The sequence below is a fragment of the Conexibacter sp. S30A1 genome (assembly GCF_023330665.1).
Taxonomy (GTDB): Bacteria; Actinomycetota; Thermoleophilia; order Solirubrobacterales; family Solirubrobacteraceae; genus Palsa-465.
Genome location: NZ_CP097127.1, coordinates 561,549 through 618,837, shown reverse-complemented (window position 1 = coordinate 618,837; position 57,289 = coordinate 561,549). Strand labels below are relative to the sequence as shown.

The window sequence follows — 57,289 nt, the reverse complement described above, 5'->3', positions numbered from 1 at the left end:
GAGCTGCTCTGGCGGCGCGCCCTGGAGATCGCCGCCGGACAGGGCGTGTGGCTGTTCGGGCCGCTGAAGCCGGCATTGCTACCCGGGACCAGCATGATCGAGGTCAACATCGGCGAGCCTGCCCTGGAGATCACGGCAGCCGAGATCGCCGAGCTGTTCACCCAGCTGACCGCTGCGGCAGCCTGATCGCACCGCCCTTCAGCTGCCGCGACCGCCGTCCCTGGCGTCGATCAAAAGCGGTTGCGCGCACAGGCACAACTCCGCGGAGTCGCGCTACTGGCTGATGTGGACGATGGTCCCGATCGGGGTGTAGGGGTACACCTGCCCGGCTTCCGAGAACGGCATCTCCACACAGCCGAGGCTCTGCGGAAATCCGTAGGACGCGCGGATGAACCCGTGCAGGGCGTCGCCGCCGTTGAAGTAGCTGATCCACGGTATGCCGGTGTCGTGGTAGGGCGTGCCATTGGGATTCGTGCCGCTCATCGTCCCGACGGGGATGTGCTCGTAGACGGCGAAGGTGCCATCGGCAGTTGGTGACTGTGGAATCCCCGTGTTGGCGAGTCCCTGCACGACGATCTGGCCGTTGTGCCAGACCTTGATGTTCTCGGGCAGCGTCTTGCTGACCATCACGAACGTGTAGCCGAAGGTGTTCTGCTTGTCGGCCACCGCAGCCTTGATCAGCGTCCGCCAGACGATCGGCCCGGCGATCCCGTCGGTGGTGAGTCCGTTGGCATTCTCAAACGCCATCACGGCGCCGCGGGTGAGCTCCGTCCAGCCCGTCGGCGACCAGAGCGCCTTGAGCTGCGCGGGGGTGTTCGGATAGCGCCAGGTGAAGGTTCCCTGCGGCGGGTTGACAATCGCGGCCTCCTCGGCTGCCGGGCTGCCGGCGAGCGTGGTGGCTGTCGCCGCCGTGGTCGCGGCCGAGGTGGCGGTCGTCTGGCCGGCTGCGGGCGTGGCGTTTGTTGTCGTCGTCGTCGTTGCCGAGCTGGACGGGGTGAAGTTCAGCGGCAGATAGCCGAGCTCGGCCAACAGCTCCTGTAGCGCCAGCGTCGAGCCGACCGGTACCGTCCACTGGCCGACCGGGTCGGACCCGTGCGTCTTACCGCCAACCAGATTCACGTCGGAGGGAAGCGAGACCGAGACGTTGGCGCCGAGACCGTAGCCGTACCCCTGTGGGACAAACTGGATCGAGTGGGCGTTGAGCCGGTGCCAGCTGCCGGAGCCGCTGGGCGCAACCGGCGGCAGATGGCTGCCGAGCACACTCGAGACATCCTTTGAGAATGTGAGGGTGATACGGGTGTTGGGCGTGATCGTCGTTCCGGGCGCGGGTGTGGCTACCGCCGTGGCGTTCGCGCCGGCCGGGAACCAGGAGACAGGCGTGACGGTGGGGATCTCCCAGCTGCGCGCGGCGGCGGCGACGTCGGCCGTGCCGGCACTCGCCTGCTCGGCTAGGTTGTAGCTGGTGGTCGGGGCGGAGAGCGGTCGCGCTGCGACCTTTGCGCCCACGGCCCCCGCGCCCACCGCCGCCACGGGGGTGGAGAACTGGACCGTTAGCAGGCGGCCCTGTCCGCGGGTCAGGAAGGTGGAGATCAGATGCGGCGTCGGGGTCGTCTCATTGACCTGAACCTGCTGCTCTGAGCCGGTCAGCCAGGAGATCCAGCCCGGACGCCTGATGGTCGCCTGCACCGTGACTGGGTAGTCCGCCGGCAGACGCCTCACCGGCAGGACCTGGTCGCCCACGAGCTTGACCGCCACCACCTGGCGTTCAGGTCCACCGATCGCCACCACGCGACTGATCTGTCCGCCGCCGGTCGGCAGGGTGATCTGCGCAAGCGATGTACGCCCAGCACGGATGTTCGCGCTCGATAGCGCGACCACAGCCAGCAGTCCCGCGACCACCACGAACGGCAGCGCCACCAGCGGCACAACGAAGTAACGGAGGCGACTGTGCTGCGCGCGTACGTTTTTGCGACTTGAACCTGCAGGCATTACGCCACTTCCCCATCGGTTCGGGCCTTGCGGACGCCTTGGCCTTGCGCAAAGCGGCTACCCAAGACTGCCGCCTACCTAACCAAGGGTATCGCAGCGATTGCAGTCGCACCTAAGGCATTGATGAATAAGCGGACTCTCAGTTCAGCCTGCGCGCAGTTGGTGGCGGTGACGTACGCGGCGGCTGTGGGGACGCATGCGGCGGCTGCGGGGACGCACGCGGCGACGCTTCCCCTGCCGTGGCGCCGGGCGCAAGAGCGGCACCTTCACCTGGCGGCTGGTGACGATTGCCGCCACCGGCGTGATCTGCTGCTCGCCGCTGCCGATCGCCTGCGGCTCAAAGGAGACCTGGAGACTGAGCGTCGCAAACCGTCCCCGCAACGACCCGATCAGGCGTCGTCCGGCCGCTGTCGGCCCGAAGCTCACCGTGGCGATCCCCTGCGCGCTCACCGCCGTCCTGTTGAGTGCGATCAGCTTGCTCCCATAGAAGACCCGGGTGAAGAGCTGGCCGGCCGGCACGAGCGTCCGATAAGAGATCTGGTCGCTCCCACGAGCAGCATGCACGCCCAACAGGGTGTATGAGCTGACGCTGTAGCTGACGGTCTGGCTGACGTAGCCGCCTCCGGCGGCGCTGTAGCAGTCAACCTCAAGTGTGTGTGTTCCCGGGTCGACGGTGTCAATCGGTCCCCCGGACTCGATCTGATTGCCTTCGTCGTCGGTCCCGAAGAAGCTGTCGATCGAATCCAGCGGATCGCTGGCAGCGCATGAGAAGTTTGCGTCGACGATCTCGCCCAGGGAGAAGGTCTGGCCGTTGACCGGCGAGGTGAAGCTGAGTGTTGGGTCCGAGAGCACGATGAGCCCGCCCGGCGTGGCAACTGGTTTAACCGAGCTCGCGGACAGCCCCGTGTAAGCATCTGCGAGCGTCTGGTCGTTGCTGGGTGTCGATGCCACGACATCAAACCACACGGTGCAGGCCGTACCTGTGGCCGGAGGCACGGTGACCGTGACCGTGACCGATGTGGCGCCAGGTCCAGCTGCCGGCGGCACGAGGTTGCAGCCGCTGGTCGAGCCGTTGGTCAGCGCCGCCGCGGTGGGGTTGTCGAGCGTCACACCGGCCGGTAGGGCATCTGTGAACGTCACCGTCTGCGCGCTCGCCGTCGTGTTTGTGAGCGCGTACCCAACAGCATCGGTCGTGTTCACGCTGATCGGATCGTTCTCGAAGCTGGTGGTGATCGTGACACCGCCTGCCGCCCACGCCGGCGTGCACCCGATCACCAGGAGCGCCAGGGTGGCGAGCAATCCGCCGAGCGCCGCCAGCGCCGGCCGGCCGCGCAGCGCGCGGCGAGAACGGCTTGCGATCGCAGTCCAGTTGGGCATCAGCCATCCAGATTCGTGGTTCACGGCCGCGCTTACGCGGCACCTATCAGTTGACCAGAACACATCCAGAGCACGGAAAGCGCGGTCGGCTGGCGCCCATGCTCCGCACCGGCCAGCGGACGCTTCAGCACACCCGACCGCACAAACCGCCTAGCCCCAATACCGTTAAGTTAGGCGGCTAGTACGGTGATGGCGTCTTCGGGACGTTTGGTCGGCTTGGGTGTGTTGCGGTGTTCGGCGCGTTTGACTGGCCAGTTGCTCATCTTGCGTTTGATGACGCGCGGGTTGCGACGGAGGCGACGGGCGGGGAGTGGCTGGGCGAGGATCTCGGCGACCGCCCGCTCATGAGCGGTCGCGAGGCTGTGGGGGGGAAAATCCCGGTCTGGTGCGGGCTGAGCGCTGGGCGGCACGCAGGCCGCTGGTGAACGACAATCGGTCGGGATCGACATCGGCGGCGAGAGCGGCATCGTGCATCAGCCGGCGGATCGCGTAGTGGGCGCACAGGTACCCGTAGGCTTCCTGGTAGACGCCGTCGGGGGTCTTTGAGCGCAGCACCACGCGCGGACCGCGCTGGTGGGTTTTCAGCTCATCCAGCGCGTTCTCGAGCTCCCAGCGTTGGTGGTAGAGCGCGCCGAGCTCGCCGGCGGGGCCGTGCTCGGGGTCGAGGATCGTGCAGATCAGCCGGTAGCGCTGCTCGGGATCTGAGCGGGCGCCGTCGTCGAGCTGGTACTCGATCACGCGGACCTGCTCGCCGTCGCGCTTGGCGCGCTGGTCTTTCTGGTCTTTGTAGATGCGGGTCAGATACGAGCCGTCGGTGAGCTGCCGCTCGCGTGGGAGGACCATGTTCGCCTTCACCCGCCACAGCAACTGTGCCCCGGTTTCACGGGCGTTCAGCCAGCGCTTGAAGCTGTAGAAGCCACGGTCGGCCAGGCACAACTGACCCGCCTCAAGCGTACCGATAAGCTCATCAGCGAGTGCGTTCTCCCCGGTCGTGTACGGCCCCAGCGCCGCCTCGCAGATCGCGTGCGTGCCCGTCTCTGAGAGCGCGACCAGCCGTAGCTGCGGAAACGCGCCGACCCCTTGCCCGCGGCCCGTCCCCGGCCGCCCGAACAACGTCTCGTTCTCAGGCGTGTCAGCCACATCCAGGCACGTCCCGTCCAAGCTCATCAACCGCCACTCTCGGTAGAACGCGCCCCTGGTCGCCTCCACCGCCAACGGACGCGCAGCCGCGTGAAACAGCAGCGCAAGCGGCTCTGACCCCAGACGCTTACGCGCCAAAAAGATCGCGACCTTGCTCGGCACCTCCCACGAGGACTGCCAGCCCGACTCCCATGAGAGCCCCTCCACCAACCGGCGCATCACCTCCTCATAGGACGCATCGGCAAACAACGCCATCGCCAGCACGTAATACACCACCACCCGCGCCGGCAAAAGCCGCTGGCGCCGCTCCCGCCGCCCCGCCTGCGCCACCACCCGATCCACCAGCTCCGGCGGAAACACCCGCGTCAGAACACCAACCGAGATGTGATCCGAAACACGCTGATCAGACTGCGGCTTGACCCAACCAGACCGAGGCACGCCACAACAATAACCCCACCACCAGACACTAACTTAACGGTATTGCGCCTAGCCCCGTCTGCCTCCACGCTCATCAGCCTGCTCGCGCGGGCCAGTTGCGAGCTCGGAGGCGAGCGCGCGCATGCGTGCCTGCTCCCAACGCGAGAGCCGCCAGAGGTCGCGAGCGACCTGATCTGCGTCAACCTGGCGACCGGGCATATGCAGGTTCGCGCTGGCCAGCAGTCGCTGCTCGTCGCCGGTGAGCGCCATCCACTTGGCCAGCACATCATCAGAGTCGGGCAGCCGGGAGCTGCCGTACGGTCTGGTGTCATCGGGAAACTCGACGCAGTGCTCGCCAAGCAGCCGGCCGGTCTGCGGCTCATAGGAGATGATTGGCCGGTGCGGATAGATCAGATAGGCGTACTCGGCGCCGCCACTTCGAGCTGCGCTCTGCGAGCCCCATACACGGATGAAGCCGAGGTCGCGATACATCCCCCACTCCTCCTCACCGACGCACGAGCGCAGCAGCTCCCGTGCAGTCTGCTCCGCGCGCCGCTCACGGCCAGGATCGGGGAAGGGCGCCGCGACTGGCATCCGATGCGTCCGATAACGCTCCCAGCCCGCCACGACGCGGGGGGCGAGCATATCGGAGAGCAGCGCCAGGGCGACGATCGCAGACACACTCAGCGGCAGCAACACGTGCCCGCCCTCAACCGCCTGCGGCGCGCGGAAAGAAAATCACGCGCTCCGCGTCGCGTGGCACCTCTGCGAAGGTGCGCACCATGACCGCCTCGCGCCGACCAGCTCGTCCGACGACGGGCACTGCTGCCCAGAGGCCGGCGTCCAGTTGCCGGCGGAACTCAGCGATGAGTTCGCGCTCGGCCTCGGGAAGCTCGATATCGCCCTCAGCGATCACGACCTCTCCATGGCCGGGTGTCATTCTGAGAAAGCGCACGCCGGGATTATCTCAGACTCGTCCAGCGGCGACCCCGTCAAACCGTTGCGACATAACGCCCCCCTGCGACACGGCGGATGCAGCCGATCAGCTCCAGCTCCGACAGCGCGGCGAGGGCGCTGCCGGCGTCGGCCAGCTCTTCCAGCTGCGCGATTTCCGCGGGCGTCTCCGCGCCCGCCCGGATCGCTTCCAGAAGCGCCCGCTGTTCGGGTCCCAACACCGCAGCGGCCGGTTCTCGGGCGTGCCTGACGCCAACACCGCAGACCGCGTCGAGCGCATCCTGTGCGCTTCGTATCAGGAGCGCCCCACCTCGCAGAAGCCCGTGCGGCCCCTCCGACTGGCGGACCAACACCGATCCGGGCACGGCGCCCACCGGCCTGCCGTACGCCACAGCCAGCCCCGCGGTCTTGAGTGAACCCGAACGCGACGCACCCTGGACGACCACGGTCAGATCCGCCAGCGCCGCCACCAGGCGGTTGCGCGCCAGCAGCGACCAGCGCCGCACAGCCACTCCCACGCCAAGCTCGCCTACCGCCACACCTTCGCGCAGGATCTGCCGGTACAGGGCTCTGTTCGATCGTGGGTACGGCTGGCCAGCGTCTCCGGGCAGCACCGCGATCGTCCGGCCACTGGCCAGAATCGCACCACGGTGCGCCTGGCTGTCGATCCCCACCGCCATCCCACTGAGGATCGTCATGCCGCTCGCGCTGAGCTCCCGGGACAGCCCGAGCGCCACCTCGCTGCCATAGCCAGTCGGCCTGCGGGTACCGACGATCGCCACCGATCCATCCGCCAGCAGCTCGGCCAGACGCCGATAGCCACCGGCGACATGGAGCACGGCCGGGCCGCCGGCCAAGGCTCGGAGCGTCGCCGGGTAGGCCGGCTCGCATCTGCAGATCAGCTCGAGGCCGACGGCCGTCGCACGTTGGCGGGCGGCCGCTGCCGCGCCCGGCCCGAAGCGCGCGTACTCCTGCTGGGGTCGCTCGGCGCTTGCACGTCTGGCGGCGACGCCGGCCCACAGCGCGACCAGCGCATCGTCGTCGAGCGCCAGAACCGTCTCGATCGGCTGCCGGACATGATCCAGATAGCCACCCAGCCTCGCAAGCAGCCACGTGCGCCGCAGGCATGCCTCGCAGGCCTGAATACGCATCAGATCGCCGCCACCGGATCGCCGAGCCGCTGCCGCAGACCGACCGCCGTCAGCACGTCCGTGGCGGACACGAGGTTGCGCCCATCGAGGTCGGCCACGGTGCGCGCAACCCGCAACACCCGCTGACGGCCGCGGGCCGACAGGACGCCGGCTGTGTATGCGCGGGCGAGGGCAGCCTGCGCTGCGCCGTCGAGGCGCACATGCTCGCGGATCAGCGCCGCGTCGAGTTCGGCGTTGCAACTCGCACCCGTTCCGCTCAGTCGCGAGCGCTGGCGTGCGCGCGCTTCCTCCACCCGCGCCCGCACCGTCGCTGAGCTCGTCTGTGGCGAGCCGTCGAGATCCTGGGCGGCCGGTCGGCCGACGGTGACCAGCAGGTCGATCCGGTCAAGCAACGGGCCACTCAACCGTCGCGTGTAGCGGCGCAGGTCCGTCTCGGAGCATTGGCAGCGATCGCCCACCCCGGCGTAGCCACATGGGCACGGGTTGGTGGCCGCCACGAGCATGAAACGGGTCGGGAAGCGAAGCGCCCGCTGGCCGCGCACAATCGTCACGCGGCCCTCTTCCAACGGCTGGCGCAGTGCCTCGATCGCCGGCCGCTGGAACTCGCTGAGCTCGTCCAGAAAGAGGACTCCCCGATGCGCAAGCGACGCCTCGCCAGGGCGTGGCGGCGTGCCGCCACCGACCAGACCTGCGGCCGAAATGGTGTGATGTGGCGCGCGAAACGGGCGTGAGATCACCAATCCCTGGGTGTGCAGGCCCGCCACCGAGTACAGCCGCGTCACCTCGATTGCCTCCGCTCTGCTGAGAGCGGGCAGGATCGATGGCAGGCGGCGCGCGAGCATCGTCTTGCCTGTGCCCGGCGGCCCCTCGAAGAGCAGGTTGTGGCCGCCGGCCGCGGCAATCTCCATCGCTCGGATGGCAAAGGGTTGGCCACGCACGTCGGCGAGATCGGGCAGCCGACGATCGGTCGCGCTCGCCACATGCGCGGGCATCTCAGGATCAGGCGGAATGACGCGTCCGGTCAGCGCGTCCACAGCGGCTCGCAACCCGCTGACGCCGAGGACCCGCACACCGCCGATGAGAGCAGCGTCACGCGCCTGCGTGAGCGGCACCACCAGCGCCGGAACGCCGTGTCGCCGGGCGCCCTCGGCGACCGCAAGCGTTCCCGCAGCCGCGCGAAGCTCACCGCTCAGCGAAAGCTCGCCAAAGACAGCCGCCTCCAAGAGCAGCTGGGGGTCCAGCTGACCGCTGGCGGCCAGGACAGCGAGTGCCAGCGCCGCGTCGAAGCCCGGACCACCCTTGCGCAACGAGGCCGGAGCGAGGTTGGCCGTGATCCGCCGCAGCGGAAAGTCGTAGCCGGAGTTCTGTATTGCCGCGCGCACACGCTCGCGCGACTCGCGAACGGCCGTATCGCCAAGCCCCACAATCGTGAATGTGGGCAGGCCCTGGCGGATGTCAACCTCAACGGAGATCCGGCGCGGCTCAACTCCGTCGATCGCAAACGTCGTCACCCTGGCAAGCATTCGCTCGACGTTACGGTCAAAGCCGTGCCGCGACCATGCCGATCTGTGACAGGTTTGTGCCTTTCAACGCGGCAACTGCGCCGTTGTCACAGACACGCCACACGCCGTCACACGCTCGACACGGTCATGGCCATACCGTCAAGCCAGTGACGACCGACCGACGCCGAAAGTTGGGCAGCCGCGGCGAGCAGATTGCCGCCGACCACCTGGTCCGGCGCGGCTTCACGATCCTCGAGCGCAACTACCGCAGCCGCTGGGGCGAGATCGACATCGTGGCCTATGACGGCAGCCAGATCGTCTTCTGCGAGGTCAAGAGCCGCCTTGTCAACCGCGCCGGCCGGGACCCGCTCGAGTCGCTACACCGGCGCAAGCGCCTCCAGGTCAGGCACATGGCCAGTGAGTGGCTGGCGACACGAAGCCACCCGCGGGCTCCCGGGTTGCGCTTCGACGCGATCGGCGTGACGCTCACGCCGGGGGGAGAGCTGGTGCGCCTCGACCATCTCGAAGGAGCATTCTGATGCGCCACCGCCTGTCACTCGAATGACAGCTGCTGGTAGGCGGTGGAATGAAACGAGCGGCGGTGCAGGGGCGTGACGCCGAGCCGCATGATCGCCGATCGGTGCTCCGGTGAGGCATAGCCGACGTGCCTGGCAAAACCGAAACCTGGGTTGCGCTGGTCGACCCTGCGCATGTACCGGTCCCGTGTCTCCTTGGCGACCACCGAAGCCGCCGCGATCGCAGCGCTGGTCGCATCTCCCTTGATCAGAGCCCGCTGCTCGTAACCAAGTTCGGCCACCGCGAAGCCATCGCTGAGGCAGATCGCGTCGTCGCAGGCAACCATGCGCAGAGCGGTGCGCAGCGCTTCCAGGTTGGTGACGTGCAGACCGCGGGCGTCGATGCCGGCGGCGGACCGTGAAACGATCGCGACGCGGCTTGCGATCGCCATCACCAATGGGTAGAGCCTGGCCCGGGCAGCGTGATCGTGGGCCTTGGAATCGTCGAGCTGCGCGAGTGCGCGCAGCTCAACCGGCCCAATCCTGCTCTGGTCGAAAAGCACCGCTGCAGCGACCAGTGGTCCGGCCAGACAGCCACGTCCTGCCTCGTCAGCACCGGCCACGAAGCGTCTTCCCAGAGCACTGTCGTGGGCGAACAGGTGCGGGCCTCGGGGCGTGCGCTTCACCAGGGCACGACTCTCGAGCCGAGATCCCTTCCGGGCAGCGAGCGCATGAGGACTGAACAGCAGCCCACCCGTGCGCGCCCCAGGCGTGCGCGAGGTTCAGAAGAAGCCGACGCGGCCAATCGGCCAGTAGGTCGCGAAGGCGACGCCGATGATCCACTTCTGCGGCACCGGCCCCCAGAAACGGCTGTCCAGAGAATCGCCACGGTTGTCTCCCATCATGTAGTACTCACCGGGCGGAACGACGATTGTCCTGGCGAACGTGCAGTCGGCCGGCGCACCGGAGTTGCAGGGGATGAACCCCGGGACGCTCGCGTTCCGGTTCGGGTGATAGCCAAACTTTTCGCGTCTGCCATTGAGGTAGACGTAGCCGTCGAGGATCTTAAGATGGTCGCCGGGCAGTCCCACGACGCGCTTGACGAATGTGACCTTCGCCTCGGTCGGGAGGTTCCTGTCACAGGGCTGCGAATGCCCGCCGCCCTGGTTCGGGTTGCCGCAGATGCCGTCGCCGACCGCACCGGTCGGCGGATGAAACACGACGATGTCTCCGAGACCCGGGTGGGTATCCAGGCGGTTTACGAGAATTCTCTGCCCAATCGCGAGCGTTGGAATCATCGATCCGCTCGGGATCCGGTAGGGCTTCACGAGCAGGGCCTGCACGATCAGAGCAAGACCGATGGCGACGGCCACCGTCAACACGAGTTCGACGCCGCTGGCGATGAGGCCCTTGGGCTTCTTCGCCGTGGACGCCACCGGCAACGTCCTCCCGAAACCGATGTCCGTCAGGCCTCGTCGCCGGCGGCGGCCGGGTCAGGCGCGGCGGGCTCGTCGGCTGCTGGGCTTTCGGCCTGCGCCGCAGGCTCTGACTCGACGGCAACCTCCACCTCGGCTGCAACCTCCAGCTTCGCGTCGGCGTCAGGCTCGGGGCTGGCCTCAGGCTCGGCGAACGCCGCGCCGTACAAAAGCTCGCGTTCCACAACCTCTTCCGGGCCGGTGTTGCGACGCTCACGCACACGTGCGCGCTTGCCGACGCGATCGCGTAGGTAGTAGAGCTTGGCACGGCGAACATCGCCGCGGGCCGCGACCTCGATGCGTTCGATCTTGGGCGAGTGCAGCGGGAAGGTCCGTTCCACACCCACGCCAAAAGAGTTCTTGCGCACGGTGAACGTCTCACGCGCACCGTGTCCCTGGCGCTTGATCACGATTCCCTCAAACACCTGGGTGCGCCGGCGCGTGCCTTCGATCACCTGAAAGTGGACACGCAGGCGGTCACCGGCGTCAAACTGGGGTACTCGGCGGAGCTGTGCGCGCTCCAGGCTCTCGATGACAGTGCTCATTGCTCGTGCTCGGTACCGGCGGCGGAGCGTCGCCGGTGTCGGGGTTTGGAAGTTGAGCGCGCCACTGGGCGCGCGGCGGCCTATGGTAGCGGACCCGGCTCAGCTGCCGGGCGCCGGTTCTGACGCTCGCGCGCCTGGGCCTCGGCACGTGACCGAGACTGCTCAAGCCGCCAATGCCGGATGTTCGCATGGTGGCCGGAGAGCAACACCTCCGGGACTGGCCATCCTCGGTAATCACTTGGTCGCGTGTAGTGCGGGTACTCCGGCGCGCCCGCGAGCGCCGGGCTGAAGGACTCCTCCAGCGCCGAGTCGTCGTGCCCAAGCGCACCCGGCAGCTTGCGCAGAATCGCATCGCAGACCACCATCGCCGCGAGTTCGCCGCCGGCCAGCACGTAGCGCCCAATCGAGAGCCGTTCGCTGGCGAGGTGTTCAAGCACGCGTTCATCAAACCCCTCGTAGCGACCACAGAGCAGCGTCAAGGACTCCTCAGCGGCGAGCTCATCGACCACCGAGTCATCGAGCAACCTGCCGCCCGGCGTGAGCGCGATGACCCGGCGGCGATCGCGTAACTCGACGGGGTCAATGCCGTAGCGGGCGCGCAGGGCCGCATCGACGACATCCACGCGCAGCACCATGCCAGCCCCTCCCCCGAACGGCGTGTCGTCCACCTGCCCACCGCCAAGCGGGGTGTGGTCACGATAGTTGACGCATTCAAGCCTGCCACCGGCGGCCAGCACGGTGCGCACGTGGCGCTGCTGGCGAAACCATTCAAACCACTCCGGAAAGAGCGTGAAGACGTCTATCTCCATATCAAGCCTCGCCCAGGAAGGAGAGGTTCACGTCCACCACCCCACGTCCTGGGTCAACTGTACGGACCGCGTCTGAGACGAGCGGCACGAGCAACACCTCACCACCTTCACGCACGACCTCCAGCACCTCGCACGACGGCAGTGCCAGCAGCCGTCTGACGACGCCTACCGGCGCGTCGCCGTCGACCACACGCAACCCCTCCAGATCCTCAGCCCACCACTCGTCGTCTGAGAGCTCTGGCGCAGCGGCGCGCGGGACGAGCAACCGCGCGCCGTGCAGAGCCCTCGCCGCCTCGCGGTCGGCGCAGCCCTCGACGCCAAGGATCAGACGCTGCCGGTGCCCGGCACGGCGCACGATCGCGCGCTGTGCGCCGGCCAGGTTGACCTCCGTGACCGCCTGCAGGAGCACGGGGTTTGCCTCCGCCACGAGAAAGCTCCCATCGAGACCATGGGGCCTTCCGACCCGTCCGGCCTGTAACCAACCCCCGCCGGCGGCCGCCTCAGGCACGCGCTCGCCTAGTCGACTATGTCGATGAAGACGCGGTGGCCCTGACGCGCGGAAACAGCCTTCACCACGGTCCGCAAGGCCGAAGCGGTACGTCCGCGCCGCCCGATCACGTTGCCGTAGTCCTCGCGCGCCACGGCGAGCTCCAGCATGACGCTGCCGTCCTCCTCGTCCGACTCCTTGACGCTGACGGCGTCGGGCTCCGCGACCAGGCCACGTGCCAGAAACTCGAGCAGCTCGCGCGGCGAGGGGACGGCTTCGCTCAAGCGGTGATGCCCTGCGTCTTCAGGAGCTTTTTGACCGTCTCCGATGGCTGTGCGCCACGGTCCAGCCAGTCTCGGACGCGAGCCTCATCGATCACGATCGTCGAAGGTTCGGTCTGTGCGTTGTAATGCCCGACGGTCTCGATCACGCGGCCGTCGCGCTTTGAGCGCTGGTCCGCGACAACAACCCGCCACATGGGGTTCTTGCGTCCACCGACGCGTGTTAGTCGTAGTCTGACTGCCATAGAGCAGCAGAGGTTAGCGTGCCGCGCGCATCAGCGCCTGGAGGTCCGGCGTCTTGCCCGAGGCCATGACCTTCATCAGCTTGCGCATCTGCTCGAACTGCTTGATCAGCGCCTTGACGGCCTGCACGTTGGTGCCCGACCCGCGGGCGATGCGCAGTCGCCTGGAGCCCTTGATCAGCTCCGGGTGACGGCGTTCCTGCGGGGTCATCGAGAGGATGATCGCCTGGATGCGGTCAAACTCGCGCTCGTCGATCTTCGCGCCGCGCAGCTCCTTGCCCATGCCCGGGATCATGCTGAGCAGGTTCTGTAGCGGCCCCATCCGGCGGATCTGGCGCATCTGCTCGAGGAAGTCGTCAAGGTCGAACTCCTGTCGGCGGAACTTGCGCTCGAGCTCCCGCGCCTGCTGCTCGTCGAAGGCTTCGCTGGCTTTTTCGATCAGCGACAGCACGTCGCCCATGCCAAGGATCCGCTGGGCCATCCGCTCCGGATAGAAGCGCTCGAACTGGTCGAGCTTCTCGCCTGTCGAGGCGAACATGATCGGTTTCCCGGTTACCGCCTTGACCGACAGCGCCGCACCGCCACGGGCGTCGCCGTCGAGCTTGGTGACGATGACACCGTCCAGCGCAACGGTCTGGCTGAACTGGTCGGCGACCTGCACCGCGTCCTGGCCGGTCATCGCGTCGACCACCAGCAGCACCGCATCCGGCCGGATCGCCTTGCGGATCTCGGCAAGCTCGCGCATCAGCTCCTCGTCGACGTGCAGCCGGCCGCTGGTGTCCACGATCAGCACGTCCTTGCCGTCGGCCTGGGCACGATCACGAGCCCAGGCGGCAATCTGCACGGGGCTCTTCTCCGTTCCCTGCTCGTAGACCTCTGCTCCCGCGCGCTGGCCCACCTGGATCAGCTGCTGAACCGCGGCCGGTCGGTAGACGTCGCAGGCGGCAACGGCAACCGATGAGCCGTGCTGCTCGCGCAGGTAGCGGGCTAGCTTGGCGGTCGCGGTGGTCTTGCCTGACCCCTGCAGCCCCGCCATCAGGATCACGGTCGGCGGGCGCGACGCGAAGTGGAGGTCCTGCGCCTCCCCGCCCATGAGCGCCGTCAGCTCGTCGTTGACGATCTTGACGACCTGCTGGCCAGGGTTCAGCTGGCCGATCACGTCCGCCCCCAGCGCACGCTCACGCACCGCTGCGGTGAAGCTCTTGACGACCTGGAAGTTCACATCGGCCTCGAGCAGCGCCAGGCGGATCTCCCGCATCGCAGCACTGATGTCGGCCTCGGTCAGCGTGCCGTGGCCGCGCACATCGCTGAGCGTCGCCTGCAGCTTCTCCGAGAGCGTTTCAAACATTGGGCCAGAGCTTAGCCGGATGCCCGCTGCCGCCGGTCCGCTTGACCGGCGGCAGCGTGGAACCTATCTCCGGGCGATCACATCACGCTGAGCACATCAGATGATGCGCTCTTCGCCGAGCCCTTCGGTCGGTAGTACTCGACCGAGCGTCGGCCGTGCGTGCAGGTAGGCGCTGCCCTTGGCGGCGTAGTAGACGATCGGGATGATCCCGATCGCGACAGCCCCCATCCCGATCCCGATCTCGGCGCCGGTCAGCGACCCACCGATCAGCGACTCGACGAAGATGTAGAGCATGAAAATCCCGCCCAGCAGCGGGAAGACCAGCATCAGCAGGAAGTTGCTGACCGACCGGAAGGCGAGCTTGCGGAACGCCACCGCGGCCGCGATGCCCGCCAGGCTGTAGTAGATCGCGATCTGCAGCCCGATCGCGTTGATCGCGTCGGTCAGCACGGTGCTCACCGAGTTGGCGAAGCTCGAGATGACGAACAGCGCCACGGAGATCACCGCCACCACCGCCGTGGCGAACACCGGCGTGCGCCACTGCGGGTGCAGCTGTCCGAAGCGCGCGGGCAGCGTGTGCTGGCTGGCCATCGACCACAGCGACCGCGTGACCTGGATCAGCGTGGTCTCGAGCGTGGCGATCGTCGAAAGGGCGACCGCGACGATCATCAGCTTGCCGCCGACGCCGCCGCCAACGATGTGGCCGAGGTTCTCGAGCACGTTGCTGCTCGAACCGACCGTCTTGGTCGGCACGTCCATGTTCACGACGATCGTGAAGGCCTCAAAAAGCAAGAACACGATGCCGACGCCGATCATGCCGCCCAAACCCGAGTGCTTCTCGCTGTTGTCCGTCTCCTCGCCCAGGTTTGAGGAGACGTCCCAGCCCCAGTAGTAGAAGGCCGCGATCAGCGCGCCGGCAACGAAGCTGGCGCCGCTGCCGTTGAAGGCGCTGAAGTGGCTGAATCCGAGCCAGCTCAGCGAGAAGCTGATGTGCGGGTGGGCTGGGGCGTTGACGAAGCCGAGCACGGCAAAGGCCACCAGCAACACGAGCTCGATCGAGGACATGATCCACTGCGCGTTGGCGGTGATGCGGACGCCACGCGCCACGAAGTAGGCCATCACCAAAAACCAGACCGACCCGACCAGCGCCACCCAACCAGCCTGGCCGGCGGCCGAGGCGGAGAACAGCGACAGCGTCACCTGGCCGGCTGGGAAGGAGCCTGCGACCATGAACAAAAGCGCTGAGACGATCAGACACCAGCCGGCCAGCCAGCCCAGATAGGGGTGCAGGACACGGCCCACCCAGGCGTAGGCGGCGCCCGCGCTTGCGCCCATCTTGTTGAGCTGGTGGTAGGCGATCGCGATGCCGAACATCGGGATCCCGCACCACAGGAGCGCAGCCGGCCCCGCGAAGCCGACGGTCCCGACCAGCAGGGCGGTGGTGGCGGCGATCGAGTAGGCGGGCGCGACACCCGCCACGGCCATCACGATTGCGTCCAGAAAGCCCAGCGCACCCTTGTCCAGACCATGGGAATGGCCGGTTTCACCCGTTGAAGCTGCGTCACTTACAGCAGCCACACAAATCCCCCCTTTCTCACCAACAGACACGATTGGCCGCGGAGACTAACCGCACGGTCGGCGGCAGACCAGCGATTCGCTACTTGCTGTCCTCTGAGGCGGCTTCGTTGTGGTCGCTGTGTCCAAAGATCCGGCCGATCTCACCGACGGCCTGCGTGAACTCTGACGGGATCACGAACAGCTTGTTGGCATCTCCCTGGGCGAGCCTGGGCAGCATCTGCATGTACTGGTAGCGCAGCACCTTCGGGTCCGGGTCCGCGCTGTGGATCGCTTCAAAGACGGTCTGGATGGCCTGCGCCTCGCCCTGGGCCCTCAGGATCGCCGCCTGCTTGTCCCCTTCGGCGGTCAGGATCGCGGCACGCTGCTGGCCCTCGGCGGTCAGGATCTGGGACTGCTTGACGCCCTCTGCGTTGAGGATCGCCGCGCGGCGATCACGTTCGGCGCGCATCTGCTTCTCCATCGCCTCCTGGATCGATCCCGGCGGGTCGATTGACTTCAGCTCAACCCGGTTGACACGGATCCCCCACTTGTTGGTGGCCTCGTCGAGCACGCCGCGCAGCTGCGCGTTGATGTGGTCGCGGCTGGTGAGCGCATCCTCGAGGCTCAGGGACCCGATCACGTTGCGCAGGGTCGTGACCGTGATCTGCTCGATCGCCTGCAGCGGATTGGCGACCTCGTAGGTCGCCGAGCGGGCGTCGTTGACGGTGAAGTACAGGACGGTGTCGATCTGGACCACGAGGTTGTCCTGGGTGATGACCGGCTGTGGCGCGAAGGTCACGACCTGCTCGCGCAGGTCGATCAGCGGCCGCAGACGGTCGACGAACGGGACGAGCACCGTCATCCCCGGTCCCAGCGTGCGGTTGTAGCGGCCGAGACGCTCGACTATCCCAGCCTTCGCCTGCGGCACGATGCGCACCGTCCGCGCGAAGAGGATCACCAAAAAAACGACCACGACCGCCGCGACTATTGCTCCCACCATCTGGTCCCCTCTCCGTAGCTCTTGGCCTACTCCATGACGAGCGCGGTAGCGCCCTTGATCTCAACAACCTGGACGCTGGTCCCCGGTTCGATCACGGTGTCCTCGTCAAACGCGCGGGCGCTCCAGACCTCGCCGTCGATCCGAACCCGGCCAACGCCCTCGTGGTTTGCGATCCGCTCGGTCACCAGCGCCTGTCGGCCGACCAGGGCTGCCGCGCCCGTCCGCAGCTCCGGACCGCTGTTCAGCCGGTGGTGCACCAGCGGGCGCACCGACATCAGCGTGAGCACGGTGGCAAGGATGAACACCACACCGCTGGCCGTCCCGCCGACGACGGTTGACGCGGCCGCCGCCAGCGCGGCGCCGATTGCAAAGGGCGCCAGGAAGAAGCTGCCGGCGCCCGCGAGCAGCTCTCCTGCCCCGAAGCCACAGGCCACGATCAGCCAGATGAGCCAACCAGCCACCACCACTCAGCTTACTCCCGCCGCCCGCCGGGCTAACTCACTGCACAAGCGCGCGCGCGAAGTCCTCAGCGTCGAACGGGCGCAGGTCGTCGAGCCGCTCACCGATCCCGATCAGCTTGACAGGAATGCCCAGATCGCTGGCGATCGCCAGCGCGATGCCGCCCTTGGCGGTGCCGTCAAGCTTGGTCAACACCAAGCCTGAGACCTCGATCGCCTGAGCGAAGATCTGCGCCTGGCGCAGACCGTTTTGGCCCGTGGTCGCATCCACCGTGAGCAGGGTTTCGTGCGGGGCGTCGGGAATCTGCTTGGCGACCACGCGTCGGACCTTGGCCAGCTCACCCATCAGGTCCTCCTGGGTGTGCAGGCGTCCCGCGGTGTCGATGATCAGCACGTCGGCACCGCTGTCGAGCGCTGCGCTGACGCCGTCATATGCGACCGACCCCGGGTCGGTGCCATCCGGTCCACGGACGAACTGAGCACCGGAGCGCTGCGCCCATACCTCGAGCTGCTCGACCGCAGCGGCGCGAAAGGTATCGGCGGCCGCCAGCACGACCCGCAGACCGAACTCCCGGCTCAGATGGTGGGCGAGCTTGCCCGCCGTGGTCGTCTTGCCGGTGCCGTTGACGCCTGCCATCAGGATCACGGTCGGCTTCGCGCGCAGGTCGATGCGGTCGTCTCCGGTTCTGGCGATCGCCGCCAGCAGCTCCACGAGCCGCGCACTCAGCGCCTCCGCGCCCACCAGCCCTCCGGCCGCCGCTTCGCGTTCGAGCTCAGCCACGACCTGGGCGGTGGTGCGAGCGCCGACATCGGCGTAGATGAGCGCCTCCTCCAGACGCTCCCAGCTCTCCGCGTCGAGCTCGCCGGAGAGCGTCGCCTGGATCTCTGCGCCAAGCGCCTGCCGCGTCTTGCGCAGATTCTCGCGCAGGCGGGTGAACATGCCGCGCCGACGCCGCGTGGCTTCCGCTGCGGCCGCCGGCTCCGGCGCCAGCATGCTCCTGGCCGCGTCGACGATGACCAGATCCGCCCAGTCGCGGGCCATCTCAGGCCACCAGCTCGCGGGCGGACAGACGCCGAGAGACGACCTTGGAGATACCGTCGCCCCCCATGGACACACCGTAGAGCGAGTCGGCCGCCTCCATCGTGCGCTTCTGATGCGTGACGACGATGAACTGGGCGCGGTCGCTGTAGGAGTCAAGCAGCTCCAGAAAGCGCGAGATGTTGAGGTCATCGAGTGCCGCCTCGACCTCGTCCATGATGTAGAACGGGCAGGGCCGCGCGAGGAACACGGCAAACAGGAAGGCGAGCGCCGTCATCGACTTCTCGCCGCCGGAGAGCAGCGTCAGGCGTTTCATCGCCTTGCCCGCGGGCGTGATTTCGATCTCCACACCCAGCGCCTCATCGTCCGCGCCAGCGGATCCGTCTGCTTCGTCGGGCTCGCTGGCTGCATCGTCGGCTCCCAAGCCGTTGGCAGCGACCAGCGGCGCCCGCGCATCGGTCTCGGTGATCAGTCGCAGGCGACCGCTGCCGCCGGGGAAAACCCGTGCCGCCAGCTCCTCGAAGTTCGCGGCCGCAGCCTCGAAGGTGCGTTCGAAAGTCTCGCGGATCTGCCGGTCTGTGTCCCTGATCAGTCCGGCCAGCTCGCGCAGCGCAGTCTCGAGGTCATTGCGCTGGGCCTCCAATTCCTCAACGTGCGCGAGCGCCTGCGCGTACTCCTCCTGCGCCAGCGGGTTGACCGGACCGAGCTGCTCACGCCGACGCCGGAGGCGCTCAAGCCTGGTCTCGAGCTCCTGCCGGCGAGCGGCCTCGAGCGGCGCCGCCGCAGGCTCCGGTTCGAGCTCAAGCTCCGTCGCCAGCGCGCGCAGCGCGCTCGCGGCATCCTGCTCCTGGTCGCGCGCGCGCTGAGCCCGCACCTCAGCCTCGGTCAGCTCCTCGCTGGCCGCGTGCAGGCGCGTCTGGATCGCCGCCTCCTCCTGCGCGCACGCTCGCAGGCGCGCAGCCAGCGCCTCTCCCGCCTGACGGTCGTGCGCGAGCTCAGCGTCAAAGCTGCGCTTGCGCTGTGCAATCGCGTCGGCCACGCCGGCCAGCTCCGCCGCCAGTGACTCGATCGCGGGCGCAAGCCGCGCGTCACGCTCGATCTCTGCCTGCAGGCGCTGAATGTCGTGCTGGCGCCTGGAGCGCTCGTGCGCGGCCCGCTCGAGCTGCGCCTGCTCGGCGGCAAGCTGCGCCCTGAGCTGCGCGCGCCGGCCGGCGCCCGGGCCATCATCAGGTGCTGCACGACGCCGCTCCACGCTCGCCGCGAGACGCCGTTGCTGCTCCGCCGCCTCATCGCATGCTTCGACTGCCCCGCGATGGGCCGCCACCGCGCGCTCACGATCCAGGTCGAGCTCGGCGAGTCGCACCGTCAGCGCTTGCACGTGCACGCGCGCCGCCTGCTCCGCCCCGGCTGCAGCCTCGCTCGCGCCAACGAGCTGCTCGCGCCTGTTGCGTTCAGCCAGCACGCGCTCCTCCCCGACCTTCGGCGCCTGACGCAGCTCGCCGGTGGAACCCGCATAGACCCGCCCGCGCCGCGTCACGGCCACCCCGGCGAAACCGTCCACTACGGCATCCAACTCATCGACCACCCAGGCGTCGTGCAGCAGCGCCCGCGCGAGCGCCGCCGCCGCCGTTGTTCCGTTCACGTGCTCGCTCAGCGGCACGGCTCCCGGCAGCGGCGGCGCGCTGCGGCCCCGGTCGCCGCGCTCGCCCACGATCAGCACGCGACCGCCGTCGCGACCAGCCCGTTCAAGCAGCGCTCCAGCCTGCGCGCGATCCTCCGCCAGGGCGGCTCCCAGCCTCCCATCGAGCGCCGCGGCGACAGCAAGCTCATAACCCGGGGCCACGGTCAGTTCGTCAGCCAGCGAACGCGCCCCTCCCGGCGCGCTCTGGTGGGCTCTGAGGAACTGGTTCACCGCAGCCAGCTCGCCGCCGACCCGCGCACTCTCGCGCCGTGCGGCTTCGACCGCTTGCTCGGCTTCGCGCAGCTCTGCGCGTGCCTGCGTCACCGTGGCCTCGGCTGTGTCTCTCAGCGCCTTGGCGGTCGCAACGGCCTCGGCGCGTCGCGCCTCGGTACCGGCGGCCTCCACCAGCTGGCGCTCAAGCTCGGCCAGCTGGCGCGCGAGCTCGGCCTCCCGGTCGCGCTCAAGCGCGGCCAGCTCGGCCTTCAGTGACTCCACGCGCTCGCGGGCGCCGTCGTCGGGGCGGTCTGTAGCCGCCTGCTGCCGCTGCTGGTCAAGCTGCGCGCGCGCTCTGCGGCTACGGTCTGAGACCAGCTCCAGCGCCGACCTGATGGCGTCCGCCCGGTAGCTGACCTTGTCCGCTGCAGCCTGCGCGGCAAAGCTGCGGCGAGAGAGCTCCTCGCGGCGACTGGATCGTGAGGCCAGCGCCTCCTCCGCCTGGCGGCGTCCGCGCGCGGCCACCTCGATCTCGGCCTCGATCTGCCGGCGGCGCTCGCGCAACTGCGCGGCGCCGGTCGTGGCCCGCTCGAGGCCCGCCTGACGATCCCGCAACTCGTCGCGCGCGAGCTCCCAACGAACCTCGAGCATCTGTCGGTGAATTCGCGCGTGCAGCTCCGCCGCCTCCGCCTGACGTTTGAGCGGCTTGAGCCGCGAGCGGGCTTCGCGCTCGATGTCGAGTGCACGGTCGAGGTTGTCCTGGGTGTGCTGGAGTTTGAGCTGGGTGCGGCGCCGGCGCTTGCGGTGTTTGCCGAGCCCTGCCGCCTCCTCGATCAGCAGGCGGCGCTCCCGCGGTCTGGAGGTGACGATCGCCTCAACCCGCCCCTGCGAGATGACGGAGTGCATCTCCTTGCCAAGCCCGGTGTCGGAGAGCACCTCCAGCACGTCGATGAGCCGACAGCGGGCCCCGTTTATCCGGTATTCCCCCTCGCCGCTGCGCTCCAGATGACGCAGAATCGAAACCTCCGGGCCAAGCCCGAGGACTCCGTCGCCGTCGTCCAGCACGAGCTCGACCGTCGCGGCGCCGGCCGCCTGGCGCCCAGGCGCACCGCCGAAGATCACGTCCTGCATCGAGTGTCCGCGGATCGCGGCCGGCGACTGTTCGCCGAGCGCCCACAGCACCGCGTCGGTCACATTGGACTTACCCGAGCCGTTCGGTCCGACGATCACGCTCGTACCGGGGCTGAACTCCAGCCGCGTGCGGTCGGGGAATGACTTGAAGCCCTTCATGGTGACGCTCTTCAGGTACATCGCGCCTCGCCTAGCGTCCTGCGCCCACAGCATCCGTGCTGGCCAGCGCCGCCTGGGCCGCAGCCTGCTCGGCGTCCTTCTTGCTGCGCCCGACACCACGCCCGATCTCCTCTTCCCCGATCATCGCCACGATCGTGAAGGTGCGTTCGTGCGGCGGCCCGACCTCGTCCACGACGAGGTATCTGACAAGCGAGCCGCGACGAGCGAGCCGCTCCTGCAGCGCGGACTTGAAGTCCACGGGCCGCTCCATCGCCTCCTCGAGCTCGTCGCGGAATGCCTCAACGACCGCAGCTGCCACCCGCTCGTACCCGAACTCCAAGTAGCAGGCACCGATCACCGCCTCGGTTATCGAGGCCAGCACACGCTCTGCCGCCAGCAGGCTGGGGACGCTGGCCGCCACCGACTCGGGCGCCGCGTCCGCCAACCGCTCGGGCACGCCGAGTCGTTCTGCAACCACTCGGCATGAGCGACCCGAGACGGTCTGCGCGCGGATTTTGGTGAGCTCGCCGGGGCCCAGCCGTCCGAGCAGAGGAAAGATGTGGGAGGTGACGGCGAGCGACAGCACGCTGTCGCCCAGAAAGGCCAGACGTTCGTACGACTCAGCCCCCTTCGGCGCCCACGAAGCGTGCGTAAACACAGTCTTGGCAGCAGCGTCGGGAAGCGCGTCCAGGAGTTCGCGCAGCGCCGCGACCGAATCCTCACCGTGGTTCGGGTTAGGCGTCACCGGCGGCTCGGCTCGCGGTCCGGGCGTGACTGGCAAAGACGAAGTCGACCGCCTGCCCGACGGTGAGAATCTCCGCCGCCTCCTCGTCTGAGATCTTCACGCCGAAGCCGTCCTCCAGCGCCTGGACCAGCGTGTAGAGGTCCAGCGAATCGGCCTCCAGGTCTTCGCGGAAACGCGTGCTTTCAGTGATGGCCGCGGGATTGATCTGGAGCTCGTCGCTCAGATGTGCACGGATCGCATCGAGAATCTGTTCACGGGTCATCGCTCATGAACCGTAGCCGCCGCCGCGGACGCTCTCAACTCATGCTCGGCTGCCGTAGCGCCCCGGCCTGCTCGAGCGCAGCTCGCGTGCGGCCGATGACGTCCTCCTGCACGCCGCGGGCCGCGACCTCGATCGCCCGCGCGAAGCCGCGACGGGTGAAGCGGCCGTGGCAGACGATGCCGATCTGACGCAGTCCGAGCATGTAGGCGCCGCCGGTCAGCTCGGGGTCGATCTCTTCTCTCAGCCCGTCGATCGACGGCCTGAGCAGAAAGCCGCCAAGGCGGGAGCGCAGCGAGCGATGCGCTGCGTCACGCAGCAGCACGAGTGTCTGGTGTGAGACTCCCTCGATCAGCTTGAGCGCAATGTTGCCGGTGAAGCCGTCGGAAACCAGCACGTCCACGGCATCGCTGAGCGCATGCGTGCCCTCGACGTTGCCAACGAAGTTCAGGCCTGCACCGGCCGCCGAGGTCAGCCGCTCATACACCTCCTTGAGGTCCGGCGTACCCTTGGCCGCCTCCTCGCCGTTTGACAGCAGCGCCACGCGCGGCGAGTCGACGCCCATGACCGCCTGCGCGAAGGCCGATCCCATGTGCGCGAACTGCACCAGATGCTCGGGGCGGCAGGTGACGTTGGCGCCGACGTCCAAAATCAGCAGCGGCCGCAAACCGGGCCGAGGCAAAGGCAGCGCAAGCGCGGGACGGTAGATGCCATGGTCACGCTTGAGATGGAACAATCCGGCGGCCAGCGCCGAGCCGGTTGAGCCACCGGAGACAAGTGCCTGCGCACGCCCCTCGGCGACGGCCACGGTCGCCTGCACGATCGAGGCGTCGGGATTGGTCCTGACGGCGTAGGCCGGGTCAGCGGCCTTGGCGACCGAAACCGGCGCGTCGATCAGCTCGACGCCCGGAGCAACTGATCCGATGCGGGCGCCGTCGGCGAACAGCAGGACCCGGACACCCTGCTGTGCAGCCACCGCGGCCCCGCGAGCGACTTCCTCGGGACCGAGGTCGGCGCCGTTACCGTCGACGGCGACGGTCACCATCGATGGCTGAGCCTCAGCGCAGCGCGGAGTCGGTCTCGACCACGGTACGGCCCCGGTAGCTCCCGCAGACCGGGCAGACCCGGTGCGGCAGCCGTGGGCTGTGGCACTGCGGGCACGCATTGGTGGCGGCCGCGATCGCCCGGTGGGTCGAGCGTCGCTTGGTCGTGCGTGAGTGTGACTGCTTTTGCTTTGGAACGGCCATGGGGGCGCAGGCTAGCAGGCGTCAGCGGCTGGTGTCCGTGCGCCTAACAACGGGGGTCTGCCGCCGTGCCCCGACGACGGGCTGATCGGGCTCACCGGCGAGGTTGAGCTCCGCCAGCCTGGCCCAGCGCGGGTCGGTGCCAGCCTGGTCGTGCACGTGGCCGGGCGAGCTGTTGAGATCAGCCCCGCAGACGACGCACAGCCCAGCACAATCGTCTGTGCAGAGGATCGCGGGCGGCAGCGCAAGCATCAGCGCGTCGCGCACCCAGGCGGACGGATCCAGCAAGCCGGCTTGCACATAGGGAGAGTCGAGTCCTTCGCCGCCATCAGGCTGCGAAAGCTCGCGGGCGTCAACGGCAAAGACCCTTGACGCGGGCGCCAGGCAACGCATGCACGGGCCCGTGAGCGTCGCTTGGAAGCGCAGCTGCAGCGTGTAACCGCGGTGACTGGTGCGCGCAACCCGGATCTGGACCGGCACCGGCAGGGGCCCGACCAGGTAAGTCTCGTCGCTCAGCAGGAGCGGCTCAACGCTGACTGCCAGCTCGAGCCGGCGCTCCTCGCCCGCGGCGAGCCGCAGGCTGTTCAGGTCGAAGCTGTCATGCGCATCACTCATGGACTCTGGCTGAAAGCTTATTTCGCCGGGTAGGCGTGAAGCCACTCCCGCTCGCTGACGCTAGGCCTTGCGTAACGCGTAGAGCTCGCTGCCGGCAAGCGCGACCGCGCCGACGCCGGCCAAGACGATGCCTGCCAACAGCGGCACCAGTGCCGCGCCGTGCGCGAGCGGCTCGTGGTACAACACCACGCCGGCGACGATCAGGCCGTTGGCGGAAACCGCCGTGCTCGCCGCAGAAACACTGGCGGCGTTGGCCCGTGCAAAGGCATGCTGAAGCAGCGAAAGGGACCAGACGCTGAGCACCACCATGAGCCACGGCCCAGGGGTGAGCGCAACGTGCAGGAGCCCGATCGGTCCGTCGCGAACGAAGCGGTCGGCGATCTCCTTGGTGAAGATTCCGGTGGCCACGAACAGCGTGCCCACCGCCGCACCCTTGAAGACGCCGCTGCGCAGGCGGGCCAGCAACGCGGCCGGCAACACGAGCGCGAAGGCGACCAGCACCTCGGTGCCATCGGCCAGCGGTGGCTGCGCCGCGCCCGCGCTGATCACCGTCGAGGCCACCAAGACGCCGCCCACAGCGAGTAGGATCACCCCTGCGAGCTCGATCCGCGCAAAGCGCTCACCCAACCACCGATGCCCGATCACGACCAGTCCACCGCGCCCGAGACTCCGCAGACTCGTTACCACCGGGACCGGTACGAGACCCAATGAACCTGCTTCCGCGGTCCACGCGAGTAAGCTCAGCGCCATCGCAAACAGCCAAACTGGTCGCCGAAGCAGGATGGCGAACAGCGCCAAGCCGCTTGCGCCAACGCCAACCTGCATCATCTCTCGCTTTTCCAGGGCGGCGGCGGCAGAGTTCGCAAGCCCACAGATGAGCGCAAGCGCGCTCCCCAAAAAGAACATCGATTACAGGAGCTTTAAGTGCAAGACGGGCATCCGAAACTGGCAGCGACGGAAGCGATCGTATCGCCCCCAGAGCCGTCACGGCCCAGCAGTCCGAGAAAGGTGCTGATCCTCTCCGGCGAGATGGGCGAGGGTCACAACGCTGCCGCGGCCGCGCTCACCGAGGCGATTGCTGACGTGTGGCCTGGCTGTGAGGTCGAGCGATTCGACACGCTCGAGCTCTGGGGGAGGCCCTTCTCGCGCTTCATGAGCTGGGGATACGAGATCCAGATCCGCCTGCTGCCACTCACCTACGAGGTCTTCTACGACGCGCTGTGCAAGTCACGGACGTTTGCGGCCGTGAGCAAGGCGGCTATCGGCAGCTTCTTCGGCCGACGCCTGGAGGATTTCCTGCGCAACCACGACGCCGACCTGGTGATCTCGACCTACCCGTTCGGCTCGGCCGCGCTGCACTGGCTGCGCACCCACCAGCAGTCCTACAAGGTTCCGGCGGTCACCTATATCCCCGCCTTCCACGTGCATCCCGTCTGGGCCTATGCCGGCATCGATCAGCACTTCGTGATGTACGACACCGCCCCTGAGCACGCCCAAACCGCCGGGTTCGAGCGGACCATGCGCGTCGGCGCGCCGCCCGTGCGGGACGGCTTCGGCACGGTCTCCAAGCGTGAGGCGCGCGAACGGCTGGGACTCGACCAGAGCCGCTTCATCCTGCTTGTGACGGGTGGAGCCTGGGGGCTGGGCGGCATCGACGACGCCGTCCAGTCGCTGGCCGACGCGGACATCGAGCGCCTCCAGATCCTCGCCGTCTGCGGCAAGAGCACCAAGCTGCTCGAGCACCTGAAGGCCATGGGCCTGCCCGAGGAGCGGTTGCGCCCCTACGGCTACGTGCAGAACATGCACGAGATCATGGCCGCGGCGGATGTTGTGGTGACCAACGGTGCTGGAGTTACGGTGCTCGAGGCGCTGCGCACACCCAGACCGTGCATCGCGTTCCGACCACTGGCCGGCCACGGCAAGGCGTCCACGGACGAGATGATGCGCCGCGACCTGGCACTCGTGGCGCACGACTCCGAGGAGCTGGCGGTCGTGGTCCGGGAACTGGCCACCGACCAGGTCCTGCTGGCCCGCATGGAGCATGCGGGGCGCGAGTGGTGCCGCGGCCGCGACCTGCGCGACAGTGTGCGGGCGATGAACGAGCTCTTCCCCAAGGCCCAGGCCACCACCACCAGCACACCCGCCTGATCCCGCAGCAGGCCCCACCCGGCTGCTCTGCGGACCGGCCAACGGACGGCTGGCGCAACCAGAAGACCGCGTTTGCAAGGATCTAGCCATGTCTGCCTGGTTTCGCACGTTCGGGTATGCAAGCGTCTATCGGGGCTTGATCGTCGGCGCGATGCCGCTCGACGACGCTGACGTGCGTGTGATCGCTTCCTTCGGCGTGCGTGGCGTGCTGAACCTCACCGAGGACAGCGAGTACGGCCCCGGCGCCAGACGCACGGTCGAGCGGGCGCTTCAATCCGCCGGCATCGAGGAACGCCGTCTGAGCACCGAGGATTACGGCTCACTGAGCCCGTCGGTGCTGGAGCAGGCGACCGGGATCGTAAACGCGTGGCTTGATGAGGGTGTCATCGTCTACCTCCACTGCCGGGCCGGCTGGCAGCGCGCGGCGGCCGTGGCCGCAGGCACGATCGCGGTCCGTGAACGGACCGACATCGCCAGCGCGCTCGACCGTGTCCGCGCGCTGAAACCGACCGCCGACCCACTGCCGCATCAGCGCGAGGATCTCACGCGCTGGCTGGCCTCACGGCCCGGCGGCTGATCGCAGGCCCGGCTGCTCGTCTGCGGCAACCAGCTCGTCACCTGCGATGTCCTGCAACGACCGCGGGCCGACATCAAGCCGCTCGAGTGCCGGCAGTTCCTGCCCTTCAGAAACCGCCCCCAGTTCGCCGAACCGGCGGGCCGTCACCAGCAGACGCGCCTCGTAAGAGCCAACTGCCTCGTTGTAGGCGTTGACCGCCGACGCCAGGCCCCGCCCCACCTTCGCGAGCCTGCCGGTGAATGCCGCCAGACGTGCGTGCAGCTCGCGGCCGACCTCGGCGATCGCCCGAGCCGAGTCCGACACACGCTGCTGTTGCCAGCCGTACGCCGCTGAGTGCAGCAGCGCGAGCAACGTCGTCGGCGTTGCGATCAGCACACGCGAGCTCATCGCATGCTCCATCAGCGCCGGGTCACCCTCGAGCGCGGCGCTGTAGACGTGCTCTCCGGGCAGAAACATCACGACAAAATCGGGGGAACCCTCCAGACGCGCCCAGTATTCCTTGGCCGCGAGCTGATTCACATGGCTGCGCAGGCCACGCGCGTGCGCCTGCAGCAGGCTGAGCCTCGCAGCCGAGTCGCCAGGCGCCACGGTGCCTAGCTCGGGCAGCGGTGGCGCCTTCGCGTCAACCGGGATCTGCTTGTGGCCCGGGAGGTTGATGATCATGTCCGGTCTCAGGGCCGTCGCGCCCTGGCGTTGGAGCGAGACCTGCTCCTCAAAGTCGACGTGCTCGACCATGCCGGCCAGCTCCACCACGCGGCGCAGTTGCAGCTGTCCCCATTGGCCGCGGCTGTTGGGGCGTGCCATGGCGGTCGCCAGCGCGCCGGTCTCCTGGCGCAGCGCCGCCAGCGCGCGCATCTGCTCGATCATCTGTCCCCGGGCCGTGTTCTGGTCCCTTGCCAGCTGCTGGATCTGGCGGTCCACGCGCCCCAGCGCATCAGTCAGCGGCGCAACCAGGCTTTCGACCTGCGCTCGGCGCTTGTCGAGCTCGCTGCTGGCCTGCGCCTGGCTCGCCTCAAACTGCAGACGGTTCTGCTCGCCGAGTTGCGCCAGAGCCGCCTGCACGGTGCTCTGGAGCGTCTCACCGGTGTGCGCACGCAGCGTCGTCTGCACAGAGTCGAGCGCCATGCGCGCCGAGCGCACACGCTCACGCATGACCAGCAGCGTCGCGAGCACTCCGCCCAGAAAGCCGACCGATAGGTAAACCGCGATCATGCGCCAAGCATGGCGGGCCGGCCAGACGGAAGGCTACGAACGCGCGTTCGCGACGGGCGCGCCGGCTAGGCGACTTCGGCCGGCTCGTCCTTGCCGGCCAGACGATCACGGCCGCGCTGGACCGCGGCGATGAACTTTGAGAGGTTAACCTCGAGCGTGTTCAGGATCTCGTCGGCGTAGTCCTCGGCGCCGAGTCGTATCTCCCGTTCACGGGCGCGCGCCTCGTCGAGGATCTCCTCGGCCGCGCGCTCGGCTTGCTTGGTGATCTCCTCCTCGGACACGAGCCGGTCTTGGCGCTCGCGCGCCTCCTTGAGGATCCGCTCGGCCTCGCGCCTGGCCTCGGCCAGCATCTCCTGCCGCTCCTTGACGATCCACCGAGCCTGCTTGATCTCCTCGGGGATCGTCGCGCGCATCTGGTCCAGGAGGTCGTAGATCTCCTCCTTGTCCACGCGCACCTGATCGGTGAGTGGCATCGGCTTCGCGTTGTGCACGAGGTCGTCTAGCTTGTCGATCAGTACCAGTACGTCCATCTCAGACTCTCTAATTTCGTCGGCTGCTGATGCGTTCCTGCAAGGCCCGGGCAACCTCGTCCGGCACCAAGCCGTCAATTCGCCCGCCGAAGGTCGCCAGTTCCTTGACGCCGCTTGACCTGATGAAACTGTACTTGGGCGAGGCCATCAAGTAAACGGACTCGATATCCGGTGCCTGCCCGCGGTTGAGCTGGTTCAGCTCGAGCTCGTACTCGAAGTCGGAGATCGCGCGCAGGCCGCGGACGATCGCCTTGGCTCCACGCTCACGGGCGAACTGCACGGTCAGCACGCTGAACGGCTCGACCGCGACGTTGCCCAGGTGGGCGGTGGCGTTGGCCACGAAGCTGACGCGCTCGGCCGCCGTGAACAGGGTCGAGCCCTTGCGTGAGGGCAGGTTGACCACAGCCACGATCACCCGGTCGAACATTGCCGAGGCGCGCGAGATCACATCGAGGTGACCGTTGGTCACCGGGTCGTAGGAGCCGGGGCAGACGGCTATGCGGTTATCCAAGGACATGGACTCTGATCAGGGTGTCTCCGTAGCGGCGCTCGCTGTGCAGTGGCAGGTCAAGCTCCAGCGGCTCGCGCCGGTCGCTCTCAGCCACAACCCTCGCCCGGTCTGCCAACAGAGGTGGCAGCGCCAGTGAGAGCGCGGGGCCGAGCGACCCAGCCTGACGGTATGGGGGGTCGAGAAAGACAAGATCGTATAGGTGGTCGCGCACGGGCGTGCAAGCGAGCGCCCGCAGCGCCGGCATGCGCACCACCTCTCCGCGCGCGCTGATTCCCAGCGCCGCCAGGTTATCGTCGATCACGGCCGTCGCGGATGCCGCAGCGTCAACGAACACGGCGTGGCTGGCTCCCCGTGACAGGGCCTCGATCCCCAACGCGCCAGAGCCAGCGAACAGGTCGAGGATCCGGCTTGAGGTGAGCTCACCGAGGCTCGAGAAGAGCGCCTCACGCACGCGGTCTGAAGTTGGCCGCGTGGCTCCACCATGGGGGGCTTTGAGCCGCCGGCCGCGCAGCTCGCCCGCGATCACCCTCATGCCGGCACCGACGTCAGCATCGCCGCCAGGAGCGCGTGCTCCGGGCTCGCGAGCGCCGGATCCTGATCGAGCATGCGCCGGGCATGGATCAGCGCGCGCTCCTGCAGCTCCTGATCGCGCGTCAGGTCGGCAAAGCGATGGGTGAAGTCACGTCCGGACTGGCGGGTTCCGACGAGCTCACCGTGCCCGCGCAGCGTCAGGTCGATCTCGGCCAGACGAAAGCCGTCAGACTCCCGCACAAGCGCCTGCAGCCGGCGCGAGTCGCTGCGGCCAAACAGCAGGCACAGACCCTGGTGAGAACCGCGGCCGACCCGACCGCGCAGCTGGTGGAGCTGGGAGATCCCGTAGCGGTCAGCATCCTCGATCAACATCACGGTCGCGTTGGGGACATCCACACCCACCTCGATCACGGTGGTGGCCACGAGCACAGACGCCTGGCCGGAGACAAACCGCGCCATCGCCTCCTGCTTGCGCGCCGGGCGCATCTGGCCGTGCATGAGCACGAGCTCGAGGCCCGCCAGCGGGCCGTTCTTCAGCCGCTCGTACTCCGCGGTCGCTGCCCGGGCCTGGAGCTCATCGGAGGACTCGACCAGCGGGCAGACGATGAAGGCCTGACGTCCCGCCTCGATCTCCTCGCGCATCCGCGCGTAGGCGCGGTTGCGCTCGGCTTCGCTGCAGCAGAGGTGGGTGCTGACCGGCAGCCGGCCTCGTGGCAGCTCGCGCAGCTCGGTCACGTCCAGATCGCTGTAGCGGCTGAGCGCCAGGGTGCGCGGGATCGGCGTGGCCGTCATGTGCAGCTCGTGCGGTGTCAGAGCGCCCGGTGCGGAGTCGGCGAGCGCCGCGCGCTGCTCCACGCCGAAGCGATGCTGCTCGTCGATCACAACCATCGCCAGGGCGCGAAAGCGAACCCCCTCCTGGATCAGCGCGTGCGTACCCACCACAAGCGCCAGCTCGCCGCTCGAGAGCTTGCCGAGCAGGTCAGCCCGCCGTGCCGCCGGGGTCGAGCCGGTGAGCAGCCCCGCGGTGACCGTCTCTGAGCCGAGCAGCGTCGCGATCGTACGGAAGTGCTGCTCGGCAAGGGTTTCGGTCGGGGCCATCAGTGCGGCCTGGTAGCCGTGCTCGACCGCTCGGAGCAGCGCGTAGAGCGCCACCACGGTTTTGCCCGAGCCGACCTCGCCCAGCAGCAGGCGACGCATCGGGGCACCCGCAGCCAGGTCAGCGTCGATCGCTTGGATCGCAGCCCGCTGCGCGGTGGTCAGCTCGAACGGCAGCTGCGCACCCAGCCAGCGCTCTGTCAGCGCCGGCCCAGCATCGAGCTTCGGCGCGCCGCCGGCGAGGCGGCGGTTGCGGCGGTGATGCTCAAGCGCCAGCGATGCGCGCAAGAGCTCGTCGTACGCGAGCCGGCGGCGCCCCTGCTCGGCGGCGCCGTCGCAGAGCGGAAAGTGCATGCTGCGCAGCGCACTGCCGCGATCAAGCAGCCGCTCGCGCACCCGCAGCCTGGCCGGCAGCGGCTCGAGCACATCCGCGAAGCGCTGCTCGTGCTCGCGCACGGCCGCCAGGATCTGGGTGGAGCTGATCCCGTCAGTCGCCGGATACTGCCCGACCCCCACCCCGCCATCCGCGGCCACGGTGCCGGGCAGCTGCTCGGTCGGCACGTGGGCCTGCACCGCGAAGCGCCCGCGCCCGTCGGCTCTGCCGTGGAGCATCAGCCGTGCGCCCGGTCGGTAGCGATCCGCCAGCCAGGGCTGGTTGAAGAAGGTGGCCCTGATGGTGCCGCTGCCGTCTGTGACGAGCGCCTCGACCAGCGGCCGCATACCACGCCTGCGCACCGGGCGAGCCGTGATCTGCTTGACCTCGACGAGGATCGTCGCCGGCTGGCCCTGCGCCAGCGCGGCGACGGCGCAGGCTTCAAGCCGGTCCCGGGGCGTGTGCTCGAGCAGGTCTGCGACCGTATTGAGACCCAGCCTGTCGGCAGCCTGAAGCGTCTTGGCCCCACCGGCGAAGCTGAGCGTGCGCGTGAGCTCTGCTGGCTTCGGATAACGGACCGGGGCGCACCCCAGCTCCGCGTCGCTGAGCGGCTCGGTGCCGGCGAAGCGGCGAGGGCGGGTGGTTTCGCTGCGCACGCCAACACTTTGCACCAGGCGGCGGCCGTAACGACTCCTCAGCCGCCGCTGAGCCGCACGGCCTTCAGGATCAGCAGCACGACCGAGACGATGAGGTAGAGCCTCAGCGTCAGCATCGCCAGCTTGCGGCCGCTTGACCACTCCGGCCTACCGAGCAGCGCCAGCGAGGGCATCGTCCACTCCTCCTTGGGAATGTCGTAGCCCGTGTCGAGCATCGTCACGCCGGCGGCACGCCGGCGGGAGCGCAGCACCACGGCGGCAAACACCAGCAATCCGGCGGCCAGCACCGCGCCACCGATCAGCGACACGCTGGTGACATCGATGTTCGGGAACAGCACCGTGGCCATGAGGATCAGCGACAACAGCACCAGCACCGCCACGATGACGCTCGCGATCGCATTCAGCCAGAACGGGTTACACCACGGTCCCAGGACCTCACGGTCGTTGCAGAGCAGCAGCAGGAACGTGCTTGCGCTGGGCAGCAGCACCCCCGCCAGGGCCTGAACCGCCAGCGTGATCACGCCCAGCGGGGCTCCCGGGATCAGCACGATCACCGCTGCGCCGACGATCAGTCCGGCAAAGATCGCGTAAAAGGCCTTGGCGTCGGCGAAGCTGCGGTGCAGCGAGCTCTTGGTGCCGAAAACGTCACCGAACGCGTAGCTCGTGGAAAGCGTCAGCGCGCCGGCGCCGATCAGCGATGCGTTCAAAAGCACGATCGCGAAGATCGCCCCCGGCACCGAGCCCAGCACGTGGCTGAGGGCGACGGCGGTCACACCGGCGTTCTGGAACTGGCCCGCGTAGCGCGTCCCCTGCAGCGCGAAGGCACTCATTGAGACGATCGCCACGGCGCCGATCACGACGACGAACGCGCCGATCCACGTGTCCATCCGCTCGTAGTTGATCCAGCGCGGCGTGATCCGCTTGTCAATCACGTTGGACTGCTGAAAGAACAGCTGCCAGGGAGCGACGGTGGTGCCGACCACCCCGATGATCAGCAGCACCGAGGTTGAGTTGGCGCCGCCCTTGATGCCTGGTATGACCAGATCACGGGCGATCTGGCCGTAGTGCGGGTGTGCCAGGAAGAAGAGCGGAATGACCAGCAGGCTGGCGAACACGAACACGAACATCGCCCGCTCCCAGGCCCTGAAGCTGCCGCTGGCGGTGATCCCGATCAGCGCCAGCGCAGCTATGGGTACGGCCACGTACTTGGACACGCCGAAGTAACCAAGGGCCAGGCTGACGCCGATGAACTCGGTCACGATCGTCAGGAAGTTCAGGATGAACAGGTCCCCAACCGAAAAGAAACCCCAGAATCGCCCGAAGCGCTCGTTGATCAACCTGGCGTGCCCGACACCGGTCACAGCCCCGAGGCGCACCACCATCTCCTGGTTGACGATCAGCACCGGGATCAGCAGCAGGAGCACCCACAGCAGGGTGGTCCCGTAGTTCTGCCCCGCCTGCGCGTAGGTCGCAACACCACCGGCATCGTTGTCCCCGACCATCACGATGAGGCCTGGCCCGACGATCGCAAGCAGCGCCAGTAGCTGCGCGCGACGGTTGCGCGGCCTGCCGCTCTCGTGCTGCTTGATCGTGCCGAAGGCGCCGCGAATGTCGCCAACATGGGCGGAGTCGAGCACGGTGCGTTCCCGCGACGCGGGCACCGCGGGCTGCTGTGGCTCTGTGCTGCTCATTGGGCTCGACCCCCCTGCTCGTGTTCGGCGCGCCGTGGCGGCGCGTCACCGGGGGTCAGCCGCGCCCCGGGTTCAGCTCCGACGCACGAGGGTGACCAGCCCGACGACCGCCGCACGCGGACTTCGCGGTTGATCCTGGTCTTGGTGTGTCAGCTGGTCATCCATGCGCGACCAGTGTAGCCCCGCCGGCGCAGCGCCGGAAGCTCGTTCACAACCTGGTGACGCTATTGCCGCGCGCCGGCCGAGCGCCGACGCCACTCCTCAGGCAGCAGCAGCTCGAGGACGTCATCCACGGCGATCAATCCGACCGGTCGGCCGTCGGAGGCGACGACCGGCATCGCCACAAGGTTGTAGTCGGTCATCAGGCGGGCCACCTCCGGCAGCTCCTCCTCAGGCGCGACCGTCGGGGCCTGAGCCTCGTCCTCCAGGAGGCTCGCGAGCCGCGCGTCGGCCGGGGCACAGACCAGCTCGGTCAGCGCCAGCGCACCTGCGAAGACGCCGTCAGCGTCGAGCAGGCAGACGGTCGAGAGCAGTTGGCCCCTCAGCGTGCTCTGGCGCACCCGCGCGAGCGCTGCTTCGACGGTGCCGTCGGCTGATACCGCCACGAAGTCAGGGTTCATCATGCCGCCTGCGGTCGACGGGTTGTGTCCAAGCAAGCGGCGCAGCTTCAGCTGCTTGGCGGTCGGCAGCAGGTTGAGCACGGGCAGGCGTCTGTCCTGCTCGATCTCGAGCAGCAGGTCCGCGGCGTCGTCGGAGGCCATGCGGGCAAGCACCGCGGCGATCTCTTCGTCAGAGCGCTCGCGCAGGAACTCCACCTGATGCTCGTCGTTGAGCTCCTCGAAGACATCCGCCTCGAGCTCCTTGTCGTGACCGACGGCCGCCATGATCTCCTCACCCTCCTCGTGCGAGGCCGCCTCCACCAGATCGGCGATCTGCGCCGGATGCAGATGCGCAAGGCGGCGCGGCGCGAGCTTCAGGCGGGAGGTCGGCACATGCGAGACGAACGGCTCAAGCTCATGCCAGCCCACGAACTGCTCCTGCCCGGTCACATCGCCGCGCAGGCCGCGTGGCAAGAGCCGCCGCAGGCGCAGCTTGAAACCTGAGTAGATCCCCGCCAGCCGCCAGGCACCCTCCTCGTTGGTGAGCTTCACATCGCGCGCTGTCACCAGCCGCGCGCTGGTCATGTCGATCACCCGGCGGTCAAGCAGGTCGCGCCGCAGCAGAACTTCACCAGGTCGGCTCTCGAACTGCGCGAGGTTGAGCTTGGTTGTGGCCGTCCGCGCGCCATCCGGCCCGAGCCGCTCGAGCGCCGCCACGGGCACAAACAGCTCGCGTCCGCCGATGCGCGCCCTGAGCCCGACCACGGGAGGCAGAACATCCGCGGAATCCAGGCGCACGATCACGTCCTGGATCTGTCCCAGCCGTCCCCCGGAGGAGTCGGTCAACGGACCAGCCACAAGCGATGAGAGGTTGACTGTGTTAGAGGGCATCGGCCGCTTAACGAGCCTAAGCGTACGCTATTCCGCCGACAGCAACCACCAATAGCTGCCCTGCCCACCGAACGCGAGCTCAAGCTCCGCCGGCCCTTCAACGAGCGCGCGCACGTCGTCGTCAGCGAGCGGGGCGCCAATGCCGCGCAGGCACGTGATCACCTCGGCGTGCTGGCCGAGCTGCTCGATCACCGCAGCGAGGACCACCGCCGGCTGGCCCCAGACGACCAGCTCGTCGTCGACGAAACCGAGCGCGTCACCTTGAGCAAAGCGCCCGCCGGGATCGGCACGGGCCGCGGGCGCGACCGCCCCCGTGCGCACGCAGGCAAGCAGCGCCCGCATCGCCTCGGCGTTCGCCAGGGCGTCGCGGCCAGGGTCAAGCGCGACCGCGGCGGCGAGCCCGGCCTGCAGCGACGTTGTCGGCACCACCAGGACCTGCTTCTCTGAGAGCTCGGCGGCTCGCTCTGCGGCCATCTGCACATTGGCGCTGTTGGGCAAAAGCACAACATCCTCTGCGCCCACCGCATGGATCGCGGCAAGCAGCTCACTGGTGGACGGGTTCAGCGTCGCGCCGCCGTCCAGGACCGTGGCACCAAAGCTCAGAAACAGGCTGCGAAAGCCCTCGCCGCTGGCGACGGCGAGCAGTCCACAGACGTCTGGCTCAACCGTGGCCGGCGCGTGGACCGAGCCGGGTATGGCCAGCCGCGCGTCGCGCCTTGAGACCTGCTCGCGCATGTCGGCAACGTCTATGCGCGAGAGCGCATGCGGTCCGAAGATCGCCATCGCACGCTCCGGCGAATCGGTGTGCACGTGCACCTTCAGCGTGCTGCGATCCCCCACCACCAGCACAGAATCGCCGATCCGCTCAAGCGCGTCCGCGTAGTGACGCTGGTCGAGCTGGAATCCGGTGACCGCGAAGTTCGTGCAGTAGCGGAATGTGGTGGAAGCGTGCTCCGGATGCGTGATGCGTGCTGGGGCGTGATGGTCGAGCGCCAGTGGCTCACCACCCTGGAGCGCCTGCACCATGCCGGCCAGCACGACGGTGAGCCCATAGCCGCCTGCATCGACCACACCGGCCTCACGCAGCACCGGCAGCAGGTCGGGCCCGCGCTTGACCGACTGCTCGCCGGCCTGAAGCGCCTTTGCCATCACCTCGGCAGCAAGCGCGTCCTGGGTGGCCGCGGTGGCGTCGGCCGGCAGCCGTGGTTGCGGCATCTGCGGCAGCTCGGTGGCGACCCGCGAGGCCATCTCCCGCACGACCGTGAGGATCGTGCCCTCGGTCGGGTTGCGCACCGAGCCGTAGGCCTGGTCAGCGGCACCGGCGAGCGCCGCCCCGATCAGCACCGGATCGACCCGCTCGCCGGAACGGCCGATCAGCTCCTGCGCGGCGCCGCGGATCAGCTGCGAAAGGATCACACCCGAGTTCCCGCGTGCGCCCAGCAGCGCCGCCCGGGCGACCGACTGGACGATCTCCTCCCGCCCGATCTGGTCGAGCGTGCTGGGACCGGACTCGCGCAGGATGCGATCGAGCTCGTCACGGACGGCGCGCAGCGTGAGCACCATGTTGTCGCCGGTGTCCCCATCGGCGACCGGGAAGACGTTCAGGTCGTTGATCTCCTGGCGGCGCTCTTCGAGCGCCGCCAGGCCTGCCTCCACCAACGCGTGGAAGCGCAGAATCGCAGCATCGCTCATCGCGAAGCTCGAATCAGCGAGCCTTGGTGACCTTGCCGGCTTTCAGGCAGCGCGTGCAGACGTAGACACGACGCGGGGTGCCGCCCTCATCGATCCGTACGCGCTGCAGGTTGGGATCGAACCGGCGGTTGGTGGCAACCATCGAGTGGCTACGGGAGTGGCCGAAGGAGGGTCCCTTGGCGCAGACGTGACAGACCTTTGACATACGGCGGCCCAGTATAGGCACTCCGAACGCATGAGCGACTCGCGACCGCGACCACGGCTGTCGGCAGGGCCGCAAATGCCGCCCAAGCGCCCGCCTATACCAGCTGGCGCTTGACCTCAAGGCCCGCCAGTGCGGCCTGTGCGGCGTGGGCACCGCTGTCGCGCTTTGAGCCGCCCCGGACCCTGGCGCGCGCCTGCTCCAGGCTGTCGACGGTCAGCAGGCCAAAGCCGACCGGAACGCCGGTGGAGCACTGCACCTCCTGCAGGCCGCGGGCGGCCTCACCACAGACATACCGGTAATGATCCGTCTCACCGCGGATCACAGCGCCGAGTGCGACGACCGCGTCGTAGCGGCCGCTGCGCGCAGCGTAGCCCGCGATCAGTGGAAGCTCGAAGGCGCCCGGAACCGAGAAGCTGTCGACCAACTCGACCGCAGCCGCCCGCAGGGTCTCGCGTGCGCTCTGCTCGAGCGCGTCAGCAAGCTCCTGGTAGAAGCGCGCGACGCAGAGCGCCACGCGGGTCTCAGCGATCATCGCGCTCGCCGGAACGCCTGCCACGCTCACGATCCTCGGTCTGCTCGTCATGGATCATCTCATCGTCAAGCCCGAGCGCCTGATGGTGCAGCATGTGGTCCATGCGGTCGCGCTTGGCCCGCAGATAGGCGCGGTTGTGCGGGTTGGCCGGATGGACGATCGGCAGCTGGGCGGTGACGGAAAGCCCGTGTCCCGCCAGGCCGGTGATCTTCTTGGGGTTGTTGGTCAGGATGCGGATGCTCGTCAGCCCGAGGTCACGCAGAATCTGGGCGCCGATCCCGTAGTCACGCAGATCGGCCGGTAGCCCGAGCCGGAGGTTCGCCTCGACGGTGTCCAGCCCCTCCTCCTGGAGCCGGTACGCCCTCAGCTTGTTGAGCAGCCCGATACCGCGGCCCTCCTGGCTCAGGTAGAGCAGCACCCCCGTGCCCTCGGCCTCGATCATCTCGAGCGCCGACTCCAGTTGCTCACCGCAGTCGCAGCGCAGCGAGTGGAACACGTCACCGGTCAGGCACTCCGAGTGGACGCGCACGAGCACGTCCTTGGCCCCCTCAACCTCCCCCTTTACCAGCGCGACGTGATGCTTGCCGTCCAAGAGCGATCGGTAGCCGACCGCCACGAAGTCACCGAAGGCGGTCGGTAGCTGCGTCGAGACCACGCGCTCCACCAGCCTCTCGGTGCGCCGCCGGTAGGCGACGAGGTCGGCGACCGTGATCATCTTCAGACCGTGGCGGGCACAGTAGCCCACCAGATCGTCGACCCTGGCCATCGTGCCATCGTCGTTCATCACCTCACAGATCACCCCGGCCGGGATCAGACCCGCCAGCCGTGCGAGGTCAACGGCCGCCTCGGTCTGACCGACCCGCTCGAGCGTGCCGCCGGCCTTGGCCTTGAGCGGAAAGACGTGCCCCGGCTGCACGAGCTCCCGCGGGCTCGCGCTTGGGTCGATCGCAACCTGGATCGTGCGGGCCCTGTCGGCCGCCGAGATGCCGGTGCTGACGCCGGTGCGCGCCTCGATCGATACGGTGAACGGTGTCTGAAACGACGATTCGTTCTTGGCCGCCATCAGGTTGAGGCCCAATTCGTCGCAGCGTTCCGGTGTGAGCGCCAGACAGATCAGGCCGCGACCCTCGCGCGCCATGAAGTTGACGGCCTCGGGTGTGACGAACTGCGCGGCCATCGTCAGGTCACCTTCGTTCTCGCGATCCTCGTCATCGCAGACGACCACCATCTTGCCCTGCCGAATGTCCTCGATCGCCTCCTCGATCGTCGCAAACGGGCTCTTCACGGCGCTCACCGGTCATCGCCTCCGCGCATCAGTCGCTCCACATATCTCGCCAGCACATCGACCTCCAGGTTGACCACCGCACCGGGCTCAAGCGCTGCCAGATTGGTGCGTTCGAGCGTCTCCGGTATAAGTGAAACGGTAAACGATCGCTCGTCGATTCCAGCCACCGTCAACGACACACCGTTGACGGTCACCGAACCCTTGAGCGCCATGTAGCGCAAGAGCGACGCGGGCGGTTGCACCGTCACGACGCGAGCAAAGCCGTCGGCGAGCACGCCGCTGACCGTGCCGACGCCGTCGACGTGGCCCTGCACGATGTGTCCCCCGAGCCGCTGGTCCACGCGCATGGCCAGCTCGAGGTTCACCGCTTGGCCGACGCTCACCTCGGCCAGCGAACTGAGCCGCAGCGTCTCGTTCATCACCTCGGCCTGGAAGCCCCCGGGCGAGACGGCAGTGGCGGTCAGACAGACGCCGTCAACGGCGACCGAGTCGCCCGGTGAAACCTCACCGGCCAGGCGCGTGGCGACCTCCAGGCGGGCGCCATCGGCGCCGTGCCGGATCGCGACGATCCGCCCCAGGTCGGCTACGAGCCCGGTGAACAGCTCACCACTCCCGCAGGCGGGCGCGCAGCAACAGATCTTCGCCGAGCTGCTCGCATTCGAGGGTCTGGGCGCGCAGGGCCTCCGTGACCGTTTCCACACCCTCGCCCTCGAGCGGCGCGCGGGCACCGCGCCCACCGAGCAGGACGGGCGCGATGAACAGCCTGACCTCGTCGATCTCCCGCACGTCGAGGAAGACTCCGGCAAGTCGCGGCCCGCCCTCCAGCAAAAGCGACGTGATTCCCTCTGCCCCGAGCTGGTCGAGCGCCGAGCGCACGCGCGCCTGCTCGTTCTCGCCGGTGGCGCAGATCACGCCGACACCGCGGGCGCGCAGCGCGTCGAGCGCGGGCCGCGGTGCCGCGCGAGATGTGACAACCGTCAGCGGCAGCGACTCGACGTCGTCGAGCAGCCTGGCGCCGGCCGCAAGCCGCGCGAGCGAGTCGAACACCACCCGTCGCGGCTGACGCTCCGCGAGCAGATCCGAGTCAGAGCCGCCCACGCGCGCTGAGAGCTGCGGGTCGTCAGCGGTCACGGTGCCGATCCCGACCGCGACCGCGTCGCTTTCGGCGCGCCAACGGTGCACCAGCTCACGGCTCGCCGCGCCGGAGATCCAGCGTGAGTCGCCGCTGCGCGTAGCGACCTTGCCATCAAGCGACATCGCGGCCTTGAAGATGACCCAGGGCCGGCCGCTGCGGGCGTGCTTGCGGAACGGCTGGTTGAGCAGCCGGGCCTGCTGTGCGAGCTCGCCGTCGGCGACGTCGACGGCGACGCCCTCGTCGCGCAGAATCCCGAGGCCGCGGCCATTCGCATGTGCGGAAGGGTCGTCGGAGGCGACCACCACGCGCCTGATCCCGGCCGCCAGGATCGCATCGGTGCACGGCGGCGTGCGGCCGTGATGGCAGCACGGCTCAAGCGATACATACAACGTCGCCCCCACCAGCGAGCGGCGCCCGGCGCTGCGGATCGCCTCCACCTCCGCGTGCGGCTCCCCTAAAGCCCGGTGGTAGCCCTCGCCGACGACCTCGCCACCAGCCACCAGCACCGCGCCAACCCGCGGATTGGGGCTCACCGCAGCGCCACCCAGTGCCGCCAGCTCGACGGCGCGCCGCAGATGACGCAGGTCCGCTTCGCTCCTCACCGGCACGCGCTCAAGCATACGTGCGTGCTCGGGCTCAGGCGTCTGCCCAGGCGGCCTGGGCGATGCGCTGGTAGGCGCCGCCCGGGTCACGCTCGCCGAAGATCGCGCTGCCGGCCACCAGCAGATTTGCCCCGGCGCGCGCGACGCCCGCCGCGGTGGCGCCATTGACACCACCGTCGACCTCCAGCGCCACCGCTCCGCCCAGCAGCTCGCGCAACGCCGCAAGCTTGGCGAGCGAGTGCGGGATCAGACGCTGGTTGCCCCAGCCGGGGTTGACGCTCATGCACAGCGCAAGGTCGAGCACGCCGTCGGCGGCGACATCGCTCAACATCGCCGTCGGCGTTGCCGGACAGATCGCCGCGCCCGCGCCGCAGCCGAGCTCACGGATGGCCTGCAGGGCGTAGTGCAGGTGCGCAGTGGCCTCGACATGCACCGTGATACTGTCGGCGCCCGCCCTGGCGAAGTCGGCCACCTGGCGTTCGGGCCGCTCGATCATCAAGTGCACGTCAATCACCGCGCCGGCCCCATGCACGATGCCGGCGATCGCGTCGACGACGTTGGCCCCGAACGTGATCGGGGGCACGAAGTGCCCGTCCATGACGTCAACGTGGATCACGCGCGCGCCCGCCGCCAGAACCTCGCGCAGCTGGCTTCCGAGCCGCGTCAGATCCGCGGCCAGGATCGATGGCGCGACCTCACGCCCGCCCATGCGTGAGCGCCTCTGCGCGTCCGGCAGCAGGCTCGCGGCGGCGTCGCTCACAGCGGTTTGAGCATGGTCGCGTGACAGTGGTTGCACTGCACGATGGCGGTCGTTGACATGCGCACGATGGTCGAGTGCTCGCCGCAGTTTGGACAGACGGACTGCAGCTCGTAGCGGCTCATGCAGTGCAGACAGCGGTAGCGCCCGGGAAGCGTGCCGGGACGCAGCCACGGCTCGCCGCAGCTGGGACAGTTGGGACCGAGAATCGCCTGCTCATCACGCACCTCCTAGAACTCTAACGTGCGCTCCCGCGGCGTCTCAGGCGCGCGATGTAGAAACCGTCGGTGTGCTCTGCGTGAGGCAGGATCTGCCACGCCCGGTCGAGCTCGAAGTCGGCGTTGGCCCCAAGGAAGCCCGCGATCAGCTGATCGGACTCAGGACTCGAGATCGTGCAGACCGAGTAGACGAGCGTGCCGCCGGGCCGCAGCAGGCGGCTGGCGTGATCGAGCAGCTCGCGCTGCGTCGTGGCAAGCGTCGCAAGCTCGCCCCGGCGCGGCTGCCAGCGCAGATCCGGCCGTGACTGCAGCGTGCCAAGGCCACTGCACGGCGGGTCGAGCAGAACGCGGTCAAAGCCCTGCTCGTCCTGGAATCTGCGGGCGTCGCGCGCAACCACGCTGACGTGGGCCGCCCCCATCGTCAGACAGGTTTGTGCAAGCGCCCGCGCGCGTCCCGCGTGACGCTCGACCGCCACTATCTCCCCCTCGCCGCGCATCAGCGCCGCCAGGTGCGTGGTCTTGGCGCCGGGGGCGGCACACAGGTCCAGCACGCGCTCGCCCGGCTGCGGGTCGAGCACCCGCGCAACCACCGCCGATGACCGCGATTGCGGCATCAGCGCGCCCTGGGCAAACAGCTCGGAGCCGAACGCGTCGTAGGGACCATCCAGCACCAGCACCTCCGGCAGCTCCGGCAGCCCCGGTTGTGCGTTCCACCCCGGCGCAGCCCGGGCGGCGCAGCCCGCTGGCAGCGCCGCCCGCACGGCCTCGGTCTCAGACCGCAGCGAGTTCACCCGGATCGCCGACTCGGCGGGCTCGTTGACGGTTGCAAGCAGCGCCCGGGCGGCCTGCGGCCCAAGCTGGATCCACCACAGCTCGGCCAACCAGTCCGGCACGGAGTGGCGCAGCGCCGCCGCTTGCGGGCTCTCCTCGGTCAGCGCCGCAAACCGCGCCGGCGCCTCGCGGCTGGCGCGGCGCAGCACCGCGTTGACGAGCGCGGCACCGCCGCGGCTATCCCGCTTGGCAAGCTCGACGCTCTCGTTCACGGACGCGTAGTCACTGACCCCGCCCAGGAACACGATCTGGAAGAGCCCGAGCCGCAGCGCCGCGAGGACCGCTGGCTCGAGCCGCTCGAGCGGACGCGACGAGAAGCCCTGGAGCAGGTGGTCCAGCGTGCGCCGTCGCTGTACGGTGCCGTACACCATGGCGGTGGCCAGCGACCGATCGCGGGGCGCGAGCCCGGCGGCGGCCGTGTGCAGCGCCCGATCGGCGAAGGCGTCCTGCTCAAAGACCCGCCGCAGCACCGTATAGGCGGCCACACGGGCCGGGGCGACGCTCACGCGCGACGCCCCCGCAGGTAGTCCGCGTAGGCCATCCGCCGCCCGCCGGCGGGCTGCACCGTCACGGGCTCAAGGCGGCCATCGCGGACCTGCGCCTCCCAGACGCTCAGCCTGCTGCCGTCGGGCGCCTCGAGATAGGCGCCGATGTGTGGCGAGAGCGCGCGCACCCGTCGCAGCTGCGTCTGGACCGCTTCGGCCGGGTCGAGCCGCCGCTCGCCGGGCTCAAGCTTCTCCGCATAGGTGGCGGCGCCGTCGTCCTGCGCCAAGCACTCAGGCTGCTCGTCCAGGGCGCGCACGAGCAGCTCACCACCAAGCCGCGCAAGCCGCGCAGCCAGTGAGCCGTAGTCGTCTGTGGGCAGGATTGGAGTGCGCTCGCTCAGGCAGACCGGGCCGCTGTCGAGACCGGCGGTCAGGCGCATGATGCAGACGCCCGTGCTCTCATCACCAGCGAGGATCGCGCGCTCGATCGGGGCGGCGCCACGCCAGCGCGGCAGCAGTGACGGGTGCACATTCAGGATCGGGTGGCGTGAGAGCAGCGGCTCGCGGATCAGCTCACCGTAGGCGCAAACGCAGAGAAACTCGGGATCCGCTGCCGCAATCAGCTCAAGAGCGCCCGGCTCACTCAGGGAGCCCGGCTGCGCCACCGCCAGACCGAGCTCGTGCGCAGCCACCACCACCGGCGGTGGTTGCAGGCGTCGCCCGCGCCCCTGCGGGCTGTCGGGCCGGCTGATCACGAGGCCCGGGCGATGCGGCGAGTTTGCGAGGCGCCGCAGCACGGCGGCCGCGAATGTGGAGGTACCGAGGTATACGGTCCTCACGCCTGCTGCTGGCGCTCCTGCCAGTCACGCAGGGTGCGCATCGCCTGCTTGCGCTGATCGCGTGGCGTGCGGTCGAGGATCAGCACGCCATTGAGATGGTCAAGCTCATGCTGGATGACGCGAGCCTCAAGCCCTGAGGCCTCGACCAGGATCTGCTCGCCGAACTCGTCCTGCGCGCTCACGCGAACATGGATTGGACGTTCGACGTCGACGTGCACGAGTGGCAGGCTGAGACAGCCCTCCTCGGCGATCTCCTGTTCACGTGAGGACCACACGATCTCCGGATTTACGAGCGCAGCGAGCGGAGCGCCGACCTGCACCCGGTAGACGAACAGCCGGTGGAGCACCCCGACCTGGGTGGCCGCCAGCCCGATCCCGAGCCCGTCGTCCATCAGCCACCCCATCCGCGATACCTCGTCGCGCAGCGCCTGGTCGAAGCGCTCGACCGGACGCGCCTTGGTTCGCAGCACAGGGTCGCCGAACTTGCGGACCTGCGCCAGCGCGGCGTCACGCCGCGCCGCCACCTCGGGGTCAAGGCCCGGCTGCTCGTCCTCGGTCTGCTCGTCCACCTCTTCCAGCGCGTCGCTCACGCTTTGAGTCTATTCCCGCGGGGCACGTGAGGCTCACTGCGGGTCGACATCGACGCTCAGCCTCACGCGGCGGTGGCGCCCCGACGCACCGAGCGCGTCCACGGCCGCTCTACTGGCCGCGACCACCGCCCCACGATCGGCACTCTTGAGCACCAGCTGGCAGCGCGCGCGACCGCGCAGTGCAAACAGCGGCGCCGGGCCGAGCACGGCCACCGTCGGGGGCGGCGCGAGGGTGGCGACGTGTTGGGCCAGTGCGTCGGCTGCAAGCCGAGCGTCCTCGGCGTCCGCGGCGGCGCAGACGATCCGCACCAGGGTCGCAAACGGCGGGTAGCCGAGCGCCTTGCGACGGCGCAGCTCGCCGCGCACGAACGTCTCCGAGTCATGGCCGGCAGCCAGACGGATCGCGCGTGCCGTCGGATCCTGTGTCTGGACCAATACGCGCCCGCCGGCGCTGGGAACCTGCCCACCGCGTCCGGTGCGCCCGGCCAACTGCGTGATCAGTGCGAAGGTGCGCTCCTCGGCGCGAAAGTCGGGGAAGCGCAGCGTCTGGTCGGCGTCGACCACGACACCGAGCCCGACATCGCGGAAGTCGTGGCCCTTGGCGACCATCTGCGTGCCGACCAGAACTCCGCTCGCGGCGGCTTGAAAGCGCTCGAGGATTCGCGCGCGCGCGTCGATCCCGGCGGCGTCGGCGTCCAGGCGCATGATCGGGAAGTGCTCGTCGCCCAGCGCCTGCTCAAGCTCGTGCTCAAGCCGTTCGGTGCCGGCGCCGTGACGCGAAAGCGAGACCGAGCCGCAGTCGGGGCAGCGGTCGGGGACGCGCTCGCGGTGGCCGCAGTGGTGGCATGCCATGTAGCCGCCCGCGCGGTGCAGCACGAGCGCCACCTCGCAATGCGGGCACATCCAGGTTCGCCCACAGGAGCCGCAGGATAGGAAGTTAGACCAGCCACGGCGGTTGAGCAGGACGATCGCCTTGCCGCCCTCGCGCCGGCAGTCTGCGAGCGCCAGGCGGGCCTGCGGGTGCAGTGGGTTGTGCAGCCCGCGCATGTCGAGGATCTCGACCGCCGGCATCAGGCCACCGTCAACGCGGTTTGTCAGCAGCAACCGTCGGGCGCCGAACACGGTCTCCGGCCGTGGTGTGGCGCTGCCGTAGACGAGCAGCGCGCCGTGCTCGAGCGCACGGTGCGCCGCGACCGTGCGCGCGTCGTAGCGCGGATCGCCCTCGTGCTTGTAGGAGCTCTCGTGCTCTTCGTCAACGACGATCAGACCGATGTCGGACAGCGGCGCGAACACGGCGGAGCGCGCACCGACACAGATGCGCGCCGCCCCGCTGGCCAGCCGCGACCACTCCTCGTAGCGGCGGCCGTCGCTCATGCCCGAGTGCATCACCGCCACAATCTCACCGAAGCGCGCAGTGAAGCGGGCGAGCGCCTGCGGCGTGAGCGCGATCTCGGGCACCAGCACGAGCACATTGCGGCCCGCGCGCAACACGGCCTCGGCCGCCTGCAGGTAGACCTCGGTCTTGCCCGAGCCGGTGACGCCGTGCAGGAGCAGCGGCGCTTTCCCGGCGGGTTCGTGCGCCAGCGCGTGGCGGATCTCTGAGAGCGCGTCCTGCTGCTCAGCCGTCAGCGGCAACGGCGCCGACGCGGTGCTCGAGACCTCAAAGCGCGGCAGCTGACGCGGCACCGCCGCGCGCTCCAGCGACACCAGGCCACGGGCCTCGAGCCGGCGCAAGAGCGGCGTTCCGAGCTCGGCCGTGGGCCGTGGGCCGGCCGCGAGCACGGCCAGCGCCTCGCGCTGGCGTGGCCCCAGCGGCGGGCTGAGGCTGAGCGTGCCGGTTGCCATCTCCGCCCCGGCCGCGGTCAGCGAGGCGATCAGCAGCCGCCGTTCGCGGACGCCGCGCAGCGCGCCCGGCGCCAACAGCACCTCAAGCGCCCGCGCGGGCGTCGAACAGTACTCGTCGGCAAGCCAGACGGCGAGCCCCACCAGCTCGGCCGGCAGCCTGGCGTCCAGCAGCTCGCTGGCGACGGCCAGCCGCTGCGCCGGCAGCTCGGAGCGCTCGGCGAGCTCGGCAATCACCGCCGACAGCGTGCGCCCGGCGAAGCGCACCCGCAACAGCGAACCGACGCCGACGCCGCGATCGACAAGCTCGGGCGCCAGCAGATAGTCGTAGAGGCCCGTGATCGCGCGGGTCTTCGTCAGCGGGACTACGCGCGCGATCAAGCGACGCTCGCTATCGCTGCTCCCGTGAGCCCGCGCGCCCGCGCCGCTCCTTGCGCTCGACGAAGTCGATCATCAGCGGGATCCCCTCCATGCGGTAGCGCTCGCGCATGCGGTTCTCCAGGTAGTAGGCGTAGTCGCGCGTGACCATGGCGTGCGAGTTGACCTGAATCGAGAAGCGGGGCGGCCGCTCGCCCGTCTGCGTCATGTAGATCAGCTTCAGCCGCTGGTTGCGCTGCCGGGCGCCGCTGGCCGCCGGTGGCTGACGCGCCGCGACCACGTCGGCGATGAAGCGGTTCAGCTCCGAGGTCGCGATGCGTCCGGACCGGCGGTCGGCCAAGCCGACCGCCTCCACCAGGATCCGCTCCACGTTGCGCCCGGTCTTGGCGCTGGCGGTCAGCACACGCGGGCGCAGGCGCAGCTTGCGGGAGACCCGTATGCGCTCGGCGTCGAGCTCGTCGGGGCCGATGCCCGCCTGCCCGTCGGCCTGCAGATCCCATTTGTTGAGCACCAGCGCCGTGGCGCAGCCGGACTTCATCGCCATCTCGGCGACACGCAGATCCTGTGCCGTGACCCCGTCGCCGGCGTCACAGACCACGAGCGCCACGTCGGCACGCTGCGCGGCCCGTTCGGAGCGCAGCGCCGTGTAGTACTCGAGCGACTCCCCCACCTTCGCCGCACGCCGCAGCCCGGCCGTGTCGACCAGCACCAGCGAGCGCCCCTCGAAGCGCATCGGCAGATCGATCGCGTCGCGGGTGGTGCCCGCCTGGTCAGAGACGATCACCCGCTCGGAGCCTAAGAATCGGTTGACCAGCGAGGACTTGCCGACGTTGGGGCGCCCGATCAGCGCCAGGCGCACGGGCTCATCGGGTGCGGGCTCGCGGTCGTGCTCCGGCCCGGCGGCGACGATGCGGTCAAGCAGGTCGCCGGTGCCGAGGCCCTGCGCGGCGGAGACGGCCACCGGCTCCCCCAGGCCCAGGCGGTGAAACTCGTACGCGAGCACCAGGTCACGGACCGAATCAACCTTGTTGGCGGCGACCATCACGGGGATCGCGACCCGGCGCAGGAGGTCGGCCATGTCCAGGTCGCCGGCGCGCACACCGGCGCGCGCGTCCACCACCAGCACCGCAACATCCGCGTCGGCGAGCGCCTCGCGCGCCTGACGCTGGATCTGGCGGGCGAGGTCGTCCTGCTCCTCGAGGTCGACGCCACCGGTGTCAACCAGCGTAAGCTCGCGGCCGTTCCACTCGGTGGTGACCTCCTTACGATCACGGGTCACCCCGGAGCTCTCGTGCACAACGGCCTCACGGGTGCCGCTCAGCCGGTTGACCAGCGAGGACTTGCCGACATTCGGGTATCCGACGATCGCGACCTTCATGTGCAGCCGAGGCTAGCGGCCCGCGGCAAGCGCGACGATCCGGGCCACCACCTGCTCGGGCGTCAGGCCGCTTGTATCGATCACGATCGCGCCGTCAGCGGGACGCAGCGGCGCCTGTTCACGGGTCTCATCGCGCGCATCTCGCAGCCGTTGTGACGCGAGCACGGCCTCGGCGTCTAAGCCGAGCTCGACCGCGCGCCGGCGCGCACGCTCGTCCTCGCGCGCGGTCAGATAAACCTTGACCTCCGCCTGCGGCGCGACGACCGTGCCGATATCGCGTCCCTCCGCCACCCAGTCGCCGTGCTCGAGCAGGCGCCGCTGGGCGCCGGTCAGCTCGCGGCGCACATCCGGGTCGGCGGCCACCTGCGAAGCCCGTGCCGAGACCTCCGGGGCGCGGATCGCTTCGGTGACGTCCTCGCCGTCCAAAAGCACGCGCTCGCCGAGCTCGATCTGCACGCCGGCGGCCAGCTCGGCAGCCGGCGTGGTGCGGCGCAGGCTGGCGAGCGCCACGCAGCGGTACATCGCCCCAGTGTCCAGGTAGCGCAAGCCGAGCGCCGCCGCCACCGCACGCGCGACCGTCGACTTACCAGCGCCCGAGGGCCCGTCGATCGCGATCACCATCAGCCCTGCTCCATGCTGACCGACGCTCCGGTCAGCCGCCACAGGTCAAAGAACGCCGGGCAGGTCTTGGCTACCACCGCCGGCTCCTCGATCAGCACCGGCACGCGGGTGCCGATCAGCGCGAAGGCCATCGCCACACGGTGATCCTCGTAGGTCGCGATGCGCACGTCCGGGCGTGGCGTGCCGGGGTGGATGCGAATGTGCCCGGGACCCTCCTCGACGCGGATGCCGAGCCGCCGCAGGTTCTCAGCGCAGGCGGCGATGCGGTCGGTCTCCTTGACGCGCGCGTGGCCGATGCCGGTGATCGTGGTCGGGCCGTCGGCGAACACGGCCACGCAGGCGAGCGTCATGAACACGTCGGAGCTGCCGTTCATGTCCGCCTCGATCCCGCGCAGTTGCGCCGGCCCGCTGAGCTCGACGCTGGCGCCGTCGCTGACGGTGGCGCCCATGCGCTGAAGCAGGGTCACGAGCTCGATGTCACCCTGGGCGGTGCGGCGGCGGTCAAGCCCCGTGAGCGTGACGGTCGCTGGCGCCAGCGCGGCGGCCGCCAGGAAGTAGGAGGCGGTCGAGGCGTCCGGTTCAACCGTGAACTCAGCGGCCCGGTAGCCACCGCGCGCGACCGTGACCGCGCCCGGCTCGACGCGTGGGGTCGAGCCGAAGGCGCGCATCGCGTCGAGTGTCAGCTCCAGGTACGGTCGGCTGACGAGCGTCTGGAACTGAAGCGTAGTGTCGTCGCGGGCAAACGGGGCCGCCATCATCAGCCCAGACAGGAACTGGCTTGAGATCGAAGCGTCGACCGCGACCGTGCCGCCGTCCAACCCATCCGCGTCGATCTGGAGCGGGAACGCCTCGCCGGTGATCCGCGCGCCCTGGCTACGCAGGGCGGCCAGCACCGGGCCGAGCGGCCGGCGGCGCAGCTGCTGGTGCGCGTCGAGGCTGAAGCTGCCGCTGCCGGCGGCCAGCATCGGCACCAGGAAGCGACCGACGGTCGCACCCATGCCGCAGTACACCTGCGCCGGGCCTGATGGCGGCCCGCCGAGGCCGTCCACCTCCCAGCGCAACGTACCGTCATCGCCCGCGTGCTCGCTGATGCCGACGCCGAGCTTGCGCAGGGCGTCGCGCATGGCCCGCGTGTCGTCGGCGTCGAGCCCGTCGCGCAGCGTGGAGCGCCCGGCGGCGACGCCGGCCAGCAGCAGGGCCCGGTTGGTGATGCTCTTGGAGCCCGGCACCCTGACCGCGAAGCGCTCGCGCGTCCGGCCCGGCGCCACCCGCGCCAGCCCGCTCACCGGCTGATCCTCGCGCGGGCGGCGGCGGCACGGTCGCTGAACCGCCGCAGACCGTCCCGGTCGCCGCGCTGTAGCAGCGACCGCACCTCGGTGAGCTCGCTGATCGCCTCGGCGATGGCCGCGTCGAGGGCGACACGGTTGTCAAGGAAGATGTCGCTCCACAACTCGCTGTTGGCGCCTGCCACGCGGGTGCCGTCGCGGAAGCTCGGGCCCACCGCGAGCTCGCTGTCGGTCGCGGGCAGCCCGTTCACCAGCACGTTTGCGAAGACGTGCGGCAGGTGTGAGACGCTGGCCATCAGCCGGTCGTGGAGGGCGGGGTCGATCGTAAGCGGTCTGGCGCCGAGGCCCTCCACGAGCGCGCGCACGGTCGCGAGCGTCGCAGGTGCGGTCGCCGGGCCGGGTGTCAGATACCAGGTGGCGCCGGTGAACATGTCGCCGCGCGCGCCGGCGCTGCCGCGGCTCTCGGCCCCCGCCAGCGGGTGGCCGCCCACGAACCGGGGGTCGCTGACCGCCTCACACAGCGACCGTTTGGTCGAACCGACGTCGCTGATCACGCTGCCCGGCGCGGCCTGGGCGAGCACCGTCGCGGCGAGCTCCGGCAGAGCCCCGACCGGGGCGGCGAGGAAGACCGCGTCCGCTGTGGCGACGGCGCCGGCCAGCGGGCCGGCGCCGGAGTCGATCGCCCCGAGCGCTAGCGCCGCCGGCACGGCTTCCGGGTCGCTGTCCCAGCCACAGACGTGTGCGCCCAGATGCTCGCGCGCCGCCAGCCCGAGCGAGGCGCCGATCAAGCCCAGTCCGACGACGGCGATCCGCAAGGGCGCGCTCAGCTCTTCTGCGCGCGGCGTGCGCGCGCGGCCCCGGCGAGCGTCTCGAGCAGCGCGACGGTCGTCTCCCAGCCGATGCAGCTGTCGGTGATCGACTGCCCGTAGGTGAGGCTCTCGAGCGGCCCGGCTGACTGCTTGCCCTCGACCAGGAACGACTCGACCATGACGCCGATGATCGCCCTTGACCCGGCCGCCACCTGCTCGGCGACCGCGACGGCGATCTCCGGCTGGCGCTCGGCCCGCTTGCCGCTGTTGTCGTGCGAGAGGTCGATCACCAGGCGCTGCGGGAGATGCGCGCGGGCGAGCAGCTCGCCGGCCGCGGCCACCGCCTCGGCGTCGTAGTTTGGGCCCGTCTTGCCGCCTCGCAGGATGATGTGACAGTCGGTGTTGCCACGGGTGTGCAGGATCGCCGAGCGGCCGTCGGCGTCGATGCCCGGGAATGCGTGACGGGCGGCGGCGGCCCGCACCGCGTCGACCGCCACCTGCACGTTGCCGTCGGTTCCGTTCTTGAAACCGACCGGCATCGACAGGCCCGAGCCGAGCTGACGGTGGATCTGGCTCTCGGTGGTGCGGGCGCCGATTGCGCCCCAGGAGACGAGGTCGGAGATGTACTGCGGCGTGATCGGGTCCAGGAATTCGCAGCCGACCGGCACCCCGAGCCCGAGCACCTCGAGCAGCAGCCGGCGAGCCATGCGCAGGCCGCTGTTGACGTCGCCGGAGCCGTCCAGGTGCGGGTCGTTGATCAGGCCCTTCCAGCCGATCGTGGTGCGCGGCTTCTCGAAGTAAACCCGCATGACGATCAGCAGGTCCTCGCGCAGCCGGTGTGCCTGAGCGCTCAGACGCTCCGCGTACTCGCGCGCCGCATCGACGTCGTGCACGCTGCACGGGCCGACGATCACCAGCAGGCGGTCGTCGACGCCGTCGAGCACGGCATGCGCGGCGGCGCGACCGCGCAGCAGCACGTCGAGCGGCTCGCCGTCGAGCGGCAGCTCGTCGAAGAGCTCCTGCGGCGTGATCAGGGGGACAAGGCGCTCGATCCGCTGATCGCGGACTGCGTCAGCCTGGGTGGCACGGATCACGGTCATCACGGCTGCCTCATGCGGTGGCGTTTCATCGTCTGCTTCCTCTCGGACTGCTGCACTGAATGTACGCAAAGCGGCGAGGTCGGGTTACGCCGCGCTGGCGCGGATCGTGTGCGGCGCTCGGCTCCCGTATGGGCCGCCGCGCGCCTGTGACGAGGACCCTGGGTTCTGCCAGCCGAGCGCCTAGCTAAATCGCCAGGCGTAATAGCGCGCGTACCAGGACCAGCCGAGTGTGTTGTGGGCTGAGTCGCTCATACGCGTGGACCTCAGCGTATCACCGACCGGCGCCCTGGCCGGCGCCTGCGGGGTTCAGCGCATCGAGCGCCGCGAGGAAGCGCGCGTTCTCGCGCTCAGACCCGACGGTCACGCGCAGGAAGCCGGGGCCCCCAAGCGCGCTGCCACCACGCACCAGCACCCCACGCTCGCGCAGGCCCGCCACCACGTCGGCGTCCGCCCCCTCGTCCGAGACCCGGACCCAGAGGAAGTTCGCGTCGCTTGAGGGCAGCCAGTAGCCGCGCTGCGCAAGCGCCGCGGTGAGCTCGGTGCGGGCGGCGACCGTTGCGGTTACGCGCTGCTCGACCGCATCCTGATGGCGCAGGGCCTCGGTTGCCGCGGCCTGCGCGGCGGCGCTGAGGTAGAAGGGCTGGCGAACCTGGTCGACGGCGACACGGAAGGATTCACTGCCGCACAGCGCGTAGCCGACACGCAGGCCGGCGAGACCGTAGACCTTCGAGAAGGTCCGCAGCAGCACCAGGTTCGGGTGAGCCTCGAGCAGCTCGAGCGAGGCCAGCGGATCGCCGACGGTGAGCGAGAACTCGACGTAGGCCTCGTCGAGGATCACGCAGACGTGGTCGGGGACGCGCTGCAGGAACGCGGCGATGGCGCCCAGCTCAAGCGCGGTGCCGGTCGGGTTGTTGGGGTTGCAGAGGAGCACGAGCCGGGTCGCGACGGTGATCTCGGCAGCCATCGCCTCCAGGTCGTGGACCGCCTCACCGGTCAGCGGCACCTCGATCGCGCGCGCGCCGGTCGCCGCCGCCAGGTGCGGATACATGCTGAATGACGGCCAGGCATAAACCAGCTCTGCGCCGGGCTCGAGCAGCGCCTCGCCGGCGGCCAGGAGCAGGTCACAGGAGCCGGCGCCGAGCGCAACCCGGGAGGCCGGCAGGCCGTGGCGCTCACCGAGCGCATCGCGCAGCTCGCGGTAGCTGGGGTCCGGATAGCGGTTTGCGCCGATCACCGCGCGGCGGGCCGCCTCGATGACCGGCTCGAGCGGTCCGAACACCGCCTCGTTGGAGGCGAGCATGGCAACCTCGGAACCGAGACTGTAACCGGCCGCCGCCGGGTAAACCGGGATCCTGCGGGTCTTCTGCGCGAACTCGATCGCCATCGACTCGAGACTACTGGGCCGAGTCCAGGTCCGAGCGCAGCACGCGCGCCGCGTTCAGGTAGACGTGCGACGGCACGTGATCCTCCTCGGCGTAGTAGTGCAGCAGCGTACGCACGACACGCGGCAGCGAGCCCGGCACCGGCACCTCGCGCGTGCACAACAGCGGCACACGGCTCAGGCCAAGCTGGCGGGCCGCCACGGCCGGAAACTCCGCGTCCAGGTCCGCTGTCAGGGTGAAGATGCAGCTGACCATCGCCTCCGGCTCAAGCCCGTTGCGTGCGATCATCTCGCGCATCAGCTCATCGGTGGCGTCGAGGATCGCGGCGGCATCGTTGCGAGCCACGCTGTTTGCGCCGCGCAGCGCGAAAAGTCGTTGCATTGGCGGCGCATTGTGGCAGACACGCCGTTGCCCGGCCTTTATCGAAAGCTGACATGCTGCCGCGCGTGCCAGTTGTGCTGCTGACAGCGCTCGGCGCGTTCCTGCGCTTCTTCTATATCGGCCACCAGGGCTTCTGGTACGACGAGTCCTACACCGTGTTCCTGGTCAAGCATGGCTCAGGCACGATGCTGGGGCTGATTCCGCAGCTCGAGTCAACGCCGCCGCTCTACTACCTGATCACCTGGGCGTGGGCGCGGATCTTCGGGTTCAGCCCGGCCGCCCTGAAGTCGCTTTCGGCGCTGTTCGGGACGCTCACCATCCCGGTGGCCTACGCGGCCACCCGCAAGCTGCTTGAGAGCCGCCGGGCGGCGCTCATCCTGACCGCGCTGGTGGCCTGTAACCCGCTGCTGATCTGGTACTCGCAGGAGACGCGCGCCTACGAGCTGATGGTGCTGACCTGCGCGCTCACGCTCTGGGCCTTCGCCTACGCGCTCGAGGATCCGCGGCCGAAGTTGATGGCGCTGTGGGCGCTCGCCTGCGCGGTGGCGCTGGTGACCCACTATTACGCGGTGATCGCCGTCGTGCCGGAGGCGGTCTGGCTGCTCTACCGTCACCGGCGCGCGCGCGCTGTCTACGGGGCGCTGGCTGCGGTGGCTGCAACCGGCTTTGCCCTGCTGCCGCTGGCCCTGACCCAGAACCGCACCGGCAACAACAGCTGGATCGCCAACTCCTCCTACCTGCTGCGCCTGCGACAGGTGCCGGGGCTGTTCCTGCTCGGTCCCCAGACACACCTGCACACGCTGCTTGAGCTGCTCGCACTCGCGACCGTCGCGCTGGCCTCCGTGCTGGTGGTGCGCGAGGCCCGCGGACGCGAGCGGCGCGGCGCGTTTTTGGCCGGCGGCCTGGCGCTGGCCGGATTCCTGATCGCCGCCGGTCCCGGCTACAACACGTTCCTGGGGCGCAACCTGCTGCCACTCCTGCTGCCGGCTGCGATCTTCCTGGCGGCCGGTCTGGGCGCCGCCCGCCGGCGCCTGCTGGGCCTCGGCGCGACCGCGCTGCTGTGCGCGATCGGAGTCACGGCGGTGCTCAGCGTGGACACCACCTACGCCTTCCAGCGGCCCAACTGGGCGCTGGTCGCCGCCGCTTTCGGGCGCTGGCCGGCAGCCGGCCAGAGCCGGCGCGACGGGCGCATAATCGTCGTGCAGTACAACCCGGGGATTCTGCCGCTTGACCTGTACCTGCCCGACCTGCGCTACGCCAAGCAGAGCACCCTGCGGCGGATCACGGAGATCGACGTCGTTGCCGCACTGCCGCACAGCGGCCTCGGGGGCTTCTGCTGGTGGGGCTCGGAGTGCAACCTGGTCCCCTCACGGCTTGACCGCCACTACAAGACCCCCGGCTTTCACGTGGTCGCGCGCCGCCGCGTGCACAACTTCGGGATCCTCGAGCTGCGCGCGAAGCGGCCCATGACGGTGCGCCTGCGCCAGGTCGCCGTACCGGTCAGACGCCGTGCCCCGGACGGCAGGCTCTACGTGCCCACCCATGCCCAGCTGCACGACGCGATGCTCGTCCAACAGGCCTGAGCGCGCGGCTCTGGCACCCTGAGCGGTGTGCTGAGCAAGCTTCACGCCCACCGTCCGGTGCTTGCCGCCGTGGTTGGGATGACGGCGTTTGCCGCCGCGATCCGCTTCTACGGGATCGGCCATCAGGGCCTTTGGTTCGACGAGGCATACACGGTGATGCTCGTCAAGCTGCCGCTCGGGCGGATGCTCGCCACGATCCCGAAGACCGAGTCGACCCCCTACGTCTACTACGTTGCGGCCTGGATCTGGACGCGTGCCTTCGGGCACGGTGCCGTGGCGATCCGGTCGCTCTCGGCGCTGTTCGGGGTCGCGCTGGTGCCGGTCGCCTACCTGGCGGCGGAGCGGCTGCTGGCCAGCCGGCGTGCCGGCCTGGTGGTGGCGGCGCTGACCGCGTGCAATCCGCTGCTGATCTGGTACTCGCAGGAGGCACGGGCCTACGAGCTCTTGGCGCTCACATCCGCGCTCAGCCTGCTCGCGTTCGCGCACGCGCGCGAGCGGCCCGACCGGCGCACGCTGGCTGCCTGGGCGCTGGCCAGCGCGCTGGCGCTGGCCAGCCACTATGAGGCGGCGCTGCTGGTGGTTCCCGAGGCTGTGTGGCTGGCCGTCGTGCACCGTCGTCGTCTGGTCACCTGGGTTGCACTCGCGTTCGTCGCCGCCTGCGGCGGTGCGCTCCTGCCGCTGCTGATCAAGCAGACGAGCGAGCACAACGCCGCCTGGATTCGCAAGGCGCCGCTCGGCGCCCGCCTGGGCCAGATCCTGCCGCAGTTCCTGCTCGGCACCGGCTCCTACGCGTACACGGCGCTGGCCCTCTGCGGGCTCGCTGTCTGCCTGGTCGCGCTGGCGCTGCTGGCCAGGTATGGGCAGCGCACCCAGCGGCGAGCGCTCGTTCCGGCAGCGCTGGCGCTCGCCGGCTTCGCGCTGGTGATGGCGATCGACGCCGCCGGGACCGACACTGTGATCACCCGCAACCTGCTGGCGCTGTGGCTGCCGCTGGCGGTTGCGCTGGGCGCCTGCCTGAGCCTGCCCAGGGCGGGCCGCGCCGGTCTGTTGCTGGCCGGGACGCTGTGCGCGATCGGCCTTGCCGCGGCCGTCAGCGTCGCCGCCGACCCGACCCTGCAGCGGCCCGACTGGCCGGCCGTGGTGCGCGCGCTCGGCCCCTGGCCGAGCGCGCGCCAGCCGGCCGGCGCCACGCGCCTTGTGATCTTTCAGCGCAACGTCTGGCTCGAGTCGCTGACCGCCGTCTACATGCCCAACACCCGCGACCTGCGTCGCGGCAAGCCACGACGGGTCACGGAGATCGAGATCGTCGCCAACAGCGCACCGCCGGGCTCGGGCGAGCACTGGCTGTGCTGGTGGGGAGCGGGCTGCAACCTCGAGCCCTCACGGCTCGCTCGCCATTACGACATCCCCGGCTTCCGGGCCGTGTCCCGCACGCACGTGCGGCAGTTCACGATCCTGCGGCTCGTCTCCGCCCGTCCACGGCGCGTCTACCAGGGCCAGATCCTGCGGGCGCTGCGCCGGGCGGGCTCACCGCTGTACGGGGTGTTGATCCAGCGGCCCTGAGCAGGCTCACCTCGGCGCTGGTCAGCTGCCGGTATCCGCCCAGCGCCAGATCGCCGAGCACAAGCGGCCCGAGGCGCACGCGCTCGAGCGCCAGCACCGGGTGACCGACCGCCTCACACATGCGCTTGACCTGACGCTTGCGTCCCTCGTGGATCGTGAGCTCGAGCGTTCCTGGGCTCACACGGCGCACCCGTGCGGGCGCTGTCCTGCCGTCCTCCAACTGCACACCGTCGCGCAGCAACGCCAGCGCCCGTCCCCCCACCGGCCCGTTCTGCACACGCACCCGGTAGGTCTTCTCAACCCCGAAGCGGGGATGCGTCAGGCGGTGCGCGAGCGCACCGTCATCGGTCAGCAGGATCAGCCCCGTGGTATCGGCGTCAAGGCGGCCGACCGGGTACAGGCGTCGCCGGTCTTTGACGAGCGCAACCACGGTCGGACGTCCCTGCGGATCGCGCGCGGTCGAGACCACGCCGGCGGGCTTGTTGACCGCGTAGACCACGGTGGCTGCCACCGGGGTGACGGCGCGTCCATGCACCTCGATCAGCATCCCGTCGGCGACATCGCGCGCCGGGTCGGTGACGCACTCGCCGTCCACGGTGACCGCGCCGGAGCGCACGAGCTCCTCAGAGGCGCGGCGTGAGGCAACGC

58 protein-coding genes and 1 pseudogene (2 of these 59 only partly in view) are annotated in these 57,289 nt (G+C 69.3%); 6 read left to right on the top strand and 53 right to left on the bottom strand.

Annotated elements, in window-relative coordinates:
* Positions 1-186, top strand: the final stretch of a protein-coding gene (locus tag M3M54_RS03095) for a low specificity L-threonine aldolase (protein ID WP_249020719.1). 903 nt of this gene lie to the left of the window's left edge; the window shows 186 of its 1,089 coding nt (coding positions 904-1,089); its start codon lies off the left edge, out of view; it ends in the stop codon at positions 184-186.
* Between the two features lie 87 nt (positions 187-273).
* On the opposite strand, the gene M3M54_RS03090 is transcribed toward M3M54_RS03095, so the two are convergent.
* The 7 genes from M3M54_RS03090 to M3M54_RS03060 form a co-directional block, all read right to left on the bottom strand.
* Entirely contained in the window at positions 274-1,989 is a 1,716-nt protein-coding gene (locus M3M54_RS03090; protein ID WP_249020718.1) for a L,D-transpeptidase family protein, read from the bottom strand.
* Positions 1,990-2,133: 144 nt separating this feature from the next.
* Positions 2,134-3,366, bottom strand: coding sequence for a hypothetical protein (locus M3M54_RS03085; protein ID WP_249020717.1), 1,233 nt, complete (start codon positions 3,364-3,366; stop codon positions 2,134-2,136).
* A 342-nt stretch (positions 3,367-3,708) separates the two neighbouring features.
* Positions 3,709-4,944, bottom strand: coding sequence for an IS4 family transposase (locus M3M54_RS03080; RefSeq protein ID WP_249019107.1), 1,236 nt, complete (start codon positions 4,942-4,944; stop codon positions 3,709-3,711).
* A gap of 48 nt (positions 4,945-4,992) precedes the next feature.
* Positions 4,993-5,622 (bottom strand): hypothetical protein, encoded by a 630-nt coding sequence (locus tag M3M54_RS03075; RefSeq protein ID WP_249020716.1) that lies wholly within the window; start codon positions 5,620-5,622, stop codon positions 4,993-4,995.
* 10 nt (positions 5,623-5,632) lie between these two features.
* A complete protein-coding gene (locus M3M54_RS03070; RefSeq protein WP_249020715.1) occupies positions 5,633-5,878 on the bottom strand; it encodes a hypothetical protein in 246 nt (81 codons plus the stop codon).
* Positions 5,879-5,915: 37 nt separating this feature from the next.
* Positions 5,916-7,028, bottom strand: coding sequence for a DNA-processing protein DprA (gene dprA, locus M3M54_RS03065; RefSeq protein ID WP_249020714.1), 1,113 nt, complete (start codon positions 7,026-7,028; stop codon positions 5,916-5,918).
* A complete protein-coding gene (locus M3M54_RS03060; protein ID WP_249020713.1) occupies positions 7,028-8,551 on the bottom strand; it encodes a YifB family Mg chelatase-like AAA ATPase in 1,524 nt (507 codons plus the stop codon). Before M3M54_RS03060 ends, dprA begins: the two co-directional genes overlap by 1 nt.
* Positions 8,552-8,697: 146 nt before the next feature.
* Here M3M54_RS03060 and M3M54_RS03055 point away from each other — a divergent pair, with 146 nt between their 5' ends.
* Positions 8,698-9,069, top strand: coding sequence for a YraN family protein (locus M3M54_RS03055; protein WP_249020712.1), 372 nt, complete (start codon positions 8,698-8,700; stop codon positions 9,067-9,069).
* A 14-nt stretch (positions 9,070-9,083) separates the two neighbouring features.
* Here the strand turns inward: M3M54_RS03055 and M3M54_RS03050 are convergent, their stop codons facing one another.
* The 19 genes and pseudogenes from M3M54_RS03050 to M3M54_RS02960 form a co-directional block, all read right to left on the bottom strand.
* Complete coding sequence (locus tag M3M54_RS03050; RefSeq protein ID WP_249020711.1) at positions 9,084-9,731, bottom strand: ribonuclease HII; 648 nt, start codon at positions 9,729-9,731, stop codon at positions 9,084-9,086.
* A gap of 96 nt (positions 9,732-9,827) precedes the next feature.
* The gene (gene lepB, locus M3M54_RS03045) at positions 9,828-10,481 is read right to left on the bottom strand and encodes a signal peptidase I (RefSeq protein WP_249020710.1); all 654 of its coding nucleotides are present in this window, start codon (positions 10,479-10,481) and stop codon (positions 9,828-9,830) included.
* Between the two features lie 245 nt (positions 10,482-10,726).
* Positions 10,727-11,065, bottom strand: a pseudogene (gene rplS / locus M3M54_RS03040) (50S ribosomal protein L19); the annotation flags it as partial.
* A gap of 80 nt (positions 11,066-11,145) precedes the next feature.
* Positions 11,146-11,874, bottom strand: a complete 729-nt coding sequence (gene trmD, locus M3M54_RS03035; protein WP_249020709.1) for a tRNA (guanosine(37)-N1)-methyltransferase TrmD — start codon at positions 11,872-11,874, stop codon at positions 11,146-11,148.
* A gap of 1 nt (position 11,875) precedes the next feature.
* A complete protein-coding gene (rimM, locus tag M3M54_RS03030) occupies positions 11,876-12,382 on the bottom strand; it encodes a ribosome maturation factor RimM (RefSeq protein ID WP_256465810.1) in 507 nt (168 codons plus the stop codon).
* An 8-nt stretch (positions 12,383-12,390) separates the two neighbouring features.
* Positions 12,391-12,645 (bottom strand): KH domain-containing protein, encoded by a 255-nt coding sequence (locus tag M3M54_RS03025; RefSeq protein ID WP_249020707.1) that lies wholly within the window; start codon positions 12,643-12,645, stop codon positions 12,391-12,393.
* Positions 12,642-12,887, bottom strand: a complete 246-nt coding sequence (gene rpsP / locus M3M54_RS03020) for a 30S ribosomal protein S16 (protein WP_249020706.1) — start codon at positions 12,885-12,887, stop codon at positions 12,642-12,644. Before rpsP ends, M3M54_RS03025 begins: the two co-directional genes overlap by 4 nt.
* A 13-nt stretch (positions 12,888-12,900) precedes the next feature.
* A complete protein-coding gene (gene ffh, locus M3M54_RS03015) occupies positions 12,901-14,232 on the bottom strand; it encodes a signal recognition particle protein (protein ID WP_249020705.1) in 1,332 nt (443 codons plus the stop codon).
* A 96-nt stretch (positions 14,233-14,328) separates the two neighbouring features.
* Positions 14,329-15,810: an APC family permease gene (locus M3M54_RS03010; RefSeq protein ID WP_249020704.1), complete on the bottom strand. Its 1,482-nt coding sequence runs from the start codon at positions 15,808-15,810 to the stop codon at positions 14,329-14,331.
* 79 nt (positions 15,811-15,889) lie between these two features.
* A complete protein-coding gene (locus tag M3M54_RS03005; protein ID WP_249020703.1) occupies positions 15,890-16,789 on the bottom strand; it encodes an SPFH domain-containing protein in 900 nt (299 codons plus the stop codon).
* Positions 16,790-16,815: 26 nt separating this feature from the next.
* Complete coding sequence (locus tag M3M54_RS03000; protein WP_249020702.1) at positions 16,816-17,250, bottom strand: NfeD family protein; 435 nt, start codon at positions 17,248-17,250, stop codon at positions 16,816-16,818.
* A 37-nt stretch (positions 17,251-17,287) separates the two neighbouring features.
* Complete coding sequence (gene ftsY, locus M3M54_RS02995; protein ID WP_249020701.1) at positions 17,288-18,289, bottom strand: signal recognition particle-docking protein FtsY; 1,002 nt, start codon at positions 18,287-18,289, stop codon at positions 17,288-17,290.
* A gap of 1 nt (position 18,290) precedes the next feature.
* On the bottom strand, positions 18,291-21,491 hold the full coding sequence (locus M3M54_RS02990) for a chromosome segregation SMC family protein (RefSeq protein ID WP_249020700.1): 3,201 nt from the start codon (positions 21,489-21,491) through the stop codon (positions 18,291-18,293).
* Between the two features lie 10 nt (positions 21,492-21,501).
* Complete coding sequence (locus M3M54_RS02985) at positions 21,502-22,215, bottom strand: ribonuclease III family protein (RefSeq protein ID WP_249020699.1); 714 nt, start codon at positions 22,213-22,215, stop codon at positions 21,502-21,504.
* Positions 22,205-22,477, bottom strand: a complete 273-nt coding sequence (gene acpP / locus M3M54_RS02980; protein WP_249020698.1) for an acyl carrier protein — start codon at positions 22,475-22,477, stop codon at positions 22,205-22,207. Before acpP ends, M3M54_RS02985 begins: the two co-directional genes overlap by 11 nt.
* Before the next feature lie 34 nt (positions 22,478-22,511).
* Positions 22,512-23,519: a phosphate acyltransferase PlsX gene (gene plsX / locus M3M54_RS02975; protein WP_249020697.1), complete on the bottom strand. Its 1,008-nt coding sequence runs from the start codon at positions 23,517-23,519 to the stop codon at positions 22,512-22,514.
* Between the two features lie 13 nt (positions 23,520-23,532).
* Entirely contained in the window at positions 23,533-23,721 is a 189-nt protein-coding gene (gene rpmF, locus M3M54_RS02970) for a 50S ribosomal protein L32 (RefSeq protein ID WP_249020696.1), read from the bottom strand.
* A 21-nt stretch (positions 23,722-23,742) separates the two neighbouring features.
* Positions 23,743-24,333, bottom strand: a complete 591-nt coding sequence (locus M3M54_RS02965) for a DUF177 domain-containing protein (protein ID WP_249020695.1) — start codon at positions 24,331-24,333, stop codon at positions 23,743-23,745.
* Positions 24,334-24,393: 60 nt separating this feature from the next.
* On the bottom strand, positions 24,394-24,978 hold the full coding sequence (locus tag M3M54_RS02960) for a hypothetical protein (RefSeq protein WP_249020694.1): 585 nt from the start codon (positions 24,976-24,978) through the stop codon (positions 24,394-24,396).
* 363 nt (positions 24,979-25,341) lie between these two features.
* Here M3M54_RS02960 and M3M54_RS02955 point away from each other — a divergent pair, with 363 nt between their 5' ends.
* Entirely contained in the window at positions 25,342-26,481 is a 1,140-nt protein-coding gene (locus M3M54_RS02955) for a glycosyltransferase (protein WP_249020693.1), read from the top strand.
* 88 nt (positions 26,482-26,569) lie between these two features.
* On the top strand, positions 26,570-27,058 hold the full coding sequence (locus tag M3M54_RS02950; protein ID WP_249020692.1) for a hypothetical protein: 489 nt from the start codon (positions 26,570-26,572) through the stop codon (positions 27,056-27,058).
* Here the strand turns inward: M3M54_RS02950 and M3M54_RS02945 are convergent.
* The 26 genes from M3M54_RS02945 to aroH all read right to left on the bottom strand — a co-directional run bounded on the left by M3M54_RS02945 (position 27,041) and on the right by aroH (position 53,495).
* On the bottom strand, positions 27,041-28,270 hold the full coding sequence (locus M3M54_RS02945) for a DNA recombination protein RmuC (protein WP_249020691.1): 1,230 nt from the start codon (positions 28,268-28,270) through the stop codon (positions 27,041-27,043). The two genes, M3M54_RS02950 and M3M54_RS02945, sit on opposite strands and share 18 nt — an antisense overlap.
* Positions 28,271-28,335: 65 nt before the next feature.
* Complete coding sequence (locus M3M54_RS02940) at positions 28,336-28,800, bottom strand: ATPase (RefSeq protein WP_249020690.1); 465 nt, start codon at positions 28,798-28,800, stop codon at positions 28,336-28,338.
* Positions 28,801-28,810: 10 nt separating this feature from the next.
* Positions 28,811-29,317 (bottom strand): pantetheine-phosphate adenylyltransferase, encoded by a 507-nt coding sequence (gene coaD, locus M3M54_RS02935; protein WP_249020689.1) that lies wholly within the window; start codon positions 29,315-29,317, stop codon positions 28,811-28,813.
* A complete protein-coding gene (gene rsmD / locus M3M54_RS02930) occupies positions 29,304-29,843 on the bottom strand; it encodes a 16S rRNA (guanine(966)-N(2))-methyltransferase RsmD (RefSeq protein ID WP_249020688.1) in 540 nt (179 codons plus the stop codon). Before rsmD ends, coaD begins: the two co-directional genes overlap by 14 nt.
* Entirely contained in the window at positions 29,840-31,966 is a 2,127-nt protein-coding gene (locus tag M3M54_RS02925) for an ATP-dependent DNA helicase RecG (RefSeq protein WP_249020687.1), read from the bottom strand. The genes rsmD and M3M54_RS02925 overlap by 4 nt, the downstream gene beginning before the upstream one ends.
* Positions 31,967-32,004: 38 nt before the next feature.
* The gene (locus M3M54_RS02920) at positions 32,005-33,657 is read right to left on the bottom strand and encodes an Nramp family divalent metal transporter (protein WP_249020686.1); all 1,653 of its coding nucleotides are present in this window, start codon (positions 33,655-33,657) and stop codon (positions 32,005-32,007) included.
* 224 nt (positions 33,658-33,881) lie between these two features.
* A complete protein-coding gene (locus M3M54_RS02915; RefSeq protein WP_249020685.1) occupies positions 33,882-35,147 on the bottom strand; it encodes a magnesium transporter MgtE N-terminal domain-containing protein in 1,266 nt (421 codons plus the stop codon).
* A 27-nt stretch (positions 35,148-35,174) separates the two neighbouring features.
* Positions 35,175-36,839, bottom strand: a complete 1,665-nt coding sequence (locus M3M54_RS02910; protein WP_249020684.1) for a DAK2 domain-containing protein — start codon at positions 36,837-36,839, stop codon at positions 35,175-35,177.
* Between the two features lie 13 nt (positions 36,840-36,852).
* On the bottom strand, positions 36,853-37,044 hold the full coding sequence (gene rpmB / locus M3M54_RS02905) for a 50S ribosomal protein L28 (protein WP_249020683.1): 192 nt from the start codon (positions 37,042-37,044) through the stop codon (positions 36,853-36,855).
* A gap of 94 nt (positions 37,045-37,138) precedes the next feature.
* Positions 37,139-37,600 (bottom strand): 6,7-dimethyl-8-ribityllumazine synthase, encoded by a 462-nt coding sequence (ribH, locus tag M3M54_RS02900; protein ID WP_249020682.1) that lies wholly within the window; start codon positions 37,598-37,600, stop codon positions 37,139-37,141.
* Positions 37,566-38,861, bottom strand: coding sequence for a bifunctional 3,4-dihydroxy-2-butanone-4-phosphate synthase/GTP cyclohydrolase II (locus tag M3M54_RS02895; protein ID WP_256465838.1), 1,296 nt, complete (start codon positions 38,859-38,861; stop codon positions 37,566-37,568). The genes ribH and M3M54_RS02895 overlap by 35 nt, the downstream gene beginning before the upstream one ends.
* A gap of 5 nt (positions 38,862-38,866) precedes the next feature.
* The gene (locus M3M54_RS02890) at positions 38,867-39,562 is read right to left on the bottom strand and encodes a riboflavin synthase (RefSeq protein WP_249020681.1); all 696 of its coding nucleotides are present in this window, start codon (positions 39,560-39,562) and stop codon (positions 38,867-38,869) included.
* Positions 39,465-40,598 carry a bifunctional diaminohydroxyphosphoribosylaminopyrimidine deaminase/5-amino-6-(5-phosphoribosylamino)uracil reductase RibD gene (gene ribD / locus M3M54_RS02885; protein ID WP_249020680.1) on the bottom strand — a complete coding sequence of 378 codons (1,134 nt, stop codon included), beginning with the start codon at positions 40,596-40,598 and terminating at the stop codon, positions 39,465-39,467. The genes M3M54_RS02890 and ribD overlap by 98 nt, the downstream gene beginning before the upstream one ends.
* Before the next feature lie 34 nt (positions 40,599-40,632).
* Positions 40,633-41,307, bottom strand: a complete 675-nt coding sequence (gene rpe, locus M3M54_RS02880) for a ribulose-phosphate 3-epimerase (RefSeq protein WP_371878638.1) — start codon at positions 41,305-41,307, stop codon at positions 40,633-40,635.
* 47 nt (positions 41,308-41,354) lie between these two features.
* On the bottom strand, positions 41,355-41,582 hold the full coding sequence (locus M3M54_RS02875) for a zinc-ribbon domain-containing protein (RefSeq protein WP_249020678.1): 228 nt from the start codon (positions 41,580-41,582) through the stop codon (positions 41,355-41,357).
* A gap of 11 nt (positions 41,583-41,593) precedes the next feature.
* On the bottom strand, positions 41,594-42,910 hold the full coding sequence (gene rsmB / locus M3M54_RS02870) for a 16S rRNA (cytosine(967)-C(5))-methyltransferase RsmB (RefSeq protein WP_249020677.1): 1,317 nt from the start codon (positions 42,908-42,910) through the stop codon (positions 41,594-41,596).
* Positions 42,907-43,728, bottom strand: coding sequence for a methionyl-tRNA formyltransferase (locus M3M54_RS02865; protein WP_249020676.1), 822 nt, complete (start codon positions 43,726-43,728; stop codon positions 42,907-42,909). Before M3M54_RS02865 ends, rsmB begins: the two co-directional genes overlap by 4 nt.
* Positions 43,725-44,318 carry a peptide deformylase gene (gene def, locus M3M54_RS02860; RefSeq protein WP_249020675.1) on the bottom strand — a complete coding sequence of 198 codons (594 nt, stop codon included), beginning with the start codon at positions 44,316-44,318 and terminating at the stop codon, positions 43,725-43,727. The genes M3M54_RS02865 and def overlap by 4 nt, the downstream gene beginning before the upstream one ends.
* A gap of 33 nt (positions 44,319-44,351) precedes the next feature.
* Complete coding sequence (gene priA, locus M3M54_RS02855; protein WP_249020674.1) at positions 44,352-46,541, bottom strand: primosomal protein N'; 2,190 nt, start codon at positions 46,539-46,541, stop codon at positions 44,352-44,354.
* Between the two features lie 10 nt (positions 46,542-46,551).
* Entirely contained in the window at positions 46,552-47,916 is a 1,365-nt protein-coding gene (der, locus tag M3M54_RS02850) for a ribosome biogenesis GTPase Der (RefSeq protein ID WP_249020673.1), read from the bottom strand.
* Between the two features lie 12 nt (positions 47,917-47,928).
* The gene (cmk, locus tag M3M54_RS02845; protein ID WP_249020672.1) at positions 47,929-48,537 is read right to left on the bottom strand and encodes a (d)CMP kinase; all 609 of its coding nucleotides are present in this window, start codon (positions 48,535-48,537) and stop codon (positions 47,929-47,931) included.
* Positions 48,537-49,823 (bottom strand): 3-phosphoshikimate 1-carboxyvinyltransferase, encoded by a 1,287-nt coding sequence (gene aroA / locus M3M54_RS02840; RefSeq protein ID WP_249020671.1) that lies wholly within the window; start codon positions 49,821-49,823, stop codon positions 48,537-48,539. The genes cmk and aroA overlap by 1 nt, the downstream gene beginning before the upstream one ends.
* Positions 49,820-50,638, bottom strand: a complete 819-nt coding sequence (locus M3M54_RS02835; RefSeq protein ID WP_249020670.1) for a prephenate dehydrogenase/arogenate dehydrogenase family protein — start codon at positions 50,636-50,638, stop codon at positions 49,820-49,822. Before M3M54_RS02835 ends, aroA begins: the two co-directional genes overlap by 4 nt.
* A gap of 8 nt (positions 50,639-50,646) precedes the next feature.
* Positions 50,647-51,732 carry a 3-deoxy-7-phosphoheptulonate synthase gene (locus M3M54_RS02830; RefSeq protein ID WP_249020669.1) on the bottom strand — a complete coding sequence of 362 codons (1,086 nt, stop codon included), beginning with the start codon at positions 51,730-51,732 and terminating at the stop codon, positions 50,647-50,649.
* A gap of 271 nt (positions 51,733-52,003) precedes the next feature.
* A complete protein-coding gene (hisC, locus tag M3M54_RS02825; RefSeq protein WP_249020668.1) occupies positions 52,004-53,116 on the bottom strand; it encodes a histidinol-phosphate transaminase in 1,113 nt (370 codons plus the stop codon).
* Between the two features lie 10 nt (positions 53,117-53,126).
* Complete coding sequence (gene aroH / locus M3M54_RS02820; protein ID WP_249020667.1) at positions 53,127-53,495, bottom strand: chorismate mutase; 369 nt, start codon at positions 53,493-53,495, stop codon at positions 53,127-53,129.
* Positions 53,496-53,560: 65 nt separating this feature from the next.
* Between aroH and M3M54_RS02815 the strand changes: the two genes are divergently transcribed.
* The gene (locus M3M54_RS02815) at positions 53,561-55,078 is read left to right on the top strand and encodes a glycosyltransferase family 39 protein (protein ID WP_249020666.1); all 1,518 of its coding nucleotides are present in this window, start codon (positions 53,561-53,563) and stop codon (positions 55,076-55,078) included.
* Between the two features lie 27 nt (positions 55,079-55,105).
* Entirely contained in the window at positions 55,106-56,641 is a 1,536-nt protein-coding gene (locus M3M54_RS02810; RefSeq protein WP_249020665.1) for a glycosyltransferase family 39 protein, read from the top strand.
* Here M3M54_RS02810 and M3M54_RS02805 read toward each other — a convergent pair.
* Positions 56,526-57,289, bottom strand: partial view of a pseudouridine synthase gene (locus M3M54_RS02805; RefSeq protein WP_249020664.1) — the 3' portion only. It continues 31 nt past the right edge of the window; 764 of the gene's 795 nt are visible here — the last part of the coding sequence; the start codon falls outside the window, past its right edge — the gene reads right to left on this strand; it ends in the stop codon at positions 56,526-56,528. The two genes, M3M54_RS02810 and M3M54_RS02805, sit on opposite strands and share 116 nt — an antisense overlap.

Bases quoted from the DNA above. Each gene is read 5' to 3' on its own strand.
- M3M54_RS03090 (WP_249020718.1), bottom strand. From the start codon at position 1,989: ATGCCTGCAGGTTCAAGTCGCAAAAACGTACGCGCGCAGCACAGTCGC.
- M3M54_RS03085 (WP_249020717.1), bottom strand. From the start codon at position 3,366: ATGCCCAACTGGACTGCGATCGCAAGCCGTTCTCGCCGCGCGCTGCGC.
- dprA (WP_249020714.1), bottom strand. From the start codon at position 7,028: ATGCGTATTCAGGCCTGCGAGGCATGCCTGCGGCGCACGTGGCTGCTT.
- M3M54_RS03060 (WP_249020713.1), bottom strand. From the start codon at position 8,551: ATGCTTGCCAGGGTGACGACGTTTGCGATCGACGGAGTTGAGCCGCGC.
- trmD (WP_249020709.1), bottom strand. From the start codon at position 11,874: ATGGAGATAGACGTCTTCACGCTCTTTCCGGAGTGGTTTGAATGGTTT.
- rpsP (WP_249020706.1), bottom strand. From the start codon at position 12,887: ATGGCAGTCAGACTACGACTAACACGCGTCGGTGGACGCAAGAACCCC.
- ffh (WP_249020705.1), bottom strand. From the start codon at position 14,232: ATGTTTGAAACGCTCTCGGAGAAGCTGCAGGCGACGCTCAGCGATGTG.
- M3M54_RS03005 (WP_249020703.1), bottom strand. From the start codon at position 16,789: ATGGTGGGAGCAATAGTCGCGGCGGTCGTGGTCGTTTTTTTGGTGATC.
- ftsY (WP_249020701.1), bottom strand. From the start codon at position 18,289: ATGGCCCGCGACTGGGCGGATCTGGTCATCGTCGACGCGGCCAGGAGC.
- M3M54_RS02990 (WP_249020700.1), bottom strand. From the start codon at position 21,491: ATGTACCTGAAGAGCGTCACCATGAAGGGCTTCAAGTCATTCCCCGAC.
- acpP (WP_249020698.1), bottom strand. From the start codon at position 22,477: ATGACCCGTGAACAGATTCTCGATGCGATCCGTGCACATCTGAGCGAC.
- plsX (WP_249020697.1), bottom strand. From the start codon at position 23,519: ATGGTGACCGTCGCCGTCGACGGTAACGGCGCCGACCTCGGTCCCGAG.
- rpmF (WP_249020696.1), bottom strand. From the start codon at position 23,721: ATGGCCGTTCCAAAGCAAAAGCAGTCACACTCACGCACGACCAAGCGA.
- M3M54_RS02965 (WP_249020695.1), bottom strand. From the start codon at position 24,333: ATGAGTGATGCGCATGACAGCTTCGACCTGAACAGCCTGCGGCTCGCC.
- M3M54_RS02950 (WP_249020692.1), top strand. From the start codon at position 26,570: ATGTCTGCCTGGTTTCGCACGTTCGGGTATGCAAGCGTCTATCGGGGC.
- M3M54_RS02945 (WP_249020691.1), bottom strand. From the start codon at position 28,270: ATGATCGCGGTTTACCTATCGGTCGGCTTTCTGGGCGGAGTGCTCGCG.
- M3M54_RS02940 (WP_249020690.1), bottom strand. From the start codon at position 28,800: ATGGACGTACTGGTACTGATCGACAAGCTAGACGACCTCGTGCACAAC.
- coaD (WP_249020689.1), bottom strand. From the start codon at position 29,317: ATGTCCTTGGATAACCGCATAGCCGTCTGCCCCGGCTCCTACGACCCG.
- rsmD (WP_249020688.1), bottom strand. From the start codon at position 29,843: ATGAGGGTGATCGCGGGCGAGCTGCGCGGCCGGCGGCTCAAAGCCCCC.
- M3M54_RS02920 (WP_249020686.1), bottom strand. From the start codon at position 33,657: ATGAGCAGCACAGAGCCACAGCAGCCCGCGGTGCCCGCGTCGCGGGAA.
- M3M54_RS02915 (WP_249020685.1), bottom strand. From the start codon at position 35,147: ATGCCCTCTAACACAGTCAACCTCTCATCGCTTGTGGCTGGTCCGTTG.
- M3M54_RS02910 (WP_249020684.1), bottom strand. From the start codon at position 36,839: ATGAGCGATGCTGCGATTCTGCGCTTCCACGCGTTGGTGGAGGCAGGC.
- rpmB (WP_249020683.1), bottom strand. From the start codon at position 37,044: ATGTCAAAGGTCTGTCACGTCTGCGCCAAGGGACCCTCCTTCGGCCAC.
- rpe (WP_371878638.1), bottom strand. From the start codon at position 41,307: ATGGGCGGGCGTGAGGTCGCGCCATCGATCCTGGCCGCGGATCTGACG.
- der (WP_249020673.1), bottom strand. From the start codon at position 47,916: ATGAAGGTCGCGATCGTCGGATACCCGAATGTCGGCAAGTCCTCGCTG.
- cmk (WP_249020672.1), bottom strand. From the start codon at position 48,537: ATGGTGATCGCGATCGACGGGCCCTCGGGCGCTGGTAAGTCGACGGTC.
- M3M54_RS02830 (WP_249020669.1), bottom strand. From the start codon at position 51,732: ATGACCGTGATCCGTGCCACCCAGGCTGACGCAGTCCGCGATCAGCGG.
- hisC (WP_249020668.1), bottom strand. From the start codon at position 53,116: ATGGCGATCGAGTTCGCGCAGAAGACCCGCAGGATCCCGGTTTACCCG.
- aroH (WP_249020667.1), bottom strand. From the start codon at position 53,495: ATGCAACGACTTTTCGCGCTGCGCGGCGCAAACAGCGTGGCTCGCAAC.